The sequence below is a fragment of the Sporosarcina cascadiensis genome (assembly GCF_009650995.1).
Classification (GTDB): domain Bacteria; phylum Bacillota; class Bacilli; order Bacillales_A; family Planococcaceae; genus Sporosarcina; species Sporosarcina cascadiensis.
This window is the reverse complement of record NZ_WHVV01000001.1, coordinates 57,672-115,342: the sequence shown is the minus strand read 5'-3', so window position 1 is coordinate 115,342 and position 57,671 is coordinate 57,672. Positions and strand designations below refer to the sequence as shown.

Annotated in this window: 62 protein-coding genes and 2 riboswitches (2 of these 64 cut by a window edge); of the genes, 57 read left to right on the top strand and 5 right to left on the bottom strand. The window is 44.0% G+C overall.

Annotated features, from left to right (window positions below):
* The 8 genes from yhbH to GDZ68_RS00565 form a co-directional block, all read left to right on the top strand.
* Positions 1-142 carry the 3' portion of a sporulation protein YhbH gene (gene yhbH, locus GDZ68_RS00600; protein WP_153720335.1) on the top strand. 1,022 nt of this gene lie to the left of the window's left edge, so the window shows 142 of its 1,164 coding nt (coding positions 1,023-1,164); the start codon falls outside the window, past its left edge; the stop codon is at positions 140-142.
* Positions 139-1,536, top strand: coding sequence for a SpoVR family protein (locus GDZ68_RS00595; RefSeq protein ID WP_153720334.1), 1,398 nt, complete (start codon positions 139-141; stop codon positions 1,534-1,536). Before yhbH ends, GDZ68_RS00595 begins: the two co-directional genes overlap by 4 nt.
* Positions 1,537-1,686: 150 nt before the next feature.
* Positions 1,687-2,499 carry an amino acid ABC transporter substrate-binding protein gene (locus tag GDZ68_RS00590; RefSeq protein WP_153720333.1) on the top strand — a complete coding sequence of 271 codons (813 nt, stop codon included), beginning with the start codon at positions 1,687-1,689 and terminating at the stop codon, positions 2,497-2,499.
* An 87-nt stretch (positions 2,500-2,586) separates the two neighbouring features.
* Positions 2,587-3,246 carry an amino acid ABC transporter permease gene (locus GDZ68_RS00585; protein ID WP_153720332.1) on the top strand — a complete coding sequence of 220 codons (660 nt, stop codon included), beginning with the start codon at positions 2,587-2,589 and terminating at the stop codon, positions 3,244-3,246.
* A gap of 13 nt (positions 3,247-3,259) precedes the next feature.
* Positions 3,260-4,003 carry an amino acid ABC transporter ATP-binding protein gene (locus GDZ68_RS00580; RefSeq protein ID WP_153720331.1) on the top strand — a complete coding sequence of 248 codons (744 nt, stop codon included), beginning with the start codon at positions 3,260-3,262 and terminating at the stop codon, positions 4,001-4,003.
* 255 nt (positions 4,004-4,258) lie between these two features.
* Positions 4,259-5,269: an ABC transporter substrate binding protein gene (locus GDZ68_RS00575; protein ID WP_153720330.1), complete on the top strand. Its 1,011-nt coding sequence runs from the start codon at positions 4,259-4,261 to the stop codon at positions 5,267-5,269.
* 18 nt (positions 5,270-5,287) lie between these two features.
* Positions 5,288-6,331 (top strand): ABC transporter permease, encoded by a 1,044-nt coding sequence (locus GDZ68_RS00570; RefSeq protein WP_153720329.1) that lies wholly within the window; start codon positions 5,288-5,290, stop codon positions 6,329-6,331.
* A complete protein-coding gene (locus tag GDZ68_RS00565) occupies positions 6,306-7,103 on the top strand; it encodes an ABC transporter ATP-binding protein (RefSeq protein ID WP_153720328.1) in 798 nt (265 codons plus the stop codon). Before GDZ68_RS00570 ends, GDZ68_RS00565 begins: the two co-directional genes overlap by 26 nt.
* A gap of 64 nt (positions 7,104-7,167) precedes the next feature.
* Here GDZ68_RS00565 and GDZ68_RS00560 read toward each other — a convergent pair whose 3' ends face one another.
* A complete protein-coding gene (locus GDZ68_RS00560; RefSeq protein WP_153720327.1) occupies positions 7,168-8,262 on the bottom strand; it encodes a branched-chain amino acid aminotransferase in 1,095 nt (364 codons plus the stop codon).
* Positions 8,263-8,396: 134 nt separating this feature from the next.
* On the opposite strand from GDZ68_RS00560, the gene GDZ68_RS00555 reads away from it, so the two are divergent.
* The 3 genes from GDZ68_RS00555 to GDZ68_RS00545 all read left to right on the top strand — a co-directional run bounded on the left by GDZ68_RS00555 (position 8,397) and on the right by GDZ68_RS00545 (position 11,282).
* Complete coding sequence (locus tag GDZ68_RS00555) at positions 8,397-9,521, top strand: NAD(P)/FAD-dependent oxidoreductase (RefSeq protein ID WP_153720326.1); 1,125 nt, start codon at positions 8,397-8,399, stop codon at positions 9,519-9,521.
* A gap of 63 nt (positions 9,522-9,584) precedes the next feature.
* On the top strand, positions 9,585-10,496 hold the full coding sequence (locus tag GDZ68_RS00550) for a pseudouridine-5'-phosphate glycosidase (RefSeq protein ID WP_153720325.1): 912 nt from the start codon (positions 9,585-9,587) through the stop codon (positions 10,494-10,496).
* A 27-nt stretch (positions 10,497-10,523) separates the two neighbouring features.
* Positions 10,524-11,282, top strand: coding sequence for an exodeoxyribonuclease III (locus tag GDZ68_RS00545; protein WP_153720324.1), 759 nt, complete (start codon positions 10,524-10,526; stop codon positions 11,280-11,282).
* Between the two features lie 38 nt (positions 11,283-11,320).
* Here GDZ68_RS00545 and GDZ68_RS00540 read toward each other — a convergent pair whose 3' ends face one another.
* Positions 11,321-12,553: a CynX/NimT family MFS transporter gene (locus GDZ68_RS00540; protein WP_228550966.1), complete on the bottom strand. Its 1,233-nt coding sequence runs from the start codon at positions 12,551-12,553 to the stop codon at positions 11,321-11,323.
* Between the two features lie 77 nt (positions 12,554-12,630).
* Between GDZ68_RS00540 and GDZ68_RS00535 the strand changes: the two genes are divergently transcribed.
* From GDZ68_RS00535 to GDZ68_RS00515, 5 genes are all read left to right on the top strand, one after another.
* The gene (locus GDZ68_RS00535; protein ID WP_153720323.1) at positions 12,631-13,560 is read left to right on the top strand and encodes an AEC family transporter; all 930 of its coding nucleotides are present in this window, start codon (positions 12,631-12,633) and stop codon (positions 13,558-13,560) included.
* An 86-nt stretch (positions 13,561-13,646) separates the two neighbouring features.
* A riboswitch (purine riboswitch) is annotated at positions 13,647-13,748 on the top strand.
* Between the two features lie 130 nt (positions 13,749-13,878).
* Entirely contained in the window at positions 13,879-14,463 is a 585-nt protein-coding gene (locus GDZ68_RS00530) for a xanthine phosphoribosyltransferase (RefSeq protein ID WP_153720322.1), read from the top strand.
* Positions 14,463-15,818: a nucleobase:cation symporter-2 family protein gene (locus GDZ68_RS00525; protein ID WP_153720321.1), complete on the top strand. Its 1,356-nt coding sequence runs from the start codon at positions 14,463-14,465 to the stop codon at positions 15,816-15,818. The genes GDZ68_RS00530 and GDZ68_RS00525 overlap by 1 nt, the downstream gene beginning before the upstream one ends.
* Before the next feature lie 644 nt (positions 15,819-16,462).
* On the top strand, positions 16,463-17,497 hold the full coding sequence (locus GDZ68_RS00520; protein WP_228550965.1) for a DUF1835 domain-containing protein: 1,035 nt from the start codon (positions 16,463-16,465) through the stop codon (positions 17,495-17,497).
* 141 nt (positions 17,498-17,638) lie between these two features.
* Entirely contained in the window at positions 17,639-17,881 is a 243-nt protein-coding gene (locus GDZ68_RS00515; RefSeq protein WP_153720319.1) for a hypothetical protein, read from the top strand.
* 56 nt (positions 17,882-17,937) lie between these two features.
* Here GDZ68_RS00515 and GDZ68_RS00510 read toward each other — a convergent pair whose 3' ends face one another.
* Positions 17,938-18,846: an aldo/keto reductase gene (locus tag GDZ68_RS00510; protein ID WP_153720318.1), complete on the bottom strand. Its 909-nt coding sequence runs from the start codon at positions 18,844-18,846 to the stop codon at positions 17,938-17,940.
* Positions 18,847-18,918: 72 nt separating this feature from the next.
* On the opposite strand from GDZ68_RS00510, the gene GDZ68_RS00505 reads away from it, so the two are divergent.
* The 12 genes from GDZ68_RS00505 (at position 18,919) to GDZ68_RS00450 (ending at position 29,411) form a co-directional block, all read left to right on the top strand.
* Positions 18,919-19,452, top strand: coding sequence for an NUDIX hydrolase (locus GDZ68_RS00505; RefSeq protein WP_153720317.1), 534 nt, complete (start codon positions 18,919-18,921; stop codon positions 19,450-19,452).
* Positions 19,453-19,515: 63 nt separating this feature from the next.
* Positions 19,516-20,028: a hypothetical protein gene (locus GDZ68_RS00500; protein WP_153720316.1), complete on the top strand. Its 513-nt coding sequence runs from the start codon at positions 19,516-19,518 to the stop codon at positions 20,026-20,028.
* A 95-nt stretch (positions 20,029-20,123) separates the two neighbouring features.
* Entirely contained in the window at positions 20,124-20,594 is a 471-nt protein-coding gene (gene fur / locus GDZ68_RS00495; protein ID WP_153720315.1) for a ferric iron uptake transcriptional regulator, read from the top strand.
* 45 nt (positions 20,595-20,639) lie between these two features.
* Positions 20,640-21,539, top strand: a complete 900-nt coding sequence (gene xerD, locus GDZ68_RS00490) for a site-specific tyrosine recombinase XerD (protein WP_153720658.1) — start codon at positions 20,640-20,642, stop codon at positions 21,537-21,539.
* 22 nt (positions 21,540-21,561) lie between these two features.
* Entirely contained in the window at positions 21,562-22,755 is a 1,194-nt protein-coding gene (deoB, locus tag GDZ68_RS00485) for a phosphopentomutase (RefSeq protein ID WP_153720314.1), read from the top strand.
* 7 nt (positions 22,756-22,762) lie between these two features.
* On the top strand, positions 22,763-24,058 hold the full coding sequence (locus tag GDZ68_RS00480) for a pyrimidine-nucleoside phosphorylase (protein ID WP_153720657.1): 1,296 nt from the start codon (positions 22,763-22,765) through the stop codon (positions 24,056-24,058).
* A gap of 342 nt (positions 24,059-24,400) precedes the next feature.
* Complete coding sequence (locus tag GDZ68_RS00475) at positions 24,401-24,754, top strand: STAS domain-containing protein (protein WP_153720313.1); 354 nt, start codon at positions 24,401-24,403, stop codon at positions 24,752-24,754.
* A complete protein-coding gene (spoIIAB, locus tag GDZ68_RS00470) occupies positions 24,744-25,190 on the top strand; it encodes an anti-sigma F factor (protein ID WP_153720312.1) in 447 nt (148 codons plus the stop codon). Before GDZ68_RS00475 ends, spoIIAB begins: the two co-directional genes overlap by 11 nt.
* A gap of 3 nt (positions 25,191-25,193) precedes the next feature.
* The gene (locus tag GDZ68_RS00465; RefSeq protein WP_153720311.1) at positions 25,194-25,982 is read left to right on the top strand and encodes a SigF/SigG family RNA polymerase sporulation sigma factor; all 789 of its coding nucleotides are present in this window, start codon (positions 25,194-25,196) and stop codon (positions 25,980-25,982) included.
* A 1-nt stretch (position 25,983) separates the two neighbouring features.
* On the top strand, positions 25,984-27,444 hold the full coding sequence (locus GDZ68_RS00460) for a spore germination protein (protein WP_153720310.1): 1,461 nt from the start codon (positions 25,984-25,986) through the stop codon (positions 27,442-27,444).
* Positions 27,445-27,529: 85 nt separating this feature from the next.
* Positions 27,530-28,858, top strand: a complete 1,329-nt coding sequence (lysA, locus tag GDZ68_RS00455; protein ID WP_153720309.1) for a diaminopimelate decarboxylase — start codon at positions 27,530-27,532, stop codon at positions 28,856-28,858.
* A gap of 178 nt (positions 28,859-29,036) precedes the next feature.
* Complete coding sequence (locus tag GDZ68_RS00450; protein WP_153720308.1) at positions 29,037-29,411, top strand: GNAT family N-acetyltransferase; 375 nt, start codon at positions 29,037-29,039, stop codon at positions 29,409-29,411.
* Here the strand turns inward: GDZ68_RS00450 and GDZ68_RS00445 are convergent.
* Complete coding sequence (locus tag GDZ68_RS00445) at positions 29,408-29,917, bottom strand: DUF309 domain-containing protein (RefSeq protein ID WP_153720307.1); 510 nt, start codon at positions 29,915-29,917, stop codon at positions 29,408-29,410. The two genes, GDZ68_RS00450 and GDZ68_RS00445, sit on opposite strands and share 4 nt — an antisense overlap.
* 36 nt (positions 29,918-29,953) lie before the next feature.
* On the opposite strand from GDZ68_RS00445, the gene GDZ68_RS00440 reads away from it, so the two are divergent.
* The 13 genes from GDZ68_RS00440 (at position 29,954) to GDZ68_RS00380 (ending at position 42,514) form a co-directional block, all read left to right on the top strand.
* Positions 29,954-30,700 (top strand): segregation/condensation protein A, encoded by a 747-nt coding sequence (locus tag GDZ68_RS00440; protein ID WP_153720306.1) that lies wholly within the window; start codon positions 29,954-29,956, stop codon positions 30,698-30,700.
* 1 nt (position 30,701) lies between these two features.
* Complete coding sequence (gene scpB / locus GDZ68_RS00435) at positions 30,702-31,310, top strand: SMC-Scp complex subunit ScpB (RefSeq protein WP_153720305.1); 609 nt, start codon at positions 30,702-30,704, stop codon at positions 31,308-31,310.
* Positions 31,307-32,317: a D-alanyl-D-alanine carboxypeptidase family protein gene (locus tag GDZ68_RS00430; RefSeq protein ID WP_228550964.1), complete on the top strand. Its 1,011-nt coding sequence runs from the start codon at positions 31,307-31,309 to the stop codon at positions 32,315-32,317. Before scpB ends, GDZ68_RS00430 begins: the two co-directional genes overlap by 4 nt.
* A 108-nt stretch (positions 32,318-32,425) precedes the next feature.
* Complete coding sequence (locus GDZ68_RS00425) at positions 32,426-33,157, top strand: pseudouridine synthase (RefSeq protein WP_153720304.1); 732 nt, start codon at positions 32,426-32,428, stop codon at positions 33,155-33,157.
* 104 nt (positions 33,158-33,261) lie between these two features.
* On the top strand, positions 33,262-33,798 hold the full coding sequence (gene resA, locus GDZ68_RS00420; protein WP_153720303.1) for a thiol-disulfide oxidoreductase ResA: 537 nt from the start codon (positions 33,262-33,264) through the stop codon (positions 33,796-33,798).
* Between the two features lie 15 nt (positions 33,799-33,813).
* On the top strand, positions 33,814-35,472 hold the full coding sequence (gene resB / locus GDZ68_RS00415) for a cytochrome c biogenesis protein ResB (protein WP_153720302.1): 1,659 nt from the start codon (positions 33,814-33,816) through the stop codon (positions 35,470-35,472).
* Entirely contained in the window at positions 35,463-36,647 is a 1,185-nt protein-coding gene (gene ccsB, locus GDZ68_RS00410; RefSeq protein ID WP_153720301.1) for a c-type cytochrome biogenesis protein CcsB, read from the top strand. Before resB ends, ccsB begins: the two co-directional genes overlap by 10 nt.
* 105 nt (positions 36,648-36,752) lie before the next feature.
* Positions 36,753-37,472, top strand: a complete 720-nt coding sequence (locus GDZ68_RS00405) for a response regulator transcription factor (RefSeq protein WP_153720300.1) — start codon at positions 36,753-36,755, stop codon at positions 37,470-37,472.
* Positions 37,469-39,253 carry an ATP-binding protein gene (locus tag GDZ68_RS00400; protein WP_153720299.1) on the top strand — a complete coding sequence of 595 codons (1,785 nt, stop codon included), beginning with the start codon at positions 37,469-37,471 and terminating at the stop codon, positions 39,251-39,253. Before GDZ68_RS00405 ends, GDZ68_RS00400 begins: the two co-directional genes overlap by 4 nt.
* Before the next feature lie 47 nt (positions 39,254-39,300).
* A complete protein-coding gene (locus GDZ68_RS00395) occupies positions 39,301-39,837 on the top strand; it encodes a sigma-70 family RNA polymerase sigma factor (protein WP_153720298.1) in 537 nt (178 codons plus the stop codon).
* Positions 39,830-41,059, top strand: coding sequence for a GerMN domain-containing protein (locus tag GDZ68_RS00390; RefSeq protein WP_153720297.1), 1,230 nt, complete (start codon positions 39,830-39,832; stop codon positions 41,057-41,059). The genes GDZ68_RS00395 and GDZ68_RS00390 overlap by 8 nt, the downstream gene beginning before the upstream one ends.
* Positions 41,060-41,131: 72 nt before the next feature.
* Positions 41,132-41,266, top strand: a riboswitch (FMN riboswitch).
* A gap of 191 nt (positions 41,267-41,457) precedes the next feature.
* Positions 41,458-42,039: an ECF transporter S component gene (locus GDZ68_RS00385; RefSeq protein ID WP_153720296.1), complete on the top strand. Its 582-nt coding sequence runs from the start codon at positions 41,458-41,460 to the stop codon at positions 42,037-42,039.
* A gap of 79 nt (positions 42,040-42,118) precedes the next feature.
* Complete coding sequence (locus GDZ68_RS00380) at positions 42,119-42,514, top strand: VOC family protein (protein ID WP_153720295.1); 396 nt, start codon at positions 42,119-42,121, stop codon at positions 42,512-42,514.
* Positions 42,515-42,625: 111 nt separating this feature from the next.
* On the opposite strand, the gene GDZ68_RS00375 is transcribed toward GDZ68_RS00380, so the two are convergent.
* Positions 42,626-42,883, bottom strand: a complete 258-nt coding sequence (locus GDZ68_RS00375) for a ferredoxin (protein WP_153720294.1) — start codon at positions 42,881-42,883, stop codon at positions 42,626-42,628.
* Positions 42,884-42,992: 109 nt separating this feature from the next.
* On the opposite strand from GDZ68_RS00375, the gene GDZ68_RS00370 reads away from it, so the two are divergent.
* From GDZ68_RS00370 to GDZ68_RS00295, 16 genes are all read left to right on the top strand, one after another.
* Positions 42,993-44,027 (top strand): helix-turn-helix domain-containing protein, encoded by a 1,035-nt coding sequence (locus GDZ68_RS00370; protein ID WP_153720293.1) that lies wholly within the window; start codon positions 42,993-42,995, stop codon positions 44,025-44,027.
* Entirely contained in the window at positions 44,024-45,460 is a 1,437-nt protein-coding gene (locus GDZ68_RS00365; protein WP_153720292.1) for a RecQ family ATP-dependent DNA helicase, read from the top strand. The genes GDZ68_RS00370 and GDZ68_RS00365 overlap by 4 nt, the downstream gene beginning before the upstream one ends.
* 149 nt (positions 45,461-45,609) lie before the next feature.
* On the top strand, positions 45,610-46,266 hold the full coding sequence (locus GDZ68_RS00360) for a LysM peptidoglycan-binding domain-containing protein (RefSeq protein ID WP_153720291.1): 657 nt from the start codon (positions 45,610-45,612) through the stop codon (positions 46,264-46,266).
* A 113-nt stretch (positions 46,267-46,379) separates the two neighbouring features.
* The gene (locus GDZ68_RS00355) at positions 46,380-47,144 is read left to right on the top strand and encodes a metallophosphoesterase (RefSeq protein WP_153720290.1); all 765 of its coding nucleotides are present in this window, start codon (positions 46,380-46,382) and stop codon (positions 47,142-47,144) included.
* A 28-nt stretch (positions 47,145-47,172) separates the two neighbouring features.
* Positions 47,173-48,135 (top strand): YpdA family putative bacillithiol disulfide reductase, encoded by a 963-nt coding sequence (locus tag GDZ68_RS00350; protein WP_153720289.1) that lies wholly within the window; start codon positions 47,173-47,175, stop codon positions 48,133-48,135.
* A gap of 100 nt (positions 48,136-48,235) precedes the next feature.
* Positions 48,236-48,916 (top strand): glutamic-type intramembrane protease PrsW, encoded by a 681-nt coding sequence (gene prsW / locus GDZ68_RS00345; RefSeq protein ID WP_153720288.1) that lies wholly within the window; start codon positions 48,236-48,238, stop codon positions 48,914-48,916.
* 97 nt (positions 48,917-49,013) lie between these two features.
* Positions 49,014-49,799 carry a spore cortex-lytic enzyme gene (sleB, locus tag GDZ68_RS00340; RefSeq protein WP_153720287.1) on the top strand — a complete coding sequence of 262 codons (786 nt, stop codon included), beginning with the start codon at positions 49,014-49,016 and terminating at the stop codon, positions 49,797-49,799.
* A gap of 24 nt (positions 49,800-49,823) precedes the next feature.
* Positions 49,824-51,107 (top strand): PepSY1/2 domain-containing protein, encoded by a 1,284-nt coding sequence (locus tag GDZ68_RS00335; protein ID WP_194841005.1) that lies wholly within the window; start codon positions 49,824-49,826, stop codon positions 51,105-51,107.
* A 69-nt stretch (positions 51,108-51,176) separates the two neighbouring features.
* Entirely contained in the window at positions 51,177-51,815 is a 639-nt protein-coding gene (locus tag GDZ68_RS00330; RefSeq protein WP_153720285.1) for a flagellar brake protein, read from the top strand.
* A gap of 72 nt (positions 51,816-51,887) precedes the next feature.
* On the top strand, positions 51,888-52,565 hold the full coding sequence (cmk, locus tag GDZ68_RS00325) for a (d)CMP kinase (protein WP_153720284.1): 678 nt from the start codon (positions 51,888-51,890) through the stop codon (positions 52,563-52,565).
* Complete coding sequence (locus GDZ68_RS00320) at positions 52,562-53,146, top strand: lysophospholipid acyltransferase family protein (protein ID WP_153720283.1); 585 nt, start codon at positions 52,562-52,564, stop codon at positions 53,144-53,146. Before cmk ends, GDZ68_RS00320 begins: the two co-directional genes overlap by 4 nt.
* 146 nt (positions 53,147-53,292) lie before the next feature.
* Positions 53,293-54,441 (top strand): 30S ribosomal protein S1, encoded by a 1,149-nt coding sequence (gene rpsA / locus GDZ68_RS00315; RefSeq protein ID WP_153720282.1) that lies wholly within the window; start codon positions 53,293-53,295, stop codon positions 54,439-54,441.
* A gap of 131 nt (positions 54,442-54,572) precedes the next feature.
* Entirely contained in the window at positions 54,573-55,883 is a 1,311-nt protein-coding gene (gene der / locus GDZ68_RS00310) for a ribosome biogenesis GTPase Der (RefSeq protein ID WP_153720281.1), read from the top strand.
* A 27-nt stretch (positions 55,884-55,910) separates the two neighbouring features.
* Positions 55,911-56,933, top strand: coding sequence for an NAD(P)H-dependent glycerol-3-phosphate dehydrogenase (locus GDZ68_RS00305; RefSeq protein ID WP_153720280.1), 1,023 nt, complete (start codon positions 55,911-55,913; stop codon positions 56,931-56,933).
* A gap of 20 nt (positions 56,934-56,953) precedes the next feature.
* Positions 56,954-57,157 (top strand): DUF2768 domain-containing protein, encoded by a 204-nt coding sequence (locus tag GDZ68_RS00300; RefSeq protein ID WP_153720279.1) that lies wholly within the window; start codon positions 56,954-56,956, stop codon positions 57,155-57,157.
* A 3-nt stretch (positions 57,158-57,160) separates the two neighbouring features.
* A protein-coding gene (locus GDZ68_RS00295; protein WP_153720278.1) for a hypothetical protein crosses the window boundary here: on the top strand, positions 57,161-57,671 show its 5' portion. Its footprint extends 203 nt past the window's final position; only the first 511 of its 714 coding nucleotides appear in the window; the start codon lies at positions 57,161-57,163; the stop codon falls past the right edge of the window.

The following is a 57,671-nucleotide window of genomic DNA, read 5'->3' as shown; positions in this document are numbered from 1 at the left end:
GCATCGTAGAATGTCGACACTGATGTCGGCATATAAATCGATTGAGCATCCAAAATTCAATTATTATATTTTACAGAAGAATCGTGATGTCTACTTTGCGCTAAAGAAGTTTTTTGAAAAGCGAACGGAGGGATTCCGCTGACTGGATACCGGGAATTGGAACAGGCAATTGATGAAATAACAGAGATCGCAAACGGATTCGGACTTGACTTTTATACAATGCGCTATGAAATCTGCCCTGCGGATATTTTGTACACGTTTGGTGCATATGGCATGCCTACCCGCTTTACGCACTGGAGTTTTGGCAAGCAGTTTCATAAGATGAAACTTCAATATGATATCGGGCTTAGCAAAATCTACGAGCTTGTCATCAACTCCAATCCCTGCTATGCATTCTTGCTTAATACAAACAGCCTGATTCAAAATAAATTAATTATCGCGCATGTTCTGGCACATTGTGATTTCTTTAAAAATAATATTTATTTTTCCAAGACGCGGAAAGACATGGTTGAAAGTATGGCGGCAACGGCAGAACGCATAGCAGATTATGAAATTCGCTACGGTAAGCAGCAGGTGGAAGAGTTCCTGGATGCGGTGCTCGCTGTTCAGGAGCATGTGGATCCGAGCATAGTACGGGATATCAAACCCTCAGCAGATGCCTTTGAAACACAGCATCCGAGGAAGTCTGAATATGATGATTTGTGGAAACTTGATCAGCGAACAGTAACAGGACAGCAATCGATCGAAATGCACAAAAAACATCCGGTCCAGCAAGAAAAGGACCTTTTGCTTTTCATTCTGGAAAATAGCCGCAATCTGAAAGAGTGGCAGTCGGATATTCTGACAATGCTTCGCGAAGAGATGCTCTATTTCTGGCCGCAGCTGGAGACGAAAATCATGAATGAAGGCTGGGCTTCTTATTGGCATCAGAAAATCTTGCGCAAAATGGATTTGTCTCCATCGGAAACAATCGAGTTTGCAAAGCTTAATGCGAATGTGCTGCAACCGTCAAAAACATCCATTAATCCATATTACTTAGGCGTTAAAATGTATGAAGATATCGAGAGAAAGCAGGATCTGCTGGCAAAGAAAGCGGCAGAACTCGGTGATCGGGCAATGACAGGCCGTGAAAAGATTTTTGAAGCACGCGAAATTGAAAATGACACATCTTTTATTCGGAATTATCTATCAAATGATTTGATTAAATCAGAAGATTTATATGTATTTCAGAAACAGGATAATATGTATAAGGTGTCCAATCAGGAAGCGGAATCAATTCGCAGCCAGCTGATTAATATGCGTGTCAATGGCGGATTTCCGTATATTGTCGTAGAGGACGGCGATTATATGCGTAACGGGGAACTTTACCTGGTGCACCGATATGAAGAGACAGAGCTCGATCTTCCTTATCTTGAGCATGTGCTGCCATTCATTCATCAGCTGTGGGGCCGGATTGTTCATCTTGAAACAGTGCTTGAAAACAAGCCGCTTATATTTTCCTATGACGGCCACAAAGTGTTCCGCAGAACTAAATAAAAGAGAAAGAATAGGCTGCTGTCTATTCTTTTTTTATTTGGCAAAAAGAAATCAGTAGTTTAGGGCTTTTCATTTTGAGTATCTAATGGTATTTTTATAGTATATTAATTCTTTACTAAGGTAAAGCGTTAAAAGGAAGAGGGGGATTTTATGAAAAAGACCATTTTCACGTTTTGGTTTACAGCAGTGTTATTACTTATCGCGGGATGCGGGGCAGATTCTTCTGACAAGAACAGTACAGGCTCTGAAACAGACAAAGAAACAGACCAAAAAAGTCAGGAAATTGTCATCGGAGTCGATGATAAGTTTGCACCGATGGGCTTTAGAGACGATAAAAATGAACTGGTAGGTTTTGATATTGATATGGCTAAAGCGGCTGTCGAGCATATGGGGGCTACAGCAAAATTCCAGCCGATTGATTGGAAAACGAAAGAAACTGAATTGAGCAGCGGCCGAATTGATTTAATTTGGAATGGGTATACGATTACGGATGAGCGTAAGGAAAAAGTGCTGTTTACAAAACCTTATTTGGATAATAATCAAGTAGTCGTGACATTAGCAGATTCAGACATAGAAAAAGTAGAAGACTTAGATGGCAAAGAAGTTGGCTTGCAGGCACTGTCTTCAGCCGGCCCGGCGCTTGAAAGTGATCCGATACATGAAAAAGTTAAAAAAGTGACGGAATTTGCGGATAACGTTCTGGCATTGACAGACTTGAAAACAGGCCGTCTGGATGCGGTTGTCATTGACGAAGTAGTCATTGATTATTATATGACCACAGAAGAAGGTGTCTTCAAAAAGCTTGACGGTTCATTAGCTGTTGAGGAATACGGCATCGGTGTGAAGAAAGGTAATGAAGAATTGCTGGAAAACCTTCAGAAAGCCCTTGATAAAATGAATGAAGATGGAACGGCAGCTGAAATTTCAACAGAATGGTTCGGTGAAGATAAGGTGCTTCGTTAAGAGGATTACAGCAGCTGCAGAATCGATTTCTGCAGCTGTACTTTCGTGAGATTAAGAAATTTGCTATGCTTTTTGGAGGAATAAAAAATGACGTTAGAATATTTTATGTCTATGCTGATCCCGATGCTGCAAGGTGCCAAAGCGACTGTATTGCTGTTTGTACTCGCAATTGTGCTGTCAGTACCAATCGGTTTTATGCTGACACTTGCCGTAAGAAGTAGTATTAAACCAATCTCGTATTTGGCGCAGACCTATATATATATCATGCGTGGGACTCCCTTGTTATTGCAGCTATTGTTCTTTGTTTTTGGTTTGCCACTTCTGCCGGTAATTGGAGAGTTCCTGGTTTTGGACCGATTTGTTGCTGCAACACTGGCATTTATCCTAAATTATGCAGCCTACTTCGCTGAAATTTTCCGCGGCGGGCTGATCTCGATTGATAAAGGACAATATGAAGCTTCGCAAGTACTGGGGCTGTCAAAATGGCAGACAACCGTCCGGGTCGTTCTGCCCCAGATGTTCCGTGTGACGCTGCCGCCTGTCGCAAATGAATCGGTGTCGTTAGTCAAGGACACAGCATTGCTGTATGCAGTCGCGGTGCCTGAATTACTGCATTATGCACAGACAGTGGTCAATCGGGATTTCACGATCATTCCATTTTTTATCGCGGCCGGTATTTATCTGCTGATTGCCTTTGGATTGACAATTATATTTAAATATTTGGAGAGAAAGCTGCAATACGATTGAGGAGAGAAAAGGTATGTCTTTCATTGAAGTAAACAACTTACAGAAGTCATTCGGCCCGTTAGAAGTATTGAAGGGCTTAACTTTTGCAGTAGAAAAAAATGATGTGCTGGCAATCATCGGTCCGTCGGGATCAGGCAAGAGCACGATGCTGCGAAGCTTGATTCAGCTGGAAGAAGTTAACGGCGGAAGTATTACTGTTGACGGTGATAATCTGGTAAGTGACGGTGTCTATGCAAAGCCTGCGGACAGCAAAAAAATCATTGCGAGGATGGGGATGGTGTTTCAGCAATTCAATCTATTCCCTCATCTGACAGTGAAGCAGAATTTGGAATTGGCGCCGAAACTGGTGAAAAAAGAGCAGGCGAAAGCTTACAGTGACAGGAGTATTGAACTACTGGAAAAAGTAGGGCTTGCAGATAAACGTGACGAACTGCCGTCGAGGCTTTCAGGCGGTCAAAAACAGCGCGTGGCAATAGCCAGGGCACTAATGATGAATCCTGATATTTTATTATTTGACGAGCCGACGTCGGCTCTGGATCCACAGCTGACTAAAGAAGTACTGTCTGTCATGAAAAAACTTGCTGAAGAGCATATGACGATGATTGTCGTCACGCACGAAATGGAGTTTGCGAGCAGCGTTGCGAACCGAGTAATCTTTATGGATGAAGGAAAGATTGTAGAAGAAGGGACGCCTCGTGACATTTTTCAGACACCGAAGAAGCAGCGCACAAAGCAATTTTTGAACTACGAATTATAGGAAATAAAGAGGAACGAAAGCCAAGCACAGAAAGTATGCGCTTGGCTGATTTCTTTTGAAAAGACATTTGCATGCCTAATTATCGGAATTTATAAATAATTGTTCGTAAAATGTCTCTTGACTTATGAGAATTTACTTAAAATATTGAATAATGCATTGACGTATAGGTAACTAGAGTGTACGATAACGTATAATTATTGCCTTTTCTGAATAAAACGACAGGGCAGTAGAGAGAAAAGTATAGGGGGATTTTGAATGAAGAAGCGTTGGATGACTTACGCAGCTGCACTATTCAGTATCGTGCTTGTATTGGCTGCATGCGGAGGGAATAAGGAGTCATCAGGTTCATCGTCAGACGATAAAAATGATGATAAAGAAAGCGAAGGAAAAAAATACACGATTGGTGTTACACAAATTGTCGAACATCCATCTTTGGATTCTGCGTTTGAAGGTTTCCAAAAAGCAATTGAAGATGCAGGATTGGATGTAGAGTATGATAAGCAGAACGCGCAGAATGATCAAAGCTCGAACTCTACAATTGCAAACAACCTGGCTGGAGCTGGTGTGGATTTGATTTTTGCTAACTCTACGCCAAGTGCACAGGCAGCAGCAAGTGCGACACAGGATATTCCTATTATTTTTACTTCTGTAACAGATGCAGTAGCTGCAGAATTGGTTGCTTCCAATGAAGAGCCGGGCGGCAACGTAACGGGAACTATCGATAACCATCCGGAAGCGATTTCGAATACTATGAAGTTTTTGAAAGAAGAGCTTAGTGCGAAAAAAGTAGGCATGATCTTCAACTCTGGAGAGCAAAACTCTCGCCTGCAGGTAGACCAAGTAAAAGAAATTTTAAAAGATATGGATATGGAAGTAGTGGAAGCATCAGTTGCAACTTCTGCTGATGTAAAACAAGCAGCTGAGTCATTGATTGGTTCAGTAGATTCACTTTATATCATTACAGACAATACGGTAGTATCAGCTCTTGAATCTGTAGTTTCTGTAGCGAATGATAACAAACTTCCAATGATGGTCGGCGAGTTCGATTCAGTTGAACGCGGCGGACTGGGTGCTTATGGTTTTGAATACTATGACATCGGCTACGAAGCTGGGGAAATGGCTGCGAAGATCCTTAAAGGGGAAGCGACTCCTGATTCACTCCCAGTACAAGTTCCTCAAAACTTAAAGTTAGTGTTAAATGAAAAAACTGCAGAAATGATTGGTCTGGAAATTCAGAAAGACTGGAATGCAGAAACGACAGAATAATTTAGGAGATGATCTTGCATGTTTTCAGCTGTATTTGGCTCAGTTGAGCAGGGTATCATCTATGCGATCATGGCGCTCGGAGTGTATCTTACATTCCGGGTGCTTGATTTTCCAGATTTAACGGTAGACGGAAGCTTTGTAACGGGTGCTGCTGTAGCGGCTACGATGATCGTATTTGATTATCATCCCCTTGTTGCGACACTGACTGCTATCGTGGTCGGGTTTTTTGCTGGATGTATCACAGGTTTGTTACATACAAAAGGAAAAATCAACCCACTTTTATCCGGAATCCTCATGATGATAGCCCTCTACTCGATAAACCTTCGGATAATGGGATTGACGACTGAAAACTCAGTCGGCCGTCCGAATATTCCGCTTTTAAATTCGGAAACAATCTTCAGCAAGTTCCAGGGTTTTTGGAGTAACCTGGGTATTGACGGAGCCATCAATGGTTTCCTGTCGGGACTGGGTCTCGAACATTTACCTTCTACATGGGGTACATTGTTCTTAATGATCGTCGTCGTGATTCTGATTAAGGTCATTGCAGATTGGTTTTTGCAGACAGAAGTCGGTCTGGCAATCCGTGCAACAGGCGACAATAAAAAGATGATCCGCAGTTTTTCTGCAAATACTGACACGCTTGTTATTTTAGGTCTGGGAATCTCGAATGCACTGGTTGCGTTCGCAGGATCTCTGATTGCACAGTATGGAAAGTTTGCCGATAACGGAATGGGAATCGGAATGATTATCATCGGTCTGGCATCTGTTATTATCGGTGAAGCTATTTTCGGAACGAAGACGATTTTCCGCACGACATTGGCGGTAGTTGTCGGAGCGGTCATTTATCGTATCGTCCTAGGGCTTTCATTGCGTGTGAAGATTTTGGATTCCGGTGATATGAAATTAATCACAGCTGTAATTGTTATTGCGGCGCTGATTATTCCTCAAATTCTTGAAAAAAGACGGGAAAAAGCCCGCAAAGCAAAACGGCAGGCAGAACGAATGGAAATGAAAGCAATACAAGGGGGTCACAGCATTGTTGAAACTCGACCAAATCAATAAGATTTTTAATGAGGCGACCCCTGACGAAAAAGTCGCGCTGGATCAGATCAATCTTCATTTGAAGCCGGGTGATTTTGTAACGGTCATCGGCAGTAACGGAGCCGGAAAATCCACGATGATGAATATGATTTCCGGAGCGTTGACGCCTGATTTCGGCAGTATTTTAATTGATGGAAAAGAAGTAACCAGATTAGCTGAATTTAAGCGCTCCAAGATGATCGGGCGGGTTTTCCAGGATCCAATGGCAGGTACCGCGCCGACTATGACGATCGAAGAGAATCTGGCGATGGCATACTCACGCAATAAGCGGCGTTCGCTTCATCGCGGGGTCGATAAGAAACGCAAAGATCTATTCCGTACGTCTCTCGAAACTCTCCATTTGAATTTGGAAGATCGAATGACAGCGAAAGTGGGATTGCTGTCAGGCGGTGAACGTCAGGCATTGTCTCTGCTGATGGCGACATTTACACAGCCGTCAATTTTATTGCTGGATGAGCACACCGCTGCTCTTGATCCCTCAAGGGCAGAGCTCATTACGGATCTGACGAAGCGTTTAGTCGAGCAGGATCAACTGACGACGCTGATGGTGACACATAATATGCAGCAGGCCCTGGACCTTGGAAACCGTCTGATTATGATGGACAAGGGACAGATCATCCTGGAAGTTGAAGAAAAAGAAAAGCAGCACTTAACGATTGCAAAACTGATGGATGAGTTCCAGCGAATTCGCGGTGAGCAGCTGACCAGCGATGCGGCATTGCTCTCTGTATAGAAAAAAGCGGCCCCTGTTCCGAAATGGATCAGGAGCCGCTTTACTATTTACAGGTGAATAGACATTATGCAAGCTGAGCAAGTGTCTTTTTAATTTCGTATACCCAATTAAACGGATCCTCTTCTTTGCCGGTCTGGATATGAGTCAGCGTATCATAAAGCTTTTTGGAAAGTTCGCCGGTTTCACCATTTCCAATTACCATTTTATAGCCGTCCCAGTTGAGTTCGCCGACTGGAGAGATGACTGCGGCTGTACCGGTGCCGAATACTTCTTCCAGTTCGCCGGTTTCATAGGCAGTACGAATTTCATCCATCGAAATTTGACGCTCAGCTACAGGGATATCCCAATGCCGAAGCATTTGAAGGATGGATTTTCTGGTGATACCTTCTAAAATACTGCCGTTAATTGCTGGTGTTACGACTTCCCCGTTTATTTTGAAGAAGATATTCATACTACCGACTTCTTCTACATATTTACGTTCCACACCGTCCAGCCACAGCACTTGTGAATAGCCCTGCTGATCGGCCACCTGCTGAGCCTTTAAAGCGGAGGCGTAGTTGCCGGCGGTCTTCGCACTGCCTGTTCCGCCCTTTGCTGCACGGACAAATTCATTTTCGACTAAAATCTTTACCGGATGAATTCCTTCTTTATAATAAGAGCCGACCGGCGACAGGATCATATAAAACTGATACTTTTTAGCAGGCGCTACGCCGAGGAAAGCTTCCGTTGCAATTACAAATGGCCGAATATATAATGAAGTCCCATCAAGAGTAGGAATCCATTCTTTATCAATCTGAAGAAGTTGATTGAGTGCGTACATGGCGTTCTCTTCATCGATTCTCGGCATGCATAGACGGTCGAGTGAGTAATTTAGACGTTTCATGTTTTCTTCCGGACGGAATAAACGAATTGTTCCATCTTCCGATTTATAGGCTTTCATTCCTTCAAATACGGTTTGACCGTAATGCAGGACAATAGCAGCCGGATCGAGAGTTAAAGGAGCGTAGGGAATGACGCGGTGACTGTGCCAGCCTTTGCCTTCTTCGTAGTCAATGACAAGCATATGATCCGTGAATGTTTTACCGAAAACCAGAGTGGATGGATCAGGCTTTTCTTTTTTACTTTGCGTAAGCTGTATTTGTATAGGTAATCTCGTCATAATCATCAGTTCTCCTCAGATGTAGAATATTCCGAAAATATAATTTCGAATAGACTTATTATACTGCTTTTTTAAAAAAAATAAAGTGAAAAATTTGTCGATTTCGAAACTTATACAAAAAGGAGTGGAAATAAGTGAAAAAAGTTATCATAATCGGTGCAGGAATTGTCGGAATTTCTGCTGCCTATCATCTTGCTGGGCGAGATGCTGAAGTGGTTGTCATCGACAGAGAAGAGGCCGGACAGGCAACGAAAGCCGCTGCTGGCATCATTTGTCCTTGGGCTTCTCAGAGACGTAATAAAGCATGGTACGCGCTCGCTTCTGCGGGAGCTGCCTATTACCCAGAATTGATCCGTTCATTAGAAGAAGCAGGAGAGAAGGATACAGGTTACATTCAAGCAGGGGCATTGGCAATACATACAGATATTGAAAAACTTAAGAAAAAGTTTTCACTAGTAGAGGAACGGAAAAAAACTGCTCCGGAGATCGGTGAGGTTGAATTGCTCAGCGCAGAGCAAATGAAAGCCCGTTTTCCATTACTGTCAGAAAGTTATCAGGCTGTCTGGATTTCAGGCGCCGCAAAAGTGGACGGCGAGGCATTGCGGAATGCGCTCGAAAGTGCAGCGGTACGGCAAGGTGTTAAGCTAGTCAAGGGGTCTGCACACCCCTTCGTACAGAATGGGCGGGTTGCAGGAGTTATAGTAGACGGCGAGTTAATTGAAGGGGATAAATTCATTGTAGCAGCAGGCGCCTGGGCGAATGAATTTACAGAGCCTCTGGGAAAAAAACTTCAAATTTCAGGACAGAAAGCGCAAATCCTTCATTTGCAGGCAGATGAAGCAGAAACAGAGAAATGGCCTGTCATCATGCCGCCGGCAACACAATATGTGGTGCCATTTCAAAATGGCAGATTTGTTGCAGGGGCAACACATGAGGAAACGCATAATTTCGATATTCAGCCGACAGCCGGCGGCATGCTGGAAATATTGAATCAGGTAATCCCGATGGTCCCCGGTTTATGTAATTCCGAAATTAAGGAAGTCCGGGTAGGCATACGACCGCATACACCAAACTTCATGCCGGTCATCGGCGCACTGCCGGACTTTGGAAACATTTTCGCGGCAAACGGATTAGGATCTTCAGGTTTAACAGTCGGTCCTCTGGCCGGAAAAATATTAGCACAATTAGTACTTGGAGAGGATACGGGATGGGACTTAGAAAGTTACACGCTCTCCCAGATAATCGACGATGAGCATTGAATTAATAGTATATAATGATTATTATGAAGATAGAGTAATCGAACGGTAAAGGGGAAGAGTCAGATGAGGAGATATGTTTCATATTCGGAAGAAGTCAAAGAAGCGATGAAATACGGCAAGCCGATTGTCGCATTGGAATCGACAATTATTACATACGGCATGCCCTATCCTGAAAATGTTAAAGCGGCGCGTGAAGTACAGCAGATAGTCCGGGATAACGGCGCAGTCCCTGCAACAATTGCGATTATGGACGGCAAAATTAAAATTGGTCTGACAGATGAAGAGTTGGAACGTTTTGGAGACAGCAAAGGTGTCGTTAAAGCGTCCAGACGAGATATCAGCTATCTGATCGCAACAAAAAAACCAGGGGCTACAACTGTTGCAGCATCGATGTTTTTTGCAGACTTGGCGCGGATCCGTGTATTCACGACAGGAGCAATCGGCGGTGTACATCGCGGAGTGGAGCAAACAATGGACATATCAGCAGATTTGGACGAATTTTCACGGACAAGCGTGGCGGTAGTCTGCTCAGGAGCAAAATCTATTTTGGATCTGGGCAAAACACTTGAGTATCTGGAGACCAAAGGGGTGCCGGTCATGGGCTATCAGACAGATATTTTCCCTGCTTTCTATACAAGAGGCAGTTCCCATCGTGTAGACTATCAAGTAGACGACGTGGAATTAATAGCAGAGATGCTGCGGGTGAAATGGAACTTAGGCCTTGAAGGGAGCGCGATCATAGCCAACCCTATTCCTGAACAATATGCAATGGATCAGGAGTATATGGAGCAATTGGTATCAGATGCCTTGGAGGAAGCCGAAGAGCTCGGAATCAGCGGTAAAGAATTGACACCTCATATGCTGAAAAAAGTTCAGGAACTGACCGGCGGCAAGAGTCTGGAAGCAAATATCGCATTAGTGAAATCGAATGCAGAACTGGCGGCGAAATTGGCTGTCAGTTTTAATGGAAGTTAATTGATTGAATAGACAGGTTGTGTAGATTTGAAGATTGTTTCTTGGAATGTTAACGGAATACGGGCTTGTGTGAAAAAGGGCTTCCATGACTTTTTTGAACAGTCACAGGCAGATATCTTCTGCGTGCAGGAAATCAAATGTCAGGAAGGGCAGATTGAACTTCCTTTTGAAGGATATGAACAATATTGGAATTATGCAGAGAAAAAAGGGTATTCGGGCACTGCTGTCTTCACAAAGCAACGTCCAGTTTCTGTGCAGTACGGCCTGAATGGCAAGGATCATGAAGTGGAAGGCCGGGTGCTGACACTTGAATTTGAGGAGTTTTACTTAGTAAACTGCTATACGCCCAATTCACAGAGAGACTTGGCGCGATTGCATTTCCGGCTGGAGTGGGAAGATGAAATGCTGGCTCATCTTACTGCTCTGGATCAGCTGAAGCCAGTCATTTACTGTGGCGATTTGAATGTAGCTCATGAAGAGATTGACATATTCAATGTGAAATCCAATCATGGCAATTCAGGGTTTACGATGGAGGAACGGAGCAGAATGTCGCGACTGCATGAGGCTGGCTTTATTGACAGTTTCCGTTACCTTCATCCGGATGTAACAGGGGCTTATACGTGGTGGTCCTATATGCGGGATGTCAGAGCGCGTAATATCGGCTGGCGGATTGATTATGTACTGCTTTCGAAGCGTCTCCAGCCCACTCTCCAAAGAAGCGAAATTCATGCAGAAGTCCTTGGCAGTGACCATTGTCCGATCTCAGCTGAATTGATTTTTGAATGATCAAAAAAGAGCAAGTGCCGAGGCACCTGCTCTTTTTCTCATGAGGTTTGCGTGTCTTCCGAAATGACCCGATCTTTTCCTGCATATATCCCTGATAGGAAGATGAGGAATGCGATCAGCATGAATACATAAAGTGGTAGAGTCCAAGAACCTGTCCAGTCGTGCAGGTAGCCGAACAGCACCGGCCCGACTGCTGCCAGCAAGTAGCCGATAGACTGTGCCATGCCGGAAAGTGATGCAGCCTGTTCTGGTGTGGCTGTTCGAAGTGTGAAGAACATCATCGACAGGCCGAATGCAGAACCGCCGCCGAGACCGATGAAGATCATCCATAATGCTGTTAAGCTTTCGCTGCCGAACTGTACGCCGCCGTATCCGAGCAAATAACAGACTAGTATGGCAGCAACCAGTACTCTTTGATTTCTCATCTTATCCGCGATGACTGGTATGATAAACAGCATAGGCAACTGCGCAAACTGAACTAAGGAAAGCATCCAGCCCGCTGCCTCGTCCGAAAATCCTGTCGATTGCAGAACGACAGGAATCCATGAGGAAGTTGTATAGAATAAAAATGATTGCAGACCCATGAAAAAGGTGACACTCCAAGCGATCGGTGATTTCCAGAGTGGAGTCTTCACTTGGACTTTCACGTTTTTTGCTATTTCCTTTTCGACGTCACGTTTCTTCCGAATTTGAGGAATCCAGACGATGATCGCTAAAAATGTAATGACTCCCCAAATTCCTAGTGCTCCTTGCCAGCCATATGAGGTATGATTAGCAATTGGTGCTGCAATACCTGAGGCAAGAGTAGCTGAAAGATTCATTGAAACCGAATATAAGCCTGTCATCAGTCCGATATGTAAAGGAAAACTTAGTTTTAATAAACTCGGCAGCAGAACGTTTGCGAATGCGATTCCTACGCCGATCAAAAAAGTACCGATTAACAGCAGGCTGCTCGATCCTTCTGACCTCATTAATATGCCGGCCATTAATATCAAAAGGGCATAGAACAGGGTAGGCGCGAGACCATATCTCTTCGAAAGCCGCGGAGCAAAAGGTGATACAATGGCAAATGCGAGCAGGGGAATGGTTGTCAGAAACCCTGCTAATGAATTGGATATTTGCAATTGATCACGTATGGACCCAATAATAGGACCCACCGAAGTAAGCGGAGATCGAATAGTTGATGCAATGAATAAAATTCCGGCTAGCAGTATCCATTGACTTTTGGGAAAATGTAAATGCTTGTTCGGACGTTCTGGTTGTGATTTCAAGATTGTGAAGCCTCCTATATTCCGTGAAGATTGTTCTGAGAAGTAGGCAGCTGCAAATGCAGAAAGGAGAATCCTTTATGGGATACTTACTCATAGTCTTTGTAAATGTTATCACACCGATGCTGATTTTATTAGCAATTGGTGTTATTTTGCAAATAAAATTTACTTTTAACGTCAAAGCACTGGGGAATATACTGACGTATTGTTTAATACCCGCTGCCGTTTTCATGAACTTATATCATACTGTCATTAATATAGAAGTCTTGCTGGATGTATTGTTTTTTGTCGTGTTATTCAGTTCTTTGCTGATTGTGACCGGTCATGTCTTCAGTAAAATGCTTCGTCTGAACCGCCAGCAGTCAGCTGTGATGAAGAATAGCATCGTTTTGATTAATTCAGGAAATTATGGACTGCCTGTCAGTCAGCTGGTATTTCATTCGAGTCCTCTCGGCGTGTCAATTCAGATTATTATCATTGTCTATCAAAATCTGCTCACTTACTCATATGGACTGTTTAATCTGGTCTCCTCCACGCAGTCGGGGATTTCTATAGTCAAACAATTTATCAAGATGCCCATCATACATGCCCTGTGGATCGGCGCGCTGCTCAATCTGGCGGATATCCGGCTGCCTAATTTTATCGAATTGCCGGTCAGTCATTTATCAGATGCTTTTATCGCGATTGCCTTGATAACGTTAGGAGCTCAACTAGCGCAAATTAAAGTGAAAACTTTGTGGAACCGGCTGATTTTCCTCAGTGCATTTGGCCGTCTCATTCTTTCGCCTGCCATTGCCCTGCTGCTCATTCTGCTTTTAAAAATTGATGGAGTAACCGCTCAGTCATTATGGATTGCCAGTTGTTTCCCTACATCGCGAAACAGTTCGACATTGGCATTGGAATATGATGTCGAGGCAGAACTCGCAGCACAGATTGTTCTGTTTACTACTATAGCCAGCAGTTTTACTGTAGGAATCGTAATCTATCTGTCATCTATTATATTTGTCTAGAACTCTGAAAATAAAGCTGCAACAAAATTGTCAATTTGTATGAAGAATTTACATATTGAAAATTTGTCGAATCGTGCTATACTGTTAGCATTCAGTTAAATAGGACTCATATAATCGCGGGAATATGGCTCGCAAGTTTCTACCGGTCCGCCGTAAACGGACCGCCTATGAGGGAGTATGAAAAGCAGCTTTTCTTGCCGTCGGGCGGGAAAATGCTTTTTCATCTTTACAAGCGCAGATGCCGCTCTCTCATAGTTTATATGGGGATTGGCATGTGCGCTTTTTATATTTGTGTAAATTCGAAGGGAGCACAATATTGTGGAGTTGCTAAAAGACAAGATTCGTCAAGAAGGTAAAGTATTATCAGAAGAGGTATTGAAAGTCGATTCATTCTTGAACCATCAGATCGATCCGGCATTGATGTATGAAATCGGCAAGGAATTCGTTTCACGGTTCACCGATCATAACATCACGAAAATCGTCACGATTGAATCTTCGGGTATTGCTCCTGCAGCGATGGCTGGACTAATTTTAGGAGTGCCTGTTGTCTTTGCGAGAAAGCGCAAGTCTCTAACATTGACGGATCAACTGTACACGGCAAAGGTCTATTCATTCACAAAGAAAGAATCAAATGATATTTCTGTTGCCAAAGATTTTATTACAAATGAAGATACCGTATTGCTGATCGATGATTTCCTGGCGAATGGGCAGGCGGCACTCGGATTAATAGATATTGCACAGCAGTCAGGCGCGACAATTGCAGGCGTGGGAATCGTTATCGAAAAGTCGTTCCAGACAGGTGCAAAGCTTATACGTCAAGCAGGCGTTCGTGTGGAATCACTGGCTGAAGTTCAGTCACTGCAAAATGGCAGAGTTCAATTCGTCGGGGAGGAAACTGTCTGATGAAAACTACTTTACTTGGTTTTCAACATTTACTGGCCATGTATGCCGGTGCAGTACTGGTCCCGCTGATTGTAGGAAATGCGATCGGATTGACACCGACACAGCTGACGTATCTGGTTTCTATTGATATTTTAATGTGCGGGATTGCCACACTCTTTCAAATTTCCCGCAATAAAGTTTTCGGCATCGGTCTTCCTGTCGTCCTGGGTTGTACATTTACCGCTGTCGGACCAATGATTTTAATCGGGAATGAATATGGTATTTCGGCTATTTACGGTTCGGTTATTGCTTCTGGGGCAATTATATTTGTGATCAGCGGCTTCTTCGGAAGACTTGTACGTTTCTTCCCGCCGATCGTTACGGGATCAGTCGTAACAATCATCGGGATTACATTGATACCCGTGGCGATTAATAATATGGGTGGCGGTCAGGGGGCTGCGGATTTCGGTTCCATGACGAATATAGGCCTTTCATTTGGGACATTGCTGTTCATCGTGCTGCTATATAAGTTTTCTTCAGGATTCCTGCAATCGATATCGATTTTGCTTGGTTTAGTAGTCGGTACTGTTGCGGCTGTTTTCCTGGGGATAGTCGATTTTTCAAATGTTCAGGAAGCTTCTTATGTGCATATGGTAGCACCGTTTTATTTAGCAACTCCAACGTTCCATGTACTTCCTATTGTGATAATGGTGCTTGTTGGAATGGTTTCATTGGTCGAGTCAACTGGTGTTTATTTCGCGCTTGGAGATATTTGTGATGAGGAAATCGATCAGGAGAAACTGAAAAAGGGATACCGTGCGGAAGGACTGGCTTCTGTGATCGGCGGGATTTTCAATGCGTTTCCTTACACGACATTTTCTCAGAATGTCGGACTCATGCAAATCTCAGGTGTGAAATCACGGCGTGTCATTCTTGTGACTGCGATCATGTTGATTTCTCTGGGCCTCCTTCCGAAAGTGGCTGCACTTGCCATCATTATTCCTAACGCTGTACTTGGCGGAGCGATGGTTGCGATGTTCGGTATGGTTATAGCGCAGGGAATTAAAATGCTGAGTCCTGTAATTTCAAAAAATCAGGACAATGCAATGATTGTGGCCTGTTCAGTAGGCATCGGCCTTGGTGTTCAAGTTGTTCCTGAGTTATTTGCAGGATTGCCAGATAGCGTACAGATTTTGACAAGCAACGGTATCGTACTCGGCAGTCTCACAGCGATTTTCTTGAATATCATTTTTAATATGATTCCTTCTAAAAAGAAACCGACCGAACAGCAAACTGCAGAAATGAAAAGTCAGACGGCAGTTCGGAATGACGGACCTTCTTCTGTTCTGGTCAGTGCGTCAGCTCAAAGTAAGTAATAGATGTAGTAAAATAGCTGTCTTGGAAGTGGAAATCACTTTCAGGCAGTTTTTTTAGTTCGGCAAAGGGGTTCCGCGATAAAGTGCCGCGCCAAAAAAGTATTTAACCGCGCCAAAAGACTTTGGAACCGAACCAAAAATGCCGACAGCCGCACGTTTATTTCCTTTCAACGCGCCAAACGGATTGCGGAACGAACCAAAAGGAATGAATACCGCACCAAACCGGTCTTTTGAATAGTTAAGTGGTAGAATAATGTATAAAAGTTATGCAGCAATAGTACTATATATGATGAGTTTAGTTTTCAGTATTGACAGCAAATTAGCTTACGCAATGCTTAGTTGATTGGAGTGGAAGGCGGCGACTCTGGGAGGATCAGCCCGACAGGTGATGACAACTTAGGGGAGCGAAAGCCGTCACGAAGAACGGCTTTTGCGAGTAAAAGCGTAGCGTTAGGAGCACTGTTTGCCTTAATTTCTGCAAAAGGCGCAGAAATACGGCAAAGCGGACCCTTCGCTGTCCGCTTGGCTCACCGCGGGCCCGCAAGACAAGCGTCCGCCTGGAACGGAAATCAACGGTACTAGGTAACTTATAGAATGCTTATTTATTAATTAACTTATATAGTTGCGCGGAAAGAGGTGTGCGAATGGAAAACATCAATCAGCTGAAACAAGCTATTTCGAAATTGGATGAACGAGAAGTGAAGTCCTTTTTGCATCTAATGTTTTTGCGTCTTGAGCAATGTGAAGAGCGCGAAGTAAAAGAAACCCTGCAGGCTATGAAAGAATCATTGATCCAAACAAGCAGCAGAGAAGAAAATAACGGCTATGAAACGGTGCATATCATATTTGGAGGATCAGCCGGCGGCAGTTTGAAAGCAGCATTCCGCAAGAAGCCTTATAAAAAGACGGAGGAAGTCATTGTCGTCCCGGGTGTTTTATCAGTCGGACCGGTCGAATCCCTGCATACAGAACAAGGCGTCAGAAATCGGATTCAATGGCAGTCGCAGCATTTTCACTCATTTCCCGGTGACTTCGAGCAGGAAGAACAAGAGCTGTTAAAGGCGCTGAAGCAAGTAAAAGCCATCCCGCCGACCCAGCCGATCATCGTCTGGACAGGCGAGAATGCCGCAGAGCAGACCGGATTGCGAATTGTGATGTATCTGCTGAGAAATAAGCCGAATGATTTGTCTGAAATGAATACAAATAAAGCATTTCACGATATTCATGTATATCAGGAGCAGAAAACAGAATATTATTACCGGCATTCAGGAGAAATGGCTCCCGAACAGCTGCTTGAACTGTATGAGCAGTACAAACTCCGGCCATTGAAGCCGACAAAACGGCGTGCGCTTCAGGAAGAGGGGAATCATGTTCTGCTGCTGGAAGATGTGCTGAGGACTTGGGAGCACGGGGAATTATGGGGTTTAAACAGTGATCGTCACGACGATTTCATTATAAAGTGTGCAAAACGTCTTCATAAAGAACAGACAGAGCCCGATTTTATGCCTGCTGCCCGTGTCATTGGCGAAGTGCTTGGACATATAGAGCAATACACCGGTGACGAGTGGCTCGAGTACAGACTGCGTGAACTGATCGGTAAAGAGGTTTTTTCCTATCAAGGTGATCTTCATGAAATGTGGCGGTATCAAGTGAAACTGAATAACAAATATATGCATTAAATACGATTCGGAAATGAGGACCATACACTTTGATTATGTACACAAGAGTATCCAGCTCCATACCCCGCTTGTAAAGAATACCGTTTTCATCCTTTGAGACTCTTTGCAAGCCGGGGTCTGTCAAAGGAGCTGGATCATTGTATGAAAGAAAAAAGAACACGTGCCTACACGCGGCATCAGCGTGAACGGATCATAAAAAAGAAGCTGTCGATTTTGCGGAATGTGCTTGGCTATGAAGAGAAATATCTGCCGGTTGCCGGCAAGCTGAATAAAGGGAAAATACATTGTTCCTGTAAAATGTGCCGCTATGAACAGTTTTATGGGATACCGAAACCTAAGCATGCAGCATTATCCGAAGCGGCGAATAAGTATATGGACAGCTAAATAAAGCCAATTCACCTGCATAATTAGGTGAATTGGCTTTTAGGCATCGGACATATTCAGCTTTCAACCCGATGTTCTTCATAGCCGTGCTGGACAGTAACCTTTTCCAGCTCATCCAGCAGTTTGGGATCAACCGGAGTTCTGTAAGCGTCAAGTGTCTGCTGAAGCTGCTCAGATGTTCTTGAGCCAATCAAAGCCGATGCGACAACCGGCTGCCTAAGATTAAATGCCAGTGCAGCGGCATGAAAATCTGTTGTTATTTCAGAAAGTGACTGTACAGTCCGTTGCAGATCTGCGTGTGAATAGGATGCAAAACCACCCATTTTTGTCACACGTTCCATACTTTCATCTGTCAGCAGGCCTTTGGCAATCGTTCCGCGCGTGACGACCGATGCACCGCACTGTTTGATCATCGGAAAATATTCTTCAGGCCGTCTGTCGAGCAGACTGTACTGCATCATGACGGAAACAGCGCTGCTATTTTCAAGGAAACGCTGTATGACATTCGGCCGGATGGAAGAGATTCCGTATTCCCGGATGACGCCTTCTGTTTTCAATGCTTCAAACGCTTCGATCGTCTCCTCGGCATTGTCATCCATTGTACCGCCGTGAAGCTGATACAAATCAATCGTATCCAGCTGCAGCCTCCGCAGACTGTCTTTCACTGCCGACATAATATGTTTTTTTGAAGGATCCCACTCCCAGCCGTCTTTGCCGGGAGTCCACTTGTTTCCTGCCTTCGTCGCAATAATCAGGTCATTTCTCTTTTCTTTCAACACAGCACCGATCAATTCTTCATTTGTCCCTTTATCATAAAGATCTGCAGTATCGAAATAATTAATACCGTTTTCGATTGCTTCATCCAATACTGAACGGGCCGAATTCAGTTCGGCAGGCAGTGACATGCAGCCGAGACCGAGCTCAGAGACATATAAATCACTCGAGCCTACTTTTCGCTTCTTCATTTGCATCTCTCCTTTACCTTTCATGGTACAATGAAAACTGATAAGAAAACCAATGGAAAGGGTTGAGGTTATATGAAATTTGAAGAGCGGACCCTCTCGACAGAAAAGATCTTTACAGGTAAAGTGATTTCAATGCAAGTTGATGAAGTAGAACTGCCTGACGGAAAAATCGCAAAAAGAGAATTAGTGAAACATCCGGGCGCGGTCGCAATTATTGCGATTACTGCAGACCGCAAACTAGTCTTGGTGGAACAATTCAGGAAAGCGCTGGAGCGGACCATTCTGGAAATTCCGGCAGGGAAGATCGAGCCTGGGGAAGAGCCGGAATTGACAGCAATCAGAGAATTGGAAGAAGAAACAGGCTACCGGGCGAATTCATTCAACTATCTTCAGAGTTTCTCCACTTCGCCGGGCTTTGCGGATGAAATTATTCACCTTTACATAGCGCAAGACTTAGAAATAGTAGAAAATCCTGCAGCCGGCGATGAAGACGAATTTATTAATGTGATAGAAGTAACAATAGAAGAAGCGGAAGAACTGATTGCAAATGAACGAATTTATGACGCCAAAACTGTTGTGGCGGTCTGGTACGCAAAAAGTCTTTGATTTGAATATAAATTAGTACGGACAAGCATATGTTGTAGAAACGATGCGGAGGTGTCCTGTACTATGGCTCGATCATTGTCTTTTGTTTATTTATTCGTTATACTCGCAATCAGTTATATAGGAGGCGCTTTACTATTCAGGGAGTGGCCGGCTGCAGCTATGGATACGATTGTAGGATTATACGACCAGCGTGTAGTGAAAGGTCGGGAGGCTGTGGTTTGGTCTCCATTTCTTACATCCTTTGTTTTCATTGCAGTCGTGCTCTTCCTGTCACGCTATAAAAAGCTTCGATTCATCATTATGTTGTTTGGAGCTGTGAAATGCGTACTGTTCGGCCTGTCTTCTACATATTTATTGTCCGGCGGCATGAAACTCATCATGTATGCAGTCTGGTGGTTTCCGTTTCAACTGGCGGGAAGTTTTCTGTTTTTAATCCTTTGCACCGTGTTGCACCCGCCATTTTTCACTGCACCGGCTGTAAGAAAAGATCGCCCGCTGTCTGCTGTTCCGCTGCTGATTGGCATGCTGTTCATCATTCAGTTGCTAGAACTATCGATCTTTCATTTTCTGAAATAACTCTATTATCAAACCGGATGGACGGAACATTTCCTTTCTATTGTCATCTTGAAAGACAGTTTGGTATAATGGAGACAATTTGAGGGGGGCGTCGTATGGAAAGCCGAATCGAACGGATCAAGAAGCAATTGCACGGGGCCAGCTACAAGTTGACGCCTCAGCGTGAAGCGACTGTAGCAGTTCTTCTGGAAAATAAAGAAGACCATTTAAGTGCGGAGGATGTATTTCTCTTAGTGAAAGAGAAAGCACCCGATATCGGACTGGCTACTGTCTACCGAACGCTGGAACTACTGACTGAATTAAAAGTTGTCGATAAAATTAACTTTGGCGATGGAGTGGCGCGCTATGATCTCCGCGAAGAGGGAGCAGCACGTTTTCATCACCATTTGATTTGTTTAGAGTGCGGAGTAGTGGATGAAATCCAAGAAGATCTGCTCGGTGAAGTGGAGAAAGTAGTGGAAGGCCGTTATGGATTTACGGTGAAAGACCACTGGCTCACTTTTCACGGCATCTGCAAACGCTGTAAAGATGCAGAAAAAAACAAAGAGGACGACGGGATGGCATAAGTGCTGTCCTTTTTTACTTTTCCGGAAAAGGAGGAGATCGCTTTGATGAAAGATGCACAGTTTGCATTGGAAGATTACATACATTTCTTAACTGTTGAACGGCAGCTCGCACAAAATACCATTACATCCTATAAACGTGATTTAGCATCCTACTTGCATTTTTTAAAAGGGACACAGCTGAAAACGCTTAATTCAATTGACCGGGCTGTTGTACTGAAGTATATTCAAATTCTGAAAGACAGCGGCAAGTCTTCGCGCACACTCTCCCGGCACATATCTTCCATCCGTTCATTCCACCAATTTTTAGTGAGGGAGCAAGTGACAACACATGATTGCACGATTCATTTGGAGCTTCCGAAAATTGAACAGAAACTGCCGGATGTCTTGTCAATTCCGGAGATTGAGCAATTGATGGATATAGTGGATTGCTCTGTTCCGCAGGGTCTGCGTGATTTATCACTTCTGGAATTGTTATACGGCACAGGAATGAGGGTAAGTGAATTGATAGCAATCGATTTGGCTGATCTTCATTTGACGATGGGATTTGTCCGTGTATTCGGTAAGGGGAGCAAGGAAAGGATTGTGCCGCTCGGACGTTCTGCGATTGACGCATGTACCGATTATCTTAATGAAGCCCGCCCTGCATTTATCGGAACAGGGCAGGATACGGAGGCATTGTTTGTCAATATGCACGGCAGACGCCTGACGAGACAGGGATGCTGGAAAATATTGAAGGACGCCGGGCAGAAAGCGAATATTCAAAAGGTGATTTCCCCGCATTTATTGCGTCATTCTTTCGCTACACATCTGATTGAAAACGGAGCAGACTTGCGGGCGGTTCAGGAAATGCTCGGCCATGCTGACATTTCCACGACTCAGCTCTATACGCATGTAAGTAAAAAACGGCTGAAGGATGTCTATACCATGTATCATCCGCGGGCGTAAAAAATATACTGGAGGTTTTATTATGAAAGATTTACGCTATAATCGAATTCATTTAATCGTCATGGACTCTGTAGGAATCGGCGAAGCACCGGATGCTGAAGCTTTCGGTGATGCCGGTTCAAATACACTCGGTCATATTGGGGAAGAAATGGACGGTATTCATCTTCCGAATCTGGAACGGATGGGTCTGGCGAATATTGCGCCGATTAAAGGACTGTCTCCTCAAAAAGAAGCATTGGGCCACTATACAAAAATGGAAGAAGCATCAGTAGGCAAAGATACTATGACAGGTCACTGGGAGATCATGGGTCTTCGCATAGACAAGCCATTTAAAGTATATCCGAACGGTTTTCCGAAAGAATTACTTGATGAACTGGAATTGAAAACCGGCCGCAAGATTATCTGCAACAAGCCGGCGAGCGGGACAGAAGTGATTGAGGAGTATGGACCCGAGCATATGGAAACAGGCGCACTCATCGTTTATACGTCTGCGGACCCCGTGCTGCAGATTGCCATGCATGAAGAGATCATTCCAATCGAAGAACAATACCGGATCTGTGAAATTGCCAGAGAACTGACGCTTCAGCCGGAATATTTGGTCGGCCGCGTCATCGCCAGACCGTTTGTCGGCGAACCAGGTACGTTCAAACGCACGACCAACCGTCATGATTACGCGCTGAAGCCATTTGGCAAAACCGTCATGAATGAACTGAAAGATTCAGGATATGATGTCATTGCAATCGGTAAAATTGCCGACATTTACAATGGAGAAGGCGTGACAGAAGCAGTCCGTACCAGCAGCAATATGGACGGTGTGGATAAGCTAGTCGATGTTATGAAAAAAGAGTTTGAAGGAATCAGCTTCGTTAATCTTGTAGACTTTGATGCTTTGTACGGTCACCGACGTGATCCTATCGGCTACGGTAAAGCACTGGAGGAGTTCGATGCGAGAATGCCTGAAATAATGGCTGCTTTAAAACCTGATGATTTATTGATTATCACAGCAGACCACGGCAATGATCCGATCCATGAAGGTACTGATCATACTAGGGAATACGTACCGCTGCTAGTGTATTCACCAAGCAATAAAGCTTCAGGCAAACTACCGATCCGCAAGACATTCTCTGATATTGGAGCAACCATTGCGGATAACTTCCAAGTAGACCTGCCGGAATTTGGTGAAAGCTTTTTATCTTCATTGGCTGAGGGGGAGTAATTTTATGCTGAGAATGGTTGATGTAATTCAAAAGAAACGCGACGGCCGGGAGCTGACAAAAGAAGAAATTGAGTTTTTCGTCAATGGTTATACAGACGGCTCCATTCCTGATTATCAGGCAAGTGTTTTCCTGATGGCGATTTATTTTCAAAAGATGACGACGGAAGAACAAGGGTACTTGACGATGGCGATGGCGGAATCAGGTGATCAGATAGATCTGTCCGCTATTGAAGGCATAAAAGTAGATAAGCATTCTACCGGCGGAGTAGGCGATACGACGACTTTAATACTCGCGCCGCTGGTCGCTGCCTGCGGAGTGCCTGTAGCGAAAATGAGCGGCCGCGGACTCGGGCATACAGGCGGGACGCTTGATAAATTGGAAGCAATCGAAGGATTCCATGTCGAAATTTCAACAGAACAATTTATTGAGCAAGTCAATGATCTGAAAATTGCTGTCATCGGTCAAAGCGGAAATCTGACGCCTGCCGATAAAAAGTTATATGCTTTACGAGACGTTACAGCGACCGTAGACAGCATTCCTCTTATTGCCAGCTCTATCATGAGTAAGAAGCTCGCAGCAGGTGCAGACGCTATTGTGCTTGACGTCAAGACGGGTGCAGGAGCATTTATGAAGACGCTCGAAGATTCGAAGCAATTGGCAGATGCGATGGTGGCAATCGGCAATGAAGTTGGCCGCAATACGAGCGCCGTCATTTCCGACATGAGTCAGCCGCTGGGTTTTGCAATCGGCAATGCGCTTGAGGTGAAAGAAGCGATTGAAACCCTCCAAGGCAACGGACCGGATGACCTGACAGAACTTTGTCTCGTGCTCGGCAGTAAAATGCTTCTTGCCGCAAACAAAGCGGAATCAGAAGAAGACGCACGAAGTCAGCTGCAAACCGTTATAAAGAACGGTGAAGCGCTTCAATTGTTTGGTGAACTGATCAAAGCACAGGGCGGAAATCCTGAAGTCACCAAACATCCTGAACTTCTGCCGCAAGCACAATATCAGATTGAAGTGCCCGCTAAAACAACGGGCTACGTCAGCGCAATCGACGCAGACGAGGTTGGAGTCGCAGCTATGCTGCTGGGTGCCGGGCGAGCCACAAAAGAAGACGTCATCGACCTTGCAGTTGGAATCGTTCTCCAGAAAAAAATTGGAGACAGCGTAAAAGAAGGCGAAGCACTGGCCATCCTGCATACTAATAAACAAGACGCAGAAGATTCTATCAAACTGCTCCAAGACCACATCAGCATCACTCAAGAAAAAATACAGGCACCATCATTGATTCATACACGTTAAAAATATAAGCCATGCAGCTGTCTGGACCCTTGAAAAAGGATTTAGACTGACTGCATGGCTTTTTTTGCTGTTTATGTGTAAAAACGATTTTCTTTGTACATACTTTTATGTAGCTCGAGAGAAAACTATTCCCGATTTGATAGCGCCCAACTGGTTGATTGAATCGGAAGACGGGCGACTCACGAGGGAATCGTTCTGTCCGGAGCGCGATCAATGGCATGTAAACTGCACGCTCTGTCGCAAACTAAGAACCTTTAGGGGCTCTTGACTAGTTTTGTCAAAAGTAAAGGATTCGGGTTCTAAATATGTAATGATACCTTCATGAAGGAGGCGTTTGAACATATGGCAACTATTACCCAATTGGAAAATGGCATTGTCGTCATTACATTAGCAGGTGAACTCGACAACCATGAGGCCAATCAAATTAGAGCAGAAGTATCCAACGCGATTTTTGCAGGGAAAACCAACGCAATCATTTGGGATCTGAACTTACTAGGATTTATGGACAGCGCGGGAATTGGATTAATTTTAGGGAGAATGCGTGATTTGGCACCTGTCAATGGTGAAACATTGATATTGAATCCATCACCGACAATGGAAAAGATCTTTCAATTTTCGGGACTCGGTGAAGTAATTAGAAAATGTACAGTCGAGCAAGCAATCGACGAAATCGGAGGGGTTGTACATGAAAAATGAGTTAACCTTATCGTTTCTGGCGATAGAAGAAAATGAAGCACTCGCACGAATGGCAATGACCTGCTTCATCACGCCGCTGGATCCCACTCTGGAAGAAATATCAGAGTTTAAAACGATTGTGTCTGAAGCTGTGACGAATGCAATTATTCACGGTTATGAATGCGACGGCAAAAGCCTGGTAAAGATTCATGCAGTAATTGAAGACCGTCATATCAAAATGACGGTAACTGATGAAGGCATGGGGATTTTTGATGTGGAGCAGGCAATGGAGCCGATGTTCACGACGAAACCGCAAATGGAACGTTCGGGAATGGGCTTTACCATTATGGAAAGTTTCGCAGATTGTATACGTGTAGATTCTACCCTTGGAAACGGGACCGTCGTAACATTTGAAAAAAGTTTTTCTCCCATTATAGAAGTAAGCAGAATGAGGTGACATATGGAAGCATCTGTTGAGAAGCAGCACGCTCTATTGTCACAAGAGAAAATGCGGGAACTCATCCTGGAATCACAGGCGGGTGACAAAGAAGCAAGGCGAATGATGGTAGAGGGAAATACCCGACTGGTGTGGTCCATCGTTCAACGATTTGCTTCGCGTGGTGCGGATTTAGAAGATTTATTTCAAATTGGCTGTATCGGCTTGATGAAATCCATAGATAAGTTCGATCTTTCGTATGAAGTGAAATTTTCCACATATGCTGTGCCGATGATCGTCGGAGAAATCCAGCGCTACCTTCGTGATGACGGCATGGTGAAAGTAGGCAGGACCATCCGCGAGCTGAGCTATAAAATCCGCCATGCGACGGATGATTTCATTAAAAAACAAGGGCGCTCTCCTTCGATTTCAGAAGTGGCGGAAATTCTTGAAGTAACAGTGGAGGACATTATTTTGGCCACTGATGCACTGCGGGATCCTGCATCGCTTCATGAGCAGCTGTATGAAAGTGACGGTGACAGCCTGACACTGATGGATCAGCTGCGTGACGACCGGTCTGAGCGGGTATTCGATCATATACCGCTGCGTGATGTCATCACCCGCTTGAATAAACGCGACCAAACCATTATCTACATGCGATATTACTTGGACTGTACACAAAGTGATATCGCAGAACGTATCGGTATTTCACAAGTTCAAGTATCACGGCTTGAGAAGAAAATTCTCGCGCAGATGAAAACCTGGATGGGTGCAAATGCTGAGGAACAGCTTGAGAAGGTGAGGAGAAAATAATTTGACCGAAACTCTATTTACGTCTATAAGAGAAGGGGAAAGGTGGTTTATCAACCAGTTCGGCAGAGACGAGTCATTTGACGCGACACGCCGGCGGATCCACCTGTGGGATAAAGAAATACTTCTTCTGTATATGAATGGACTGGTAGATGGAGAGGTCTTGACAACCTTACTGACAGAAATGCAATACCGCAATGAATTATTTAAGTCTGCTTCGTCCGATGAAGAAACGGACCGGGCGATGATCGATTATTTTCCGTATCATGCACTGGAAGTAGCGAAAGACGAGGATACGGTTGCCAAGTCACTTTTGAGCGGGCTGGCTGTCTTTGTGATGGCGGATGGCTTTACGTTCATACTGGACGTCCGTTCCTATCCCGGCAGGCAGCCTGAAGAGCCGGATACCGAGAAAGTAATTCGCGGCTCCCGTGACGGCTTTACAGAAAACATTTTGACGAACACCGCGTTAATACGCAGAAGGCTGCGCGCAACGGAGCTGCGATTTGAAATGCATGAGACGTCCGTAAAAGGCAAGACGGATATCGCCATCGCTTTTATGAAAGGTGCGGCAAATGAAGAACATCTGAATTTCGTCCGTGAACGCTTGGACAACTTGGAAACGGATGGTCTGACGATGTCTGATAAGTCGCTCGAGGAATTCTTGTTTAAGCAAGGGTTCCATCCGATGCCCTTCGTCCGTTATACAGAGCGTGCTGATATTTGTGCAGCCCATTTGCTCGAAGGCCATATTGCGATCATCGTGGATACTTCGCCCTCCGTGATTCTCGTGCCTGTAACACTTGTACATCATATGCAGCATGCGGAAGAATACAGGCAAGCGCCGTTGATCGGGACATTCATCCGTATGGTGCGTTTTACGGGAACCTTTCTGAGTTTGGTGATGCTGCCGTTTTGGTACTTACTGTCGACTGAGAAGCAGTTTGTTCCCGAAGCCATCAAGTATATCGGGCCGAATGAATGGGGAGAAGTGCCGCTGTTTGTCCAGCTTATACTGGCGGATGTCGGGATTGAAGTGCTGCGTATGGCGGCGATTCATACCCCGACACCGCTGTCGACCGCCATGGGATTAGTAGCAGCAATTGTTATCGGGCAGGTGGCGATTGACGTAGGGCTGTTTTCTTCGGAAGTCGTACTTTATGTCGCTGTCAGTGCAATTTTGACGTTTGCTATTCCTTCATTCGAATTAAGTATTACGACAAAAGTATTTCGAATCTTTTTGCTCGTTTCAACCGCTTTATTCGGTGCGCCTGGATTTTTTATAGCTTTCGCAGTCATGTACTTCTATCTATGTTCACTGAAACCGATGAATGTGCCATATTTGTGGCCGTTTACACCGTTTTTCCCGAAAGCGCTGCTGCGCGTTTTGATCCGTTTCCCGATGACCATCGATGATCCGCGGCCTTTCGTTACGAAATCGCCGAACCGTGACCGAATGTCATAATTACTGTTCATTCCCATAGAAGATTGCCTCTCTCTATCTTATTATGATAAAGTTTACCTTAGAGAAATCGGGAGGGGTATGCTGAATGCATCTTTATGGAACTCAGGCAGTGAATGAAAAAGGTCATTTAACAATAGGAGGGGTCGATGTTTCTGAACTTGCTTCGCAATATGGAACACCTGTCATGGTTTATGATACAGAGCTGTTCAAAGAGCGTGCGAATGCATTTAAGAAAACATTCGAGACGAAGGGTATAAAAGCGCAGGTTGCTTATGCTAGTAAAGCTTTTTCCTCCATTGCGATTTATCAATTGGCGGAGCAGCAGGGGCTGTCTCTGGACGTGGTGTCAGGAGGCGAACTGTATACAGCGGTTGCTGCAGGTTTCCCTCGTGAAAGGATTCATTTCCATGGAAATAATAAAAGCAGAGAAGAAATCATATATGCATTTGAAGAACAGATCGGCTGTATAGTAGTCGATAACTTTTTGGAAATAGCGCTCATCCAGGATATTGCGGCAGAACGTAAACAACAGATGAATGTGCTGATCCGTGTCACACCAGGCGTGGAAGCTCATACACATGATTATATTACGACGGGGCAGGAAGATTCCAAATTTGGATTTGATCTGAAAAATGGACAAACCGACCGGGCATTTGATGCGCTGCATGATCATGAATATATTAACTTCCTTGGTATGCACTGTCATATTGGATCACAAATTTTCGAAACAGATGCTTTTCGCTTTGCTGCAGAAGTACTGATGGAAAAAATGGTCAAATGGCGTGAGACGTATCAGTTTATATGCCCTGTACTCAATTTAGGCGGAGGCTTCGGCATACGTTACACGGAGGAAGATCAGCCGCTCGAGCCGGCAGTCTATGTAGAAGAAATGGCGGATGTTGTCAAAGCAATGTCGGAAGAGTGTGAGTATCCGGTGCCGGAGATTTGGATTGAGCCGGGCCGTTCACTTGTAGGCGATGCAGGGACAACGATCTATTCCGCCGGCAGCACAAAAGAAGTGCCGAATGTTCGCACATATGTAGCAGTTGACGGGGGGATGTCTGATAATATCCGTCCGGCTTTATATGACGCACATTATTCAAGCGCTGCTGCGAATCGAATGAATGAGCCGCATGATCAACAATGGACTATTGCCGGGAAGTGCTGTGAATCAGGTGATAAGCTGATCGAAAAAGCCTCCTTGCCGAATGTTGAAACAGGTGATCTGATCGCGATTTTCTGTACAGGTGCCTACACGTATTCGATGGCGAGCAACTATAACCGTCTGCCTCGTCCTGCGGTAGTATTTGCCGAAAGAGGACAGCATCAGCTGGTTGTAAGACGGGAAACATATGAAGACATTATCAAATTAGATCTCCCTCTTCAGCAAATGGGCAAGGAGTTTGCCGAATGAAGAAGAAAAACCTTTACCTATTTTTAGGAATTATTGTAATCGCACTGATTTGGGGAGTCGTCTATTGGTATTTTGTTGTTCCCGTCATCGACCCGAATTATCAATAAGGCCATGAGTTGAATAAAATGGAATGTTCGTGTAAACTGTACAGAGGATTTCTGAAAAGAAGGGGTTACTATTGAAACTTATCCGTTTTAAGAAAGCGCAAGAAAAAATCGCCATGGGTTTTCTATCTTATATTCCCAGCGAAAAAATGCTGCGAAAACTTCAGGAGACCATTCAGCAATATTTATGCGATGAGAACAGTCAGCTATTTCTATACAAAGAAGCTGAAGACTATATTGGGCTGATTGGTGTGGAACTGGATGAACTTAATAAAACCTACACAATTCAGCACATTTCTGTTAATCCATCTTTCCGCGGCGAAGGAATTGGCTATGAAATGGTGAAAGAGCTGGCATTGATCTATCCAGGCTATCAATGTAAAAGTACCGACTTTACAGAACAATTTATACAAAGCTGTAAAAGAAAAGAAGAAGGCGCAGATTCCTAACTGCTGCCCTTCTTCTTTTCTTCGCGTTGCAGCAGAATATCTGACCTGTCCCGCTGCATATGCTTATGAATGACGGACGCGCTGTTTTTCGGCAAGAGCAACAGGGAAGGTCTTGCAGTCTCTGCTGCCGCCTGAAGCTCAGGTGAAACAGGGAGCGGGAACGCCGTAAAACACGTACCAGATTGCATCCGATTTAAGCTGTTCTGGATATGATGAAGAACTTCATCAACCGCCACTTCGTCATAATAGACATCAAATTTAGCCGGTATCTGACGGAAGCGTTGCGAAGCCTTATTCATTGTCCGGGAAGCGCCGGTCACATTTCCTCTGCGCCAATGATACATACCGGTCGCCAGCAGGATATAAGCAGTCAGCGGATGATCTTTTGAAAAACCGTCCTGCGTTTTCCAATACTCCTCCAGCACTTCATGGCATTCGAAATAGTCTTGATTGTCATTGAAATACACAATAAACTGTAGAAAAAGAGGATGGTAGTAAGGGTTCAACCAAATCATTCCTTTCTGTTAAGGTAGGTAAGCAAAATGAGCTATAGTGTGAAACTAGAAGTATTTGAAGGACCGTTAGATTTACTGCTGCATTTGATCAACCGCTTGGAAATTGATATTTATGATATACCCATGGCAGAGCTGACCCATCAGTACATAGAGCATCTGCATGCCATGCGTGTTCTGCAGTTGGACGAATTAAGCGAGTACCTGGTGCTTGCGGCCACCCTTCTCGAAATCAAAAGTAAAATGCTGCTGCCTGTCAATGAGGAAGAAGAATTTGACGAGGAGTTTGATTACGACGAAGAAGATCCGCGTGAAGAACTGATTGCCAGATTAATTGAGTACCGAAGATATAAAGAAGCTGCCGACTCGCTGCGGGAATCAGCAGCAGACCGTGACGAACATTTTACGAAAAAGCCTGAAGATCTGGCGGATTACGGTGAATTACTGATACCTGAAACAGCAGAGCAGCTGAATGTCTTCGATTTGATTGGCGCGTTCCAAAAGATGCTTCAGCGAAAAAAACTTCGTCTGCCGCTTACTGCAAGTATAACAAAAACGGAGCAGTCTGTCGGCGATCAGATGTCCGCAATCATGGGCAAACTTGAAATCTGCGGTGGGGAATGTGGATTCCATGAGCTGTTTGACATGACAAATACAGCAGAGCTGGTTCTGACATTTGTTTCTTTGCTGGAACTTATGAAACTGCAAGAAGTCATAGTCCGGCAGAGTGATAATTTTGAAGAGTTGACAATCTCATTGATTCAGGGAGAGGAATGAAATGGAAATAGAAATTACACAGCTGGGCAAAGCCGAGAGTTTTTTATTCGTCGCGGGTGATGAAGGTCTGACACTTGCACAGCTTTCTGCTTTACTGGATTGTGACGAAGTGCAGGCAGATCAGATTATCGCCAGATTACAGAAGAATTATGATGACGGCGAGGAACGGGGCATTACGGTCAAGCGCTATGGCGGAAGTTTCCGCTTGGTGACGAAAGGCGAACTGGCGGATGAAATCAAGAAAATGCTCGAAAATCCGAAACCATCGACCTTTACACAGGCAGCACTTGAGGTCCTGGCAATCATCGCATACAAACAGCCCGTCACACGTGTGGAAGTGGATGATCTTCGGGGAGTGAAATCTGAACGGGCATTGTATTCATTGGCAGGCAAGGGTTTTGTCGAAGAAGTGGGAAGGATGGACGGTCCGGGGCGGCCGATTTTATATGGCACGACGGAGTTCTTTCTGGACCGTTTCGGCCTGGGGTCAATCGCTGAGCTCCCTCCGCTTTCATTGGAAGAAGAACAGGAAACGGAAGATCCGGATTTATTCATGACGAAGTTTCAGGAAGCTTTTTCAATACAGGGAGAAGGAGGACATGATGCTTGAGAAAGCGTTCGATGTTTGCACTCGTTGTCATGTGTATACTGCTGTTCAGCACACCACAATCGGCAGATGCATCTGGTTCTGCCTGGGCAGTAATTGATGCAGAGAACGGACGACTGCTAAAAGGAGAGAATGAGCATTCCCCGCTGCCGATTGCCAGTCTGACAAAAATGTGGACCGCGTATACATTTTTGGAGTTGCTGCCGGAAAATCAGGAAACAATCATTTCGAATGAAGCTGCCGCGGCAGAAGGCTCCTCGATTTATCTGGAGGCCGGATCTGCAGTGAAAACCCATGACCTGCTGTACGGACTGATGCTGCGCTCCGGCAATGATGCGGCACAGGCGCTTGCGGAGCATGCTGGAGGCTCATTGGAGGGGTTCGTTTATTTAATGAATGAACAGGCATCACATCACGGATTGGATCAGACGTATTTTACGAATCCATCCGGCCTGCATAACGAACAGCATCTTTCCTCAGCATACGACACAGCCAAAATGCTGTACTATGCAATGAAAAATCCAGACTTCCGAAAAATCGCCACGACGGTAAACTATCCGTTTGAGAATGAACAGGGGAAAAACAGCTGGCAGAATAAGCATCGCTTGCTCTTATCCGAGCCTTCCGCAATTGCGGGCAAAACGGGCTTTACGAAAGCGGCCGGCCGAACGCTCGCTACTTATTTTGAGAAAGACGGCAAGTCGGTCATAGTGGTGACACTGAATAACGGGGATGACTGGAGAACCCATAAACATCTTTCTCAGCAGGTATTTTCTGAATATCAACAGTACACTGTGGTGAAAAAAGGGCGCTATCAAGTTTTTCCTCATCTTACAGCGTCCATAGATCAGCCGATTAAAATGCTTGTCAGCAAAGAAGAGAAGAGAAATTTATCGAATGTGCTGCAAATTCCACAAACTGATGAACAACAGAAGGAAGGCTATTGGTCCGTCTACTTAGGAAAAGAACCCGTAAAGACTGTAGCAGTCAGCATCGAAAGCGATAAATAGCTATAATACTAACAATTTCGAAGATTGACCTGTCTAGGTCAGTCTTCTTTTCATTTAGCCCAAAGTGTGACATAATTTTTTACAGCATGTAACACCAAGGAGGAACCAATGGAAAGATTACAAAAAGTATTGGCGCAAGCTGGAGTGGCGTCTCGTAGAAAAGCTGAGAAACTGATTCTCGACGGCCTGGTTAAGGTGAACGGAAAAACGGTGACAGAACTTGGCACAAAAGTGAGCAGAACAGATACGATTGCAGTAGAAGGCGTTCAATTGACTAAAGAAACGCCTGTCTACTATTTACTCTATAAGCCCCGCGGCTACATATCTACCGTTGATGATGAAAAAGGACGCAAAACGGTCATGGACCTGGTACCTGAAGTAAGCCAGCGGATTTTCCCTGTCGGCAGATTGGACTATGACACGTCAGGCGTTCTGCTGCTGACAAATGACGGAGATTTTTCATACTTAATGACTCATCCGAAATTTGAAATTCAAAAACGTTATGTCGCGAAAGTAAAAGGCATTCCAACACGGGAAAACTTGAAAAAGTTAGAGACAGGAATTAATCTCGAAGATGGATTGACGGCGCCTGCTCAAGTAAAAATGACGACTGTCGATAAGAAAACTAATTCTGCTATTGTCGAAATTACGATCCACGAAGGCCGCAACAGACAAGTCCGCAGAATGTTTGAAGCAATAGGCTGTCCCGTTCAAAAGCTAAAACGTGAACAGTTTGCGAACTTGACGACACGCGGTTTAAATGCCGGCGAAGCGAGAGAGCTGACAACGCATGAACTGAAACAGTTGCGCGTTCTTGCGGAAACAGGCAAAATCGGCTGATAGAGGCGGTAAAAGTTCACAAACCTATCACTAGTGCTGCGTCAACTTTTTTTCCGTTTTGGTATAATGACTGTTGAACGTAAATTTGACGGGAGGTTTCATGATTGGCCAAGAAAGTAAACAAGAAAAAAAACCGGCTGATTTTCCGGACGGTCCTTCTCGTAATTATGGCGGCTATTATTGTATATGCGATTACTTCTAAAGATAAAGTGACAGTATTGGCTGAAGGAGACAAAGCTCCTGATTTCGAGCTGGTTGATCTGGATGGAAATGCGCATCGCTTATCAGATTACAAAGGCGAAGGTGTATTCTTGAATTTCTGGGGTACTTGGTGTCCGCCTTGTAAAAAAGAAATGCCGCATATGGAGGATATGTACAAAGACTTTGAAGCGAAGGGTGTAAATATCCTGACAGTGAATGTCGGAGAACCCAAAGTAAAGATTGAGCTTTTCAGAGATGACATGGGTCTTTCATTTCCAATGTTATGGGATAAGAATAAAACGGTAATGGATCTTTATAATATCAAACCGCTGCCTACGACTTTCTTAATTAACCCTGAAGGTAAAATTATAAAAATCATCAAACAAGGGATGACGGAAGAACAAATTAGGGAGTTTTTAGAAAGTATTCAGCCAAAGTAAGGAGTTTGTTACTCAATGAGCAATATTAAATGCCAATGCGGTCATGAAAACCCTTTTGGTACGGAGCTTTGTGAAAAGTGTGGACGGCCGTTGTCCGAAAAGGCGAAGAAAAGTGACATTGTGGATATGCGGTACGAAGGCTCTTCCAGAAGGTCTCAAACTTACAGCAGCTCCATCATCGATAAAATTTGGAACTTTTTCTCGAGTGTAAAAATCGGGGTCAGCATCATAGCAGCTGTGTTGATTGCTTCCGCAATCGGTACGATTTTTCCTCAGAAGTTCTATGTACCTGCGACAACTGATGCAGAATATCTGGCATACTATGAGCGTCTGTACGGCACTGTCGGAAAACTATATTATCAGCTCGGTTTTTATGATATGTATAATAGCTGGTGGTTTAAAATCCTGGTCGGAATGCTCGGAACTTCTATTATTATCGCAAGTATAGACCGTGTAATTCCGCTGTATAAATCACTGAAAAAACAGCGGACACGCCGTCACCCATCCTTTATGAAACGTCAGCGAATTTTTGGAGAAGGCGAAATCGTAAACACAAAAGAGTCGCTCGATAATGCTGAAAAGAAACTGAAAGATTTTCATTATAATATAAAAAGAGAAGACGGAGCGATCCTGGCAGAAAAACACCGGTTTTCCCGCTGGGGCCCTTATGTAAACCATACCGGCTTGATCATCTTTTTTATCGGTGTTCTATTGCGTGGGATACCCGGTTTCTATGTAGATGAAACGATGTGGCTTCGTGAAGGCGAAACCCGCAATATCATTGGTGCAGACGGTTACGTTCTGGAAAATCGCGGATTTATTTTAGAAAACTATACGAAGGAAGAAGCAGAGGAAGTTTTCGGAGCAGCACTTGACAAAGTAGGTAGTGTTGTAAAAAACTACCAAACAGATGTCACCCTGTACAAGAAAAAAGACGGGGCGCTGCCTGGAAGTGACGATCTTGAAAAAATGAAAGACTATTCCATTGTTGTAAATAAACCGTTGACATTTAATGGCTACAGCGTTTTCCAGATGGATTATAAGTTGAATGAATTGAGTACCATGACATTTCATTTAGTAGAAAAAACAACCGAAAAATCGTTGGGAGAATTCACGGTCAATCTGAGTAATCCAGAAAAAGAGTATGACCTAGGAAATGGATCTACAGTTGATATGCTCGGTTTTTATCCTGATTACGACGGAATTAAGGACGGCGAGCCATACTCCAAGTCGCCAATTCCGAATAACCCGGCCTTCATTTTTCAAATGAACACGCCTGATAAGCCGGAGGGCGAAAAGAGTTTTATTGCCATCCAGCAAACGTTAGAGGTTGAAGAAAATGATTATGCAGTGAAGTTTGCCGCTGCTGATACTCGAAACATTTCCGGTTTAACGATTAGGAAAGACAAGACATTATACATTCTCTTGCTGGGCGGACTGGTCTTTATGATCGGTGTTATTCAGGGCATGTACTGGCAACATCGCAGAATCTGGATTCAAGAGGATTCAGAAGGACATCTATTGATTGCTGCACACACGAATAAAAACTGGTTCTCTTTACGAAAAGAACTAGATAAATTACGGGAGTCTGCAGACTTGCCTGCTTATATTGATCGTCAGGATCCTGAGTTGGACAAGCTAGAACAGGAAGGGGACGAAAACATATGGACTTAGTTACCATCAGCAGTAACTTATTATTTGTTTCATTTGTTGCCTATTTAGTGGCTACACTGTTTTTTGGTGGAGCAATTAAGAAATCGAAAACAGAAAAAGCTTATCACAACAGTAAGTGGGGAACCATCGGTCTGATCATTACAATCATCGGATTCCTAACCCACTTAGGATATTTCTTTACAAGATGGGCCGCTTCAGGTCATGCACCGCTCAGTAACATGTTCGAGTTTACAACTGCATTTGGAATGATGCTCGTAGGAGCATTCATTCTGCTGTATATTATCTACCGGACACCGTCGCTCGGATTATTTGCATTGCCGGTTGCGATTATCATTATCTCTTATGCGACCATGTTTCCGCGGGATGTTACTCCGTTGATTCCTGCATTGCAGAGTAAATGGTTGTTCATCCACGTAATTACAACAGTTATCGGTGAATCTATCCTTGCGATCAGTGCGATTGCAGGACTTGTATTTCTAGTGAAAAATATAGATATGACAAAAAAGTCCAAACAACGTTTTTGGATTGAAGCAGTGATGTATACGCTGATTCTTGTACTTGGTTTTGTAGTCACATCCACGACATTCAAAGTGATGAATTATGAAGCTGAATTTACGTATATTGATAAAAATCAGGAGCCCGCTGAAATTACGTATCATGTCCCTCCATTATTTGGGATGAACGAATACGAAGCAATGACACCTGATGCAATGACGCCTTTCTTTGAACTGCCGCCGATTATAAACGCTCAAAAGATGTCTACTCTTGTGTGGTCTCTTGTGGTAGGTTCTGTGCTGTATATAATCTTGCGCTTGATTGCGCGCAAGCCGATTGCTGCGGTTTTCCAGCCGCTCGCAAGAAAAGCCAATTCTCAGCTGATGGATGAAATCGGCTATCGGGCTGTACTGATCGGCTTTCCGGTCTTTACACTCGGTGCACTGATCTTCGCTATGATTTGGGCGCACGAAGCCTGGTCGAGATTCTGGGGATGGGATCCAAAAGAAGTTTGGGCTCTCATCACATGGCTGTTCTATGCTGCGTTTCTTCACTTGCGTCTGTCACGCGGATGGGAAGGTCAGAAATCGGCTTGGCTGGCTGTAATAGGTTTCGTCATCATTATGTTTAACTTGATCGCGGTTAACCTGATTATTGCAGGCTTGCATTCATACGCATAACAGCGGACTGCATGGCAAACATTGTCATGCAGTCTTTTTATTTCTTTTTAAAGAAGATAAATTGTACAATAGGAGATAGAAGACTGTCGAAAGGGGCAATGATTTGTGGAAGAGACTGTGAAGCTATTAGTAGTTGACGATGAGGATCGGATCCGTCGGCTTCTGAATATGTATTTATCCCGTGAAGGCTACGAAATCGATGAAGCGGTAGATGGTGCGGAAGCATTGGAGAAAGCGTTTTCTGAACAGTATGACTGCATCTTGCTGGACGTAATGATGCCGGAGAAAGACGGACTGGAAGTACTTGCCGAACTGCGTGAAAATAAACAAATGACTCCTGTCATTCTGTTGACGGCAAAAGGAGAAGAATCGGATCGTGTCGGAGGTTTTGAGAGCGGCGCAGATGATTATATTGTCAAACCGTTCAGTCCCAGAGAAGTGGTTCTGCGCGTTAAAGCGATGCTCAGGAGATCTGTTTCTTTCCCGAACGTTTCGACTTCATCCACCTCCAAAGATTTGGTTGTCTTCCCTCAGCTGACGATTGATCACGATGCACACCGCGTCACGGCGGAAGGCAAAGAGGTAAATTTAACGCCGAAAGAATATGAATTGCTTTATTTCCTGGCGAAGTCTCCAGATAAAGTGTTCGACAGGGAACAATTGCTGAAAGAAGTTTGGCATTATGAATTTTTCGGTGACTTGCGGACGGTAGATACCCACGTCAAACGTCTCCGTGAAAAACTCAGCCGCGTATCTGAACGGGCAGCTAAAATGATCGTCACCGTTTGGGGTGTCGGCTATAAGTTCGAGGTTCCGAACGAATGATCAGAATATGGAATTCAATTGTCGGGAAGCTATGGGCCACCATATTGCTTCTCGTTTCATTTGTATTGTTCATTGTGACATTGCTTCTGCTTGAATTTCTGGATAATTTTCATACGAAACAGGCGGAAGAGTCTTTGCAGAGGGAAGCTGCCACCATCAGCAAAATTGTCAATGACCGGGAAGAACGATCATCGAGTTCCATGCACCAAATTATTGATGACATATTAGATATGGAAACGAATGCAGTAATAGTCGATGAGCAAGGGACTGTTCTGTATTCTTTTCACAATGCGGACGCGAAAGAGGAAATCGAAAAGAAACTGCTGTCTGAAAACAGCCTATTCAGATCTCCTGAGGCAGGGAAGCAGAAAGTGAAAGAAATGATTCTGCCTTCATTGACGGAAGATAAAGTAATGGAACAGTATCTGATTCTGTCCTATCCGTTTACACAGCTGTCAGGCGAAAAAGCCAGTGTTCTGATGTATCAGAGTCTGGATGCCGTGCATCGGACAACAAAAAGCACGACAAACATCGTATTTCTGTCAGCCTTCATCGCATTTATACTGACTACGTTTTTTGCATTTTTCCTATCAACACGAATTACACTGCCTTTGCGCAAAATGAAACAGGCGGCATTTGAATTGTCTAAAGGGAACTTTGATACACATCTGCCAGTCGCTCAAAAAGATGAAATCGGTCAGCTGGCGACGGCCTTTAATCAGATGGGACGGCAATTGAAATATAATATCGAACTGATCAAACAGGAGAAAGAGCAATTATCCAGCATCCTCACATCGATGGCGGATGCAGTCGTTACATTTAATCAAGATTATTCTATTTTACTGAAAAATCCACAGGCAGAGCTGCTGCTGAAAAAGTGGTACGGCTATAATAATAATAAGAATAAACCGCTCCCTAAGGAAGTTTTCCACATGCTGGAACATGCGATTTCATTTTCTGAAGAAGTGGAAGATGAACTGGAATTGGGCGGTCAGTTTTATGTTATATCCATTAGTCCGCTATACAGTGAAAACAGTATACGCGGTGCTGTCGCTGTGTTCCGGGATATGACGGAGCAGCATAAGCTGGATAAATTGCGCTCAGATTTCATTGCCAATGTTTCTCATGAACTGCGGACTCCGATATCCATGCTGCAAGGCTACAGTGAAGCAATTATAGATGACGTGGTCAGCAGTGAAGAAGAACGTATGGAAATGGTTCAGATCATTCATGACGAATCAAAGAGGATGAGCCGTCTGGTAACTGATCTATTGAACCTGGCAAGAATGGATTCCGGCCATATACAGCTGCAGGAACAGCCTATGCCGATTGTTGAATTCCTCAATCGAATGGTGACAAAGTTCTCACAGGTGGCAAAGGATGCACATGTTAACTTGTCACTCGATACAAATGAATCGTCCGATTTAACTGTTATGGCAGATGAAGACCGTTTGGAGCAAGTGTTTACCAATCTGATTGATAATGCGATCCGTCACACTCATGATGGAGGCGCTGTGACACTCGGTGTTTATCAGACGAACGGAATGATTGATATGACTGTGTCGGATACAGGTGTCGGCATACCTGAAAAAGATCTGCCTTTTGTATTTGAACGTTTTTATAAAGCGGATAAAGCGAGGACGCGGGGTAAAGGCGGCACAGGTTTAGGTCTGGCCATTGCGAAGAATATTATGGAAGCACACCGCGGTACGATACTGGCGACACGCGGAGATGTCAATGGGACCATCTTCATTTGTTCACTTCCATTAACAAAGAACTGAAACTTTTCCTCGAATAAAACGACTACTCTATAGAACGAGGGGATTGAATGGATGATTCCATTTTTCTGCGATTATATGAAGACTTTCATCACGATGTGTTCAATTTTTTGACGTACTTGACACGCAATCGCGACATCGCAGAGGATCTGATGCATGAAGTGTATGTGCGTGTGTTGAAATCATATGGAAGTTTTGAAGGCAAAAGCTCTGAAAAAACTTGGTTGTTTGCAATTGCGAAAAATGTGTCAATCGATTACTTCCGCAAGCAGGCGACAATGAAAAAACATACGGATCTTCATTTTGATTGGGAAGCACAGCAGCTTGAATCAGCAGATCGATTGCCTGAACAGCTGGTAGAAATGGATGAAGAGACACAATTGGTGTTGGAAGAACTGCATCAATGCACTGGTGATCAAAAAATGGTTATCCTGATGCGTTTCTTCCAAGATCTAAGCATTGCAGAAACGGCTGAAGTGCTTGGGTGGACTGAAGCAAAGGTGAAAACTACCCAGCATCGTGCGGTTAAGGCGCTGAAAGACAAAGTGGAAGCGCGTTCGGTGGGAAAGGGGCGATTATATGAGTAATGATCAGTGGAATGAAGACAAGATTAAAAAGTCATTACGCAATATGCCTGAGATTTCAGATCACCGCTCGAAAGAAGAAATATTGCAACGACTGAAAAACGACACGAGACTGAGCGAAGAATTACAGCCGAAAAGGAAACAGAAGAAACCAAAATGGCCGCCGATTCTTGCGGCAGTGGCAGCAGTTTTTTTGCTAAGTATTTTGATTCCAACTTTTCTTAATCAATCGAGTCAAGTATCGATGGATAAAGCGGTAACGGAGAGAGACAAAATGGATGATTCCCAATTGGATAACAGTGCGGAGTCAGCCCAAAGTCTTCCTGCTGAAACTTTTCAAATCCCTGAAGAGGAATCAGCCGCATTCTCAAGAAAATTCACGGGGGCACCGCCGCATTATGCGGTCTACCTGTCTGATGTAAAAGATTACACGGCATTTCATATCGGGCTTGCCACCAATCAAGCCACAATTGTCCCGATAACTTTCCTGATTCCAAATGAACAGATTGGGGCTGATCTGGGAATCGAGCCGGATGCGGTCGCATTGTATAACCGGTATGCGGGGGAAATCGATGAAGATTCACTCGGCTTTACTTCTTATCATCCTTATAAAGCGGATATTTCATCAAATGGGAATCAGGTTCTTATGAAGTTGTTTGACAAGCATTCCTATGACATGGGGAGTGCCGCGTTAGAAATGCTAAAACTTTCTGTCCAGGATACATTTTACGGCTTCGATGAAGTCCAATTTCTGAAAGAAGACGGCTCTCCGATTACTTTCGATCAAGCAGGAGAAGCAAGTGAGCCTGCGAAAATTAGCGGAAACAAGTCGCGGCAGGCCTATTACCGGTTCACTCAGGATAATGGCGAAGAACTGCTGTCATCGGATTTTGGAAAAACCTTTGATAGCGCGGAACAAGCACTGGCAGCTATGAAGGAAAATCCGAATGATGTGTATTCGAGTGTTATTCCCGAAGGCATAGATTTTACGGTAACCGAAAATAAGGAATTGCTGCAAGTGAAATTTACCGGGCCGTTGAATATAGAGCATTTAGAAATGGAAGATGCTATGCAGATGATTGAAGGGATTCTGCTGACTGCTGCAAGCTTCAATCTGCAAGTTGAATTTGAACAAGTGGTGCAAGAGCAGTGGAGCGATTTTGACTTTACAAAACCGCTGCCCAAGCCGATTGGAGCCAATCCTAAATTTCTTATTCTCGAATAATTCTGTTTTGTAGACGCCAGTAGTTTACAAAACAGTTTTTTTTAGATACAATAGGAGTATAACTTAATATTGATTCATCTTCGGGGCAGGGTGTAATTCCCGACCGGCGGAAATGAAATAGTTTTCTATTTTTAGCCCGCGAGCTTAACAGCTGATTCTGGTGAGATTCCGGAGCCGACAGTATAGTCTGGATGGGAGAAGGTGAAGGTGCAGCCATCTTTTTGTGTACGCAAAAAATGGTGCTTGTTTACACACGGATAAATCTCAGGATTTCATCTGTTATTAACAATGCATTTAATTCTCCCTAAAGCATAGTTGCTTTAGGGATTTTTTAGCGAAGCAGCAGATGTGCGGCCCTTTCCTCTTTTGAAGTGAATCGCAAAAGGAGAGAGGAACAAATGAATAGCAAGAAGTTACACAAATTGATTTTGATCGCAATACTGGGAAGTATCTCAACCGTTTTAATGCAGTTTAACTTCCCGCTGCCTGCAATGCCTGGATTCCTGAAAATTGATTTCAGTGAAATCCCAGCAGTCATGGCAATTATGACGATGGGGCCGGTTGCAGGAATTGGAGTGGAATTACTGAAGAACGTGATGCACTGGTTTTTATCCGGAAGCCCGACAGGCGTGCCGGTTGGTGAAATTGCAAACTTTATGACAGGCGTACTGTTCATCATGCCGATTTACTGGATTTTTATGAAATACCGTTCGGCAAAAGGCCTAGCTGCAGGATTGATTGCAGGCACAACCGCTATGGCGGTAGGAATGAGCTTATTGAATTACCTGGTGTTCCTGCCGATGTACACATATTTCTTAGGCATGCCGGCAGTGACAGGAAATGCGCTTTATCAAATGATTATTCTCGGAATCTTGCCTTTTAACCTGATCAAAGGTGTTATATTACTGGCAATTTCGTTAATGCTATATAGAAGCATGGAAAAATGGATTCTTCAGCAGCAGAAAAAACTGCTCGCATAATATATGAAACAGCAGCCTCCTTTTGAATAACAGAGGAGACTGCTGTTTTTAGTTTTATTGAAGAAAGGAGTGTGATCGCTTGTCAAAAGGATTATTTCATCATGTGGAGATATATGTCTCAGATCTAGAAAAATCAATTCAATTTTGGGGTTGGTTGTTAGAGGAATTAGGCTGCAGTCTCTATCAGGGATGGGAACAGGGGAGAAGTTGGAAAATAGATGATACATACATCGTTTTTGTACAGATAGAAGAACGCTTTATGGATGTGGCATACCATAGATGCCGGACAGGTTTAAATCATTTGGCCTTTCACGCTGAGTCGCGTCAACATATCAATGATATTATCGGGAAATTAAAAGATAAAGGAATTCCCGTCCTTTACCCTGAACAACATCCGTATGCCGGAGGAACAAAACATTACGCCGTTTACTTTGAAGACCCAGATAGAATAAAAGTGGAACTAGTCACTCCTTAAGAAGAAGGTTATGTCACTCGGAAATAAGCAATCAGTTAAGGTTACGTGACGAGTATTCAGATAAATAAAAAACAACACATCCATTACTCTGGAAGTGTTGTTGATTACGAATCAATCTTCATATTTTAAGGGATCGCCTTCGAAAGGGTCATCCGCTATTTTAATCGAATCAGTAGGACAGCCATCGAACGCATCTTCGAGATCCTCCATCAGTTCTTCTGGAACTTCAGTGTTTCCCGTGTTATCATCTAAAATAACAAACGCGATTCCCTCATCATCATAATCGTAGATATCCGGTGCCGCAGCTCCGCATGCTCCGCAGGCTATACATGTATCCTGATCTACAATTGTATATTTTTTTTCAGACATTGTCTTTCTCCCTTCCCGTTCACTCAACCTATTTTGTATCTACTCTATTCTAAAGCTGTTTTCATCACTTTTCAACAATAAAACTTTATTTCTTGTGGAGGGAGTGCAATTGAATTTTGTTTCGATCTTATTAACGATGTTCCAGCACCTGCATGGCGAACGTTCGGCTTCCGGTGTCTATCATATTCTGCGCGGCAAACGGTCAGGCCAGACATTGCAAGACGTAGAAAACTATCAGCTGAAACCTTTTTATGCTCTGTTTCCTGCTCTCTCAGCCGCAGATTTTCAACAATTGATTGAGCGGATGACGGAAGAAGGCCTAATACATACAGAAGAACAGGTTGTATTTGTGACAGCAAAAGGACACAATCAGCTGCCGAATGAAGAATGGCATTTCAACGGCTGGGAATACCGGGGCAAAGAGAGGGAATTCATGAAGCGGCTTGCCCTGACGGTTCAAACACTTTCGCAGCTTCGATCAGGTGAAACGATGTTTACCCCCATTCAAAACGAATTACATATCCAGCAATTTGTTAAAGAATTCATTCGCAGTCATCGACAGACGACTCGATTAGCGGATTCTTTGCGGCAGGAATTGGAGTTATTGCTGAATGAAGCAACATTCAGCGCAGTTCAGTGTACGATACTTATGTACCGCCTGACTGGTCATCAGAAGACGGCATTTACCTGGGATCAATTGGCGGAAGTACTGGCACTTCCTGTTGAAACCATTCAGCTGTATTTTTTGGAAAGTCTTCATAAAGCCCTTGATTTCATGGGTCGGTCTGAAGAATTGCCTCTGCTAACAACTCTTTCGGCCGGCTGCAGGGTGGAGATTTATTTGACACAGTCCGCAGAACGTTCAAGGAAGTTATTCCAGCAAGGCTTTTCAATAGAGCAGATTGCTTCGCTCCGTCAGTTGAAACTGAGTACCATTGAAGATCATATGATTGAAATGGCGGCAAACAGCCTGCATTTTCCATTTGCCCGGTTTATTTCGGAAGAACAGATTGAAAAGGTCTGGCAGCACATAGACCGGCTGCAGACGAAGCGGCTGCGCCTGCTGAAGGAACAGTCTCCGGAGTTATCTTATTTTGAGCTGAGGCTGATCATCATGCATGGAAGGCGGGTGGAGGACAAGTGAATCTACAGCAGGTACTTCATGACAAATTCGGCTATTCATCATTTCGACCCGGACAGGAAGAAGTGATCCGTCATATCTTAGAAGGCAGAGATACGGCTGCAATTTTTCCAACAGGAATGGGAAAGTCCCTGTGCTATCAGCTGCCCGCATACGTAATGGAAGGCGCCGTCATTATTGTGTCGCCCCTTGTTGCGCTGATGGAAGACCAGGTAGCAATCTTGCGTAAAACCAAAGAAAAACGTGTGGTGGCCATTAATTCATTTTTATCCAGACAGGAGAAGGATTTGGCGCTCAGTACACTGCACCGCTATAAGTTCATTTTCCTTTCACCTGAAATGTTGATGCAGTCCCATGTGCAGCAGCTGATCGAGCAACTGAAAGTCGCCTTCTTTGTCGTTGATGAAGCACATTGTATATCAGAATGGGGTTTTGATTTCCGTCCCGACTACTTACGGATGAAGGATTTCTTTTCTACAGAACACAGAGCGCCTATTCTGGCATTGACCGCGACAGCCAATGATCAAGTGATTTCAGATATCTCTTCTTATTTGAATTTACAGCATCCGCATATCGAAAGGCTGCCGATAGATCGTCCGGCTATTTCTTACCGGGTTCTGCACTTGGAAAACCAAAGAGCGAAAACCGATTGGATCATTGAGAGACTTTCTTCTACAAGGGGACCCGGCATTATCTATGTCGCCTCAAGGAAGCGGGCGGATGAACTGTCTGCAATCATAAGAGAGAATAATATCCGGACCGCCAGTTACCACGGCGGCAAGGAGCAGGATGAACGTTCAATCATCCAAGAGCAATTTGTTCAGGGAGAACTGGATTGGATTTGTGCAACAAATGCATTTGGAATGGGGATTCACAAAGATGATATCCGGCAAATTATCCACGAACACCTGCCTGCTACTCCGTCAGCTTATATTCAAGAAGTCGGAAGAGCAGGCAGGGACGGGAAGAAAGCGGCAGCTACATTGCTGTACAGTGAACGGGATATTGAAAAATTGAAGTTCATTATCTATGAAGATCTGCCGGTCGAACAGCAAATTCGTTATTATCATACACTTGTGCAGACAGGTGAATCGGTAAAGCTTGCAGCCGAACAGGCAGGACTGAGTGAAGTAGCTGCCCGTCTGCTGGACTACTATTTTGAACAATTTGATGTACATCATGTTATTCAGCAAATGCGAGATATCATTCAGGTCAAAGAACGACAGATCAGCGAGATGCAGAAGTATGTAAAAAGTGATGGCTGTCTGCGAAAACAGCTGCTCAGTTATTTCGGTGAAAAACCTGTTATCGCAGCAGATGAGTGTTGTTCGCTATGCGCAGAACCTGACGACAGCTGGCTTATGCAAACGAATGTCGCAGATAAACATTTGAGCGAATTAAACTGGCGGGAACGACTTCAGCAGTTACTTGGCTAAGGCATCTGTCCTTATTTACTTTTCCGACAAAATTCGGCATAATGGTAGTAAGTATACATTCGAATCGTGTCTGTTTCTTGAGAGTTTAAGAAATGAATTACATCCCATAATGAAAAAGGGTATTATGAGGTGTGAAGGAGAAGTTGCATATGAAAAAAAATCAATACGAAGAAGACTTTGAGCAGCAGCGCAAAGAGATTATAGTAGAAGAGTCTAAAGAAATTCCTTCCCGGACTGAAGTTCATCAGTCGAAAAAGAAGGAGAAAAAAAACCGAACAAAACTGATCAACATCATTTTGGCTGTGTTCACATTAATTCCAATCGTAATTTTAATATATGTTTTATCCGATCTTTATTCACCATCCGTGCCGAATCAAGTTCCGGTAGAAAAAGCTAAGGTATCGATCAGCAGTAACACGGCAGTGAAAGAAGACGAACCTAAAGCAGATGATACAAAAAAGCCTGCGGTCGTCGTCAATCCTGAAAAGCCTGTAGAACAGCAGAAGAAACCTGCCGAAAAGCCGGCGGATCCACCAAAAAAAGAGCCGGTTCAAAAGCAGCCTGCACAAAAACCGGTTCAGAAACCCGAACCAAAACCTGAACCAAAACCGAAACCGAAACCAGTTGAGAAGCCAGTACAAAAACCAGTGCAAAGCGCAAAGTCTCATGTTGTTAAATCAAATGAAACACTGTATCGTATTTCGGTCAATTACTACGGCGACGGTTCTCATGTGCAGAAGATTCAGCAGGCCAATGGATTATCTTCAAATGAAATCCATGTAGGACAGACATTGGTTCTGCCATAAACAGCTAAGCATCATTTTATGTTTTTCGTCAAAATCTTGATATGATAATAATGATTTTTCACAAACACTAAAAGCAAAGTGCAAGCTTTGCTTTTTTCTATGGGAGCTGTGTAATGAAAGGTATAGGAAAAGCGTTATTCACCACGTTTTTATCTGGAGTCGGTTTGCTGGTTTATATGTATACATTAGCCCATCGGAACCGGTTAATGAAGCATACTCTTACAGTAAAAGAAGATGCTTCTAAACAGCTATCGATCTTTTTTATATCTGATATCCACAGACGACGGATTCCGATGAGGCTCATTCAGAAATTGCAGGTCTCCGGAGTCGATGCGGTGATCGCAGGCGGTGATGTGGCGGAAAAAGGCGTTCCTCTCAAAAGAGTGAAACATAATATGCGGCAGCTTTCGTCAATTGGTCCGCTCTATTATATATTCGGAAATAACGATCAGGAAATTGGAACGGAGCAACTGCTGCAGATTATCAGGGAAGTACAGGGCGTAACGCTCGTTGACAGCAGCGCCCGAATCCCGGGTCATTCATCTTGGGGAATTTGCGGAATGGAGGACCCGTCAAACGGCACGGTGGATGCAGAGAAAGCAATCGAATCAGCTGTCGGCTATGAACACCTGATTCTGGCGGTTCATAATCCTTCATTATTTAGAAAAGTAGAAGATAGATTAAAACCCGACCTGATGCTTGCCGGTCATACGCATGGCGGGCAGATCCGGCTGGGCAAGTGGGGACTGCAAGACCTCGGACGTTACGAGAAAACAGCCAAAGGTGCTAAATTAATAAGCAACGGTTTCGGCACGACCATGGTGCCACTTAGGTTCGGTGCGAAACCTGAATGCCATCTAGTGAAAATACATTACTAGAAGGGAAGAATTAAGGAGTGTAGATGTCATGAATTCTGTGGACGTATTAATTATCGGCGGAGGGCCGTGCGGGCTGTCAGCTGCGATTGAAGTGCAGAAGATCGGTTTATCGGCAGTAGTTATTGAAAAGGGAAATATTGTTCATTCCCTTTACAACTACCCGACCCATCAAACTTTCTTCAGTTCCAGCAGTAAACTGTCAATCGGGGATATCCCTTTCATTACAGCAATCGATAAACCGAAACGCAATGATGCACTGGTGTATTACCGCACGGTTGTTCAGTTGGAGAATTTACAGATTAACAGCCATGAACGGGCGGAAGATGTGCAAAGGCAAGGCGAGAGATATATTGTGAAGACGGATAAAGCGGTCTATAACGCAAAATACGTGGTGATTGCGACTGGTTACTATGACCAGCCGAACAGATTGAATGTAAAAGGAGAAGAGCTGCCTCACGTGTACCACTATTTTAAAGAAGCTCATCCTTATTTTAATAAACATATTACAGTGATCGGCGGAAAAAACTCGGCCATAGATGCAGCGCTTGAACTTCAGCGTGCAGGTGCGCATGTATCGGTGGTCTATCGAAAAGAAAGTTATTCTGCGAGCATTAAACCCTGGATACTGCCAGGGTTCGACAGTCTGGTGCGCCATGGTCAAATTCAAATGTATTTTGATGCATGTGTGACCGAGATTACGGAAAACGCCGTTACGGTCAATCAGCAGGGAAAGAGTTTTGATTTGCCGAGCGACTATGTCTTTGCTATGATCGGCTATCATCCTGATCATGCGTTCCTCCGTAAAATCGGAATTCAGGTAGATGAAGAATCTGGACGTCCTGTCTTCAATGAATTGACAATGGAGACAAATATGGAAAACCTCTTTATTGCAGGTGTCATCGCTGCGGGTAATGACGCCAATGAAATCTTTATCGAGAATGGGCGTCATCACGGTGGAATGATTGCACAGGCAATTAAACAGAAGAATTGAAACCTCAGCCGTCAGACATTAAATTGTCCGGCGGTTTTTCTTATTATGAAGAGTTTTGTTTGGAAGATTTATGATACACTAGCGTCATGAGGAGGCGCCTATGTTTATTTTACTCACTGTTGCGATTGCACCAGGGCTGGCACTTTTTAGTTATCTGTACTTGCGCAAGCAAATTGCAAAAGAGCCCTCACGCACATTGTTCAACGCGTTTATTTACGGTGCAATCATGACCTTCCCGATTTTGTTTATCCAGCATGTTTTTGAAGAAGAACATGTTTTTAATAATGAATTTTTACGCAATGCATTATTTACCAGCAGTTTAGAAGAGTTTTTTAAGTGGATCGTTATCTTTATACTTGTTTATAAAACGGTTGAATTCGAAGATGCGTATGACGGAATTTTATATGGGGCCAGTGTCTCACTTGGTTTCGCCACCGTCGAAAACATATTATATTTGCTGTCATTCGGATTGGATACAGCATTTATCCGGGCTTTGCTGCCTGTATCGAGTCACGCGCTGTTTGGCGTGGTCATGGGCTATTATTTCGGTAGAGCTAAATTTTCTGAAACAGAAGAAAAGGGCAGATGGATCTGGATTGCATTCTTAGCGCCTTTCACTTTGCACTCACTTTATAATGCAATCTTATTCTTATACGATTATTGGCTGTATTTAATGATCCCGTTCATGCTGTTCCTCTGGTGGTTCGGCCTGACCCGTGTTAAGTACGCACATACATTTGCCATGCAGCAATTTAGAAAAAAAACTAAAGAAACAAGATGAAATCCGTCCAGAGTGGCGGTTTTTTTTATTTCTTTAATAAAAAAAGATAATTAGGACAAACTAGAAAAAAGCACATTGATTTGGAGGAGGATGTTACATGAAGCGAGCGGCTACACGCTTCCTTTTTCTTGTAATGGCAAGTGTCATGATTTGCTCTTTTTTCGTTAATCAGACCTCAGCATTTAGCGGACGTGATTTAGCGAAAGGTGCAAAAGGTGATGACGTCATTGAGCTGCAAGCAAGACTTCAATATATCGGATTCTACCACGGTGAGATTGATGGGAATTTCGGCTACGGCACGTATTGGGCCCTGCGGAATTTCCAAGAGCAATATGGTCTGCCTGTAGACGGGATTGCAGGTAAAAGTGCGAAAAAGAAGCTGCAGGGAATTTCGGATTATGACGAGAAGTATGTGAAAGGTCAAATTGCTAAAGGCAATCAGTTTACCTACTATGGAGGCCAGCCTTTGGCCTCTCAAGTAAAATCGGGAAGCAAGCCGCAAAAACAAATGCAGGCCCCTGCGAAATATTCTAATCAGGATATCAATTTATTGGCAAATGCTGTGTATGGGGAATCGCGCGGTGAGCCGTATGAAGGGCAAGTGGCGGTTGCAGCTGTCATTTTAAACCGTGTCGAACATCCTGATTTCCCCGATACTATCGGCGGAGTGGTGTTCCAGCCCGGTGCGTTTACCGCAGTGGCAGACGGACAGATCTGGCTGACTCCGAATGAACGTGCAAAGGAAGCAGTAATTGACGCGATAAACGGCTGGGATCCTTCTGAAAACGCCATTTATTATTTCAATCCAATTACCGCAACAAGCAAGTGGATCTGGTCACGTCCGCAGATTAAAAAAATCGGGCTGCACATCTTCTGTCATTAATAGAAAGGAGGGAAAATGCTCGAGATGAAACGAATGATATTTATTTTAAGCTATGCATTTATCGTACTAGGAGTTTATGCTTTTGGAAAAGCGCAGGAGAGTGAACAGCTGTCAATTGCACTGAACACGCAGTATTCCAAGAGTATCTCGGATGCGTCGGAAAAACTGGGTGAATTGGAGGAAGCCGTTAAGAAATCGATGCTTTTTGAAGATCAAAAAAGCACATCTAAGGAAAGAGAGAATATTTGGCGACTTTCATCAGATATTAAAAATTCCATCGGTTCTCTTCCCGTGAACGAAAGCTTTTCGACAGCCTGGATGAACTATCTGGGAAGATTGGGAAACTTTGCGAAAGAGTCAACGGAGGAAGGAAATCCAGATGAATATTATGCGGTGATTCAGCGTGCTTCGGAAAACTTAAATGAATTGTCGGCTGAATGGCAGTCTGCGACATCGGATTTACTCTCCGGACAAATGAACATGGTAAACTGGGAACAAAAATTAGGAGCAGCAAAAGAACATTCAGAGAATTGGCATCAGCTGGGGCAGTCAATTAAGCAATACGGCGAAGCGGTATTTCCTTTGACGGCAAGTGAAACGGATGCGCAAAAGAAGAAGGAGCTTCAAAATATTAAAGACGCTAAAATAACGGAGGAAGAAGCAATACGATTGTTTAAAAAGCTGCTTCCCGGCGTTTCCAATGATATTATTGCAGCAGAAAAAAGCAGGAAGGGATCGCCATACCCGTTTTACCATATCCGATTTGCTGAAAATTCCTCGATCGGCTATATTGATATCACACAGAAGGGCGGTCATATTCTGTCCTATCTAATTGAACGCCGGATGGGTGAGCCGACAAAGGAATATGAGGAATTGAAGAAATTGGCAGCCGATTTTCTGCATCAGGCAGAGTACCGTGATGTGGTCTTTGAAGAAGCAAGAGAAAATGACACAGCCTGGCACTTTGTGTTTGTCAGAAAAGATCCGGTGAATCAGGCCAAAGTATTTTCCGATCCTATTCATATCAAAATGGCGAAAGATACTGGCGAGGTATTAGGGGTGAATACATCAGAATATATTCGCGCAGAACAGCTGAAACCTCAGCCGATCAGACCGGTGAATTGGCAGGAGTTTTTCCGTCCCGGAGTAAAAGTGATGGAAGAAGAACTGGCATATGTAGAAAATATGCAGCTGCAGCAACGTTTGGCCCATTACCTGACAGTAGTTTCGAACGATGAAAATCCAGAGACATACAAAATTGTGATCGATACGGACACATTAGAAGTGATTAAAACAGAAAAACAATAAAAAATAGATTGGAAAAAACTTCTCCACATGACATAATAGGATTAAATAGTAATATTGGCAGGTGGAGAAATGAAGCTCACAATTGGTACGGTGTTGACGATTGAAAAAGATTACACAGAGGAATCGGAAAAGTTTAAATGCCGTGTAGTGGATATAGATGGAGAACATTTCATGATGGACTATCCAATCAGTATGGAAACAGGCAAAACTGCTTTCTTTATTGACGGGACACAGCTGGTCATCACTTTCGTTGATGACTACAAAATGTCTTATGCTTTTCGCACAGAAGTCCACAGCAGAATGAATAAAACCATTCCTATGCTGAAGGTTAAATACCCGGGTGATAAAGAACTGGTCAAAATCCAGCGAAGAGAGTTCGTCCGTGTAGACACTTCACTGGATGTGTCTGTACAGGCGGATTCAGAATCGCTGCAACTGGTATCATCTGATTTGAGCGCAGGCGGTTTAGCGGTCAATATGAAAAACCATGAGTTTTTTAATCCGCAGGAAGAATTGGATCTTCTGATCGTGCTTCATTTTTCGAAGACGGAGATCAAATATATCTCCTGTAAAGCAAAAGTTGTTCGGAACTGGGAACAGGATAATCGTCGCTTAACTTCTTTACAGTTTGAAGAAATTGATGAAAAAGACCGTCAGCATATTATACGCTACTGCTTTGAGCGCCAGCTGCAGCTGCGGAATTCCTAAGGAAAAGTCTATCTTCAACAGACTTTTCCTTTTTGCTTATGGTACAATAATAGCGAAAATGGAGGGGTAGGCATGACGCGTGAAATGAGAATTGCAATCGACGGACCTGCTGCTGCAGGGAAAAGCACGATTGCCAAATTAGTAGCAAAAAAATTAGGTTACACATATATCGATACAGGTGCGATGTACCGGGCGATCACTTATAAAGTGCTTCAAAACGCCGTGGATCCCTGTAATGAAGAAGAAGTGGCAAAATTAATCAGCCGGACTCATATTGAACTGGAACAGGGAAATGAAGCCCAAAGAGTTTTATTGGACGGTGCAGAAGTGTCGGAAGCAATTCGCTCACATGAAGTGACTTCTCAAGTATCTGCGATCGCAGCGCTTACATCCGTTCGCCAGCTGCTGATGAAGAAACAGCAGAATCTTGCGGAAGAGCGTTCGGTTGTAATGGACGGCCGCGACATTGGCACAACTGTACTGCCTGACGCCGAATTGAAGATTTTTATGACTGCTTCTGTGGAAGAACGTGCGCAAAGACGTTTACTAGAAGAACAGCTTCGCGGAATGAAAAGTGATTATGTAACTTTGAAGCGTGAAATCACGGAAAGAGACAAGGCGGACAGCGAAAGAGAAATTTCTCCGTTAAAAAAAGCAGAAGATGCGATTATAATTGATACAACGGGGAAAACAATAGAACAGGTAACGAATATGATTGTGGAATATGCTGAAAAGAGGTTGGCAAGATGAATTTGTATCCTTTAGGCAAGTTTTTAATCAGCACAGTCTGTTACCCCCTCTATCGAATAAAAGTGATTGGCAAAGAGAATTTCCCTAAAGAAGGCGGCGTGCTGCTGTGCACAAATCATATTGATAATCTGGATCCGCCGATTGTCGGGATTACTTGTCCGAGAACCGTTCATTTCATGGCGAAAGAAGAGTTATTCCAGAAGCCTGTCCTGAAAACCGTTTTGCCGAAAGTGCAGTCCTATCCTGTGAAAAGAGGGATGAGCGACCGGGAAGCTTTCCGTACGACGATTAAACTGCTGCGCGACGGGAAAGTGGTGGGATTGTTTCCTGAAGGCACCCGGAGCAAGACAGGAGTACTGGGGAAGGGGCTGGCGGGTGCTGGGTTCTTTGCTTTAAAAGGCGGCGACGCGAAAGTCATGCCTTGTGCAATCATCGGACCGTATAAAGCATTCTCCCAATTAAAAGTTGTCTACGGCGAGCCGCTTGACATGACTCCCTACCGTGAAAGAAAGGCTTCGGCTGAAGAAGTGACAGAAGCAATCATGTTTGAAATTGCCAAGCTGATAGAGCAGTATAAATGATTTTAGAAGAATCGGTTACGGCCGAAAAAGTTTGAAAACAGTTTCATCAAGCAATAAAGGAATTAAAAGAATAAGTGTAATTTTTTGTTTTTACCTGTAGTTTCGAATACTATAGAGATAAGATTCATTATGGAGGAGGACTACATATGACTGAAGAGATGAATATGGATGAAGTTAAAGAATACGGTGAAGGCGAGCATGTAACAGGTGTAGTAACAAAGGTTGAAGAGAAATCTGTAACAGTTGAAATTTCAGGCGCACCATTTGACGGCGTAATCCCGATCAGCGAACTTTCCAGCTTGCATATTGAAAAAGCTTCGGATGCAGTCGAAGTCGGTGATGAATTGCAGCTGGCGATTACAAAAGTAGAAGATGATGCTTATGTATTATCCAAGCGCCAGGTTGACGCGGAAAATGCATGGGATTCATTAAAAGCTAAGTATGAAAACGGCGAAATTATTGAAACAGAAGTAAAAGACGTAGTAAAGGGCGGCTTGGTTGTAGACTTGGGTGTCCGCGGATTTATTCCGGCTTCTTTAGTAGAAGATCATTTCGTTGAGTCATTCGAAGACTACAAAGGTCGTACAATGACATTTAAAATTGTGGAAATGGATCAGGAAAAGAACCGTTTAATCCTTTCACACCGTGCTGTCGTACAAGAGCAAAATAATAAGAAAAAAGAAGAAGTGCTTTCTGAAATACAGGACGGCGACGTAATAGAAGGGACTGTGCAGCGAATTGCTTCATTCGGAGCATTTGTGGACATTGGCGGCGTGGACGGACTTGTTCATATTTCGCAAATTTCCCACGGTCACATTGATAACGTGTCCGACGCCCTGAAAGAAGGCGATAAAATAAAAGTCAAGGTACTCTCAGTAGACCGTGACGCAGAGCGGGTGTCATTGTCGATCAAAGACACGCTGCCCGGACCATGGGAAGGCATTGAAGACAAAGCACCGATCGGTTCCGTTTTAGAAGGGACCGTGAAACGTCTGGTGGCATATGGTGCATTCGTCGAGATATTCCCAGGAGTGGAAGGACTTGTACACATTTCAAGAATCGCACACACTCACATCGGCACGCCGGATGAAGTGCTCGAAGAAGGGCAGACAGTTCAAGTGAAGGTGCTCGACGTCAACCCGGAAGAAAAACGTATTTCACTGAGCATCAAAGATCTTCTTGAAAAAGAAGAAGCGCCGGGTGAAGAGAATTTCAGCTACGAAATGCCGGAAGAAACATCTGGCTTTTCATTCGGGGATGTCATTGGTGATCAGTTGAAGAAGTTTAAAGAGTAAACAGGCAGTTGTGATCAACAAACGACATCTAATACAATAAGCGGGACGGGAATGATGATGCTTTCATATGCATCATCATTCTTTTTGTGTATAATATTCAAAGATAGGTCGGAAGGGTGTAATGAACTAAAATGAAAAAACCAACAGTAGCAATCGTAGGAAGACCGAACGTCGGAAAATCGACTATATTCAACCGGATCGTCGGCGAACGGATCTCCATCGTAGAGGACGTGTCGGGTGTAACGCGCGACCGTATATACAGTGCAGCAGACTGGCTGAACTATGAATTTAATCTGATCGACACAGGCGGCATCGATATAAGCAACGAACCGCTGATTGAACAAATTCGCATGCAGGCGGAAATCGCCATCGAAGAAGCAGATGTAATTATCTTCTTAACAAACGGCAGAGACGGCGTAACCGACTCGGATGAGCAAGTAGCAAGAATGCTGTATAAGACTAAAAAACCCATTGTATTGGCGGTCAATAAAGTCGATAATCCAGAAATGAGAGAAATGATTTATGATTTCTATTCACTTGGATTTGGAGAACCGTACCCTATTTCGGGTTCCCATGGATTGGGTCTTGGAGATTTATTGGATGCTGTTGCAGAAAGCTTCAAGGAAATGGATTTGGAGGAAGAGGACGAGGATACGATCCGTTTCTCCCTTATTGGACGTCCGAACGTCGGGAAATCCTCTTTGGTTAATGCGCTGCTTGGAGAAGACCGTGTAATCGTCAGTGATATTGCCGGAACAACAACAGATGCAATTGACTCAACAAAAGAAGTGGACGGCCAGCTTTATAAAATTATCGACACTGCCGGAATGCGTAAAAAAGGCAAGGTCTATGAGAATATGGAGAAATACAGTGTTCTTCGTGCACTGAAAGCCATTGACCGCTCGGATGTAGTACTGATCGTACTGAATGCAGAAGAGGGTATTCGCGAACAGGATAAGCGTGTTGCCGGCTATGCCGAAGAAGCGGGTAAAGGTGTTATGTTCGTCGTCAATAAATGGGATGCATTAGAGAAAGACGATAAAACGATGAATAAATTTATTGATGATATCCGTCATAATTTCTTATTCCTTGATTATGCGCCAATCGTCTTTGTTTCGGCTAAAACTAAGCAGCGCGTCCATACTCTGTTCTCCCAGATTCAAATGATCAGTGAAAACCATGCATTGCGCATCCAGTCCAGTGTACTGAATGAAGTCATTGAAGATGCAGTTGCCAGAAATCCGGCACCTTCCGATAAAGGAAAGCGTCTGCGCATTTATTATGCAACACAAGTAGCAGTAAAGCCGCCGACATTCGTAATCTTTGTCAATGAACCTTCACTGATGCACTTCTCGTATGAGCGCTTTTTACAAAACAGACTGCGTGAAGCGTTCGGTTTTGAAGGAACGCCTATTCGCTTGATCACTAGAGCAAGAAGTTAAATTCCAAAGCAGAAAGGGATTGAGCCAATGGAGAAAATTTCTATCGTTGGAGCAGGAAGCTGGGGAACCGCCCTGGCATTCGTGCTGGCTGAAAATGGCCACGACAGCTTGATATGGACAAGACGTAAAGAGCAATCCAATGAAATAAACAGGCAGCATACGAATCATCAGTATTTGCCGAATACCACCCTGCCCGAAAACCTGGCCTCCACCAGTGACTTGGCTGCGACAGTCAATCATTCGGACATCATCGTGCTCGCTGTCCCGACGGTCGCCATGCGTGAAACATGCAGGAAGATCCAGGCAACACTGAAGAAGCCTGCTTTATTTGTTCATGTTTCTAAAGGAATTGAACCGGATTCGCTGAAACGTATTTCTGAAATTATCGAAGAGGAAATAGATGAATCCATGCGTTCGGCTGTTGTCGTCTTATCCGGACCCAGCCACGCTGAAGAAGTAGTGCTCCGCCATCCGACAACGGTGGCTGCCGCTTCGTCAAATATGGAAGCGGCCGAGCGGGTGCAGGATGCATTCATGAATAATTATTTCCGTGTCTATACGAATACGGATGTGATAGGAGTGGAGCTAGGTGGTGCGCTGAAAAATGTCATCGCGCTGGCTGCCGGTATTTCAGACGGCCTCGGTTACGGAGATAATGCGAAAGCAGCGCTCATTACACGGGGACTGGCTGAGATTACAAGACTGGGCGTCCGCATGGGTGCCGACCAGCAGACCTTTTCCGGTTTGACCGGACTTGGTGACTTGGTCGTTACCTGTACAAGTGTCCATTCGCGAAACTGGAAAGCAGGCAATCTTCTAGGAAAAGGGCAATCTTTAGATAAGGTGACGAATGAAATGGGAATGGTGATTGAAGGCGTCCGTACGACGAAAGCCGCCAATCAGCTGGCAGAGCACTTTGACACGACTATGCCGCTGACGTCCGCTCTGTATTCCATTTTATTTGGAGAAATTCCTCCTAAAGAAGCAGTGGATCAATTGATGAGCCGCGGTAAGAAACAGGAAATTGATATGTTCTTCGGTGGTATTTAAACAGTAGGAAGGTGACAGTTTTGTCCTCGTTAGATAAAATGTGGCTATCTTTTTATGCAATGGGTTTTATGGTGATTTCCATGGGCTTGATTTATGTAAGCCGCTATAAATTGAAAAATCGTCTAGTAAAAGTCCTGTTAGCAATTATAGCCTATATATTATTAATTACCGCATTCTTTGCGATGGTCTATTTAGTGTTCAATGGGCCGACGGGAGGAGCGTAATCTATGAATAAAAGAATTATTATGCTAGCTGTAATGCTCTGCATAAGTATGGTTCTCTCAGGATGTCTGACACGTCCGCCTGATGAGAAGCAGGCCAGCGAGACGCCTTATCCGGATCAGATCGAAACGATTCAGAAAGCAATTGACCGGTATCAGGAACAGTCAGGCGGTCTGCTTCCAATTAAAACACGTGATTTGGAAACGGACCAATATATAAAATATCCAATCGAATTTTCAAAGATTGTTCCTGATTTCACAGAAAAGATTCCTTCCAATGCATTTGAAAATGGCGGGATCTTTCAGTATGTACTGACAGATGTTGAGGAAAACCCTACAGTAAAATTAGTAGACTTGCGGATTGCAGAGAAACTGCGCGATTTGAATTTACGTAAATTCATCAGCGGCGATCTTCCTTTCCTGGATCCTGTCGGGGAATTTGTTTACGAAGTTGATTTTAAGAAAATGGGTTTCAAGGAGCCGCTGACGGTTGAAAGCCCGTATTCCAACGCCCATC

What these genes read in the sequence shown, in the direction of transcription:
- scpB (WP_153720305.1), top strand. Translation starts at nt 30,702, where the DNA reads ATGGAAATAGAAATTACACAGCTGGGCAAAGCCGAGAGTTTTTTATTC.
- GDZ68_RS00320 (WP_153720283.1), top strand. Translation starts at nt 52,562, where the DNA reads ATGAATTTGTATCCTTTAGGCAAGTTTTTAATCAGCACAGTCTGTTAC.
- GDZ68_RS00550 (WP_153720325.1), top strand. Translation starts at nt 9,585, where the DNA reads ATGAGGAGATATGTTTCATATTCGGAAGAAGTCAAAGAAGCGATGAAA.
- GDZ68_RS00440 (WP_153720306.1), top strand. Translation starts at nt 29,954, where the DNA reads ATGAGCTATAGTGTGAAACTAGAAGTATTTGAAGGACCGTTAGATTTA.
- spoIIAB (WP_153720312.1), top strand. Translation starts at nt 24,744, where the DNA reads ATGAAAAATGAGTTAACCTTATCGTTTCTGGCGATAGAAGAAAATGAA.
- GDZ68_RS00425 (WP_153720304.1), top strand. Translation starts at nt 32,426, where the DNA reads ATGGAAAGATTACAAAAAGTATTGGCGCAAGCTGGAGTGGCGTCTCGT.
- GDZ68_RS00330 (WP_153720285.1), top strand. Translation starts at nt 51,177, where the DNA reads ATGAAGCTCACAATTGGTACGGTGTTGACGATTGAAAAAGATTACACA.
- GDZ68_RS00575 (WP_153720330.1), top strand. Translation starts at nt 4,259, where the DNA reads ATGAAGAAGCGTTGGATGACTTACGCAGCTGCACTATTCAGTATCGTG.
- lysA (WP_153720309.1), top strand. Translation starts at nt 27,530, where the DNA reads ATGCATCTTTATGGAACTCAGGCAGTGAATGAAAAAGGTCATTTAACA.
- GDZ68_RS00475 (WP_153720313.1), top strand. Translation starts at nt 24,401, where the DNA reads ATGGCAACTATTACCCAATTGGAAAATGGCATTGTCGTCATTACATTA.
- GDZ68_RS00400 (WP_153720299.1), top strand. Translation starts at nt 37,469, where the DNA reads ATGATCAGAATATGGAATTCAATTGTCGGGAAGCTATGGGCCACCATA.
- cmk (WP_153720284.1), top strand. Translation starts at nt 51,888, where the DNA reads ATGACGCGTGAAATGAGAATTGCAATCGACGGACCTGCTGCTGCAGGG.
- GDZ68_RS00335 (WP_194841005.1), top strand. Translation starts at nt 49,824, where the DNA reads ATGAAACGAATGATATTTATTTTAAGCTATGCATTTATCGTACTAGGA.
- GDZ68_RS00375 (WP_153720294.1), bottom strand. Translation starts at nt 42,883, where the DNA reads ATGTCTGAAAAAAAATATACAATTGTAGATCAGGATACATGTATAGCC.
- rpsA (WP_153720282.1), top strand. Translation starts at nt 53,293, where the DNA reads ATGACTGAAGAGATGAATATGGATGAAGTTAAAGAATACGGTGAAGGC.
- GDZ68_RS00385 (WP_153720296.1), top strand. Translation starts at nt 41,458, where the DNA reads ATGAATAGCAAGAAGTTACACAAATTGATTTTGATCGCAATACTGGGA.
- GDZ68_RS00500 (WP_153720316.1), top strand. Translation starts at nt 19,516, where the DNA reads ATGGCTCGATCATTGTCTTTTGTTTATTTATTCGTTATACTCGCAATC.
- GDZ68_RS00590 (WP_153720333.1), top strand. Translation starts at nt 1,687, where the DNA reads ATGAAAAAGACCATTTTCACGTTTTGGTTTACAGCAGTGTTATTACTT.
- GDZ68_RS00355 (WP_153720290.1), top strand. Translation starts at nt 46,380, where the DNA reads ATGAAAGGTATAGGAAAAGCGTTATTCACCACGTTTTTATCTGGAGTC.
- sleB (WP_153720287.1), top strand. Translation starts at nt 49,014, where the DNA reads ATGAAGCGAGCGGCTACACGCTTCCTTTTTCTTGTAATGGCAAGTGTC.
- GDZ68_RS00560 (WP_153720327.1), bottom strand. Translation starts at nt 8,262, where the DNA reads ATGACGAGATTACCTATACAAATACAGCTTACGCAAAGTAAAAAAGAA.
- GDZ68_RS00360 (WP_153720291.1), top strand. Translation starts at nt 45,610, where the DNA reads ATGAAAAAAAATCAATACGAAGAAGACTTTGAGCAGCAGCGCAAAGAG.
- ccsB (WP_153720301.1), top strand. Translation starts at nt 35,463, where the DNA reads ATGGACTTAGTTACCATCAGCAGTAACTTATTATTTGTTTCATTTGTT.
- GDZ68_RS00580 (WP_153720331.1), top strand. Translation starts at nt 3,260, where the DNA reads ATGTCTTTCATTGAAGTAAACAACTTACAGAAGTCATTCGGCCCGTTA.
- GDZ68_RS00585 (WP_153720332.1), top strand. Translation starts at nt 2,587, where the DNA reads ATGACGTTAGAATATTTTATGTCTATGCTGATCCCGATGCTGCAAGGT.
- resB (WP_153720302.1), top strand. Translation starts at nt 33,814, where the DNA reads ATGAGCAATATTAAATGCCAATGCGGTCATGAAAACCCTTTTGGTACG.
- GDZ68_RS00390 (WP_153720297.1), top strand. Translation starts at nt 39,830, where the DNA reads ATGAGTAATGATCAGTGGAATGAAGACAAGATTAAAAAGTCATTACGC.
- GDZ68_RS00350 (WP_153720289.1), top strand. Translation starts at nt 47,173, where the DNA reads ATGAATTCTGTGGACGTATTAATTATCGGCGGAGGGCCGTGCGGGCTG.
- GDZ68_RS00535 (WP_153720323.1), top strand. Translation starts at nt 12,631, where the DNA reads ATGGGATACTTACTCATAGTCTTTGTAAATGTTATCACACCGATGCTG.
- GDZ68_RS00395 (WP_153720298.1), top strand. Translation starts at nt 39,301, where the DNA reads ATGGATGATTCCATTTTTCTGCGATTATATGAAGACTTTCATCACGAT.
- GDZ68_RS00515 (WP_153720319.1), top strand. Translation starts at nt 17,639, where the DNA reads ATGAAAGAAAAAAGAACACGTGCCTACACGCGGCATCAGCGTGAACGG.
- GDZ68_RS00570 (WP_153720329.1), top strand. Translation starts at nt 5,288, where the DNA reads ATGTTTTCAGCTGTATTTGGCTCAGTTGAGCAGGGTATCATCTATGCG.
- GDZ68_RS00520 (WP_228550965.1), top strand. Translation starts at nt 16,463, where the DNA reads ATGGAAAACATCAATCAGCTGAAACAAGCTATTTCGAAATTGGATGAA.
- der (WP_153720281.1), top strand. Translation starts at nt 54,573, where the DNA reads ATGAAAAAACCAACAGTAGCAATCGTAGGAAGACCGAACGTCGGAAAA.
- GDZ68_RS00505 (WP_153720317.1), top strand. Translation starts at nt 18,919, where the DNA reads ATGAAATTTGAAGAGCGGACCCTCTCGACAGAAAAGATCTTTACAGGT.
- GDZ68_RS00465 (WP_153720311.1), top strand. Translation starts at nt 25,194, where the DNA reads ATGGAAGCATCTGTTGAGAAGCAGCACGCTCTATTGTCACAAGAGAAA.
- GDZ68_RS00305 (WP_153720280.1), top strand. Translation starts at nt 55,911, where the DNA reads ATGGAGAAAATTTCTATCGTTGGAGCAGGAAGCTGGGGAACCGCCCTG.
- deoB (WP_153720314.1), top strand. Translation starts at nt 21,562, where the DNA reads ATGAAAGATTTACGCTATAATCGAATTCATTTAATCGTCATGGACTCT.
- GDZ68_RS00525 (WP_153720321.1), top strand. Translation starts at nt 14,463, where the DNA reads ATGAAAACTACTTTACTTGGTTTTCAACATTTACTGGCCATGTATGCC.
- prsW (WP_153720288.1), top strand. Translation starts at nt 48,236, where the DNA reads ATGTTTATTTTACTCACTGTTGCGATTGCACCAGGGCTGGCACTTTTT.
- fur (WP_153720315.1), top strand. Translation starts at nt 20,124, where the DNA reads ATGGAAAGCCGAATCGAACGGATCAAGAAGCAATTGCACGGGGCCAGC.
- xerD (WP_153720658.1), top strand. Translation starts at nt 20,640, where the DNA reads ATGAAAGATGCACAGTTTGCATTGGAAGATTACATACATTTCTTAACT.
- GDZ68_RS00510 (WP_153720318.1), bottom strand. Translation starts at nt 18,846, where the DNA reads ATGAAGAAGCGAAAAGTAGGCTCGAGTGATTTATATGTCTCTGAGCTC.